Genomic DNA, 57,393 nt, shown 5'->3' with positions numbered 1-57,393 from the left:
CCTTCACCAACAACTTCAAGCTGGTGGGCGAACTGGGCACGGACCGCGTGACGCAAGCCGGCGGCCTGCCGGCCAAGCGCCTGACCAAGCTGACCATCGCGCCGACGATCTCGGCCGGTCCTGGCCTGTGGTCGCGTCCCGAGCTGCGCGCTTTCGTGACGTACGGCAAGTGGAACGATGCGGCCACCGCCTCGGTCAACGCGTCCAACAACGGCGGCCCGATCTACAACAACAATACCAGCGGCACGTCGTATGGTTTCCAAGTGGAAACTTGGTTCTAATTTAGCCGGCGTTGTAAGTCTAGATCAACCTGGCGCATCCTTCGCGGATGCGTTTTTGGCGCCGTCCCGTGATATAAATGCAATGTAGTCATGTCATGGATCACGGCGCCGTCTTTTCACTGTAGATGATGCCCGTTTGCAAGCGGGTCTGAGCACAAGAGCGCCGGCACAGGCGCACATTTCACCTTTTTCGGCCCCGTATGCCGAAGCCCCCTAAAAGCTTGATCAAAAAAGGAATGTGGAGATGAAACTGAAATTCAAGATTACCCAACTGGCCGCATTGACCACCCTCGCATTCGCCGGCAGCGCCTTCGCGACCGACGTGGAAGTGCTGCACTACTGGACGTCCGGCGGCGAAGCCAAGTCCGTGGGCCAGTTGCAGCAAATCGTGAAAGAAAGCGGCTATGGCTGGAAAGACTTTGCCGTGGCTGGCGGCGCAGGCGAAAACGCCGCGACCGCACTGAAAACCCGCGTCATTTCCGGCAATCCGCCAACGGCCGCGCAGATCAAGGGTCCGTCGATCCAGGAGTGGGGCGCGGAAGGCGTGCTGGCCAATATCGATGATGCTGCCATTCCAGGCAAATGGGATGCCGTGCTGCCGAAAGTCGTCGCCGACATCATGAAGTACAAGGGCCACTACGTTGCCGCGCCAGTCAACGTCCACCGCGTCAACTGGATGTGGGTCAACCCGGAAGTGCTGAAAAAAGCCGGCGTGACCGCCACGCCAACCACCTGGCCAGCCTTCTTCGAAGCGGCTGAAAAGATCAAGAAATCGGGCGGCATCGCGATTGCCCACGGCGGCCAGCCATGGCAGGACGCCACCGTGTTTGAATCGGTCGCGCTGGGCGTGGGCGGCACGGAGTTCTACAAGAAGGCCATCCTGAAGCTGGACCAGAAGGAATTGACCGGCCCGACCATGCTCAAGGTGTTCGACACCCTGGGCAAGGTCAAGACCTACATCGACAAGGATGCGGCAGGCCGCGACTGGAACCTGGCGACCGCCATGGTCATCAACAACAAGGCAGGCTTCCAGTTCATGGGCGACTGGGCCAAGGGCGAGTTCACGGCTGCCGGCAAGGTGCCGGGCAAGGACTACCTGTGCGTGGCCGCTCCTGGTACGGACAAGGCCTACACCTTCAACATCGATTCGTTTGCCATGTTCACGCAAAAGGATGCGAATGCGAAGAAAGGGCAGATCGCCCTGGCCAACGCCATCATGAATCCGAAGTTCCAGTCGATCTTCAACCTGAACAAGGGTTCCATCCCCGTGCGTTCGGGCGTTTCGCGCGACAAGTTCGACGCTTGCGCGATCAAGTCGATGGATGACATGGACGCGACCAACAAGACCGGCGGCCTGGTGCCGTCGTTCGCCCACGGCATGGCCCTGCCATCGGCCACGCAAGGCGCGATTTTCGACGTCGTCGCCAAGTTCATGAACACCAACATGAGCTCGAAAGATGCGGTTGCCGAGCTGGCCAAAGCGGCAAAAGTGAAGTAATCGGCACGGGGCGCCCGCTGGCGCATGTGTAACTCCCCCTACACGTGCGCCATCGCGGCGCCTTGCTGCAGCTTGGCGGTCGCCGGTCATGCCGGCGCCACTCACCGTTCTACTTCTACGGCTGTCCTATGTCCTTACGCAAGCATTTCGACCGATGGATACCACAGATGGTGCTGGGCCCTACGCTCATCGCCAGCCTGATCTTCGTCTATGGTTTTATCTTTTTGACCGGTTGGCTGTCGCTGACCGAATCGCGGCTGATGCCGAACTACGAGTTCGCCGGCCTGGTGCAATACATCGAGCTGTTCGATAACGAGCGCTGGTGGACCTCGCTCAAGAACCTGGGCATCTTCGGTGTCCTGTTCATCGGTTGCAGCATCGCCATCGGCCTGTTCCTGGCCATCCTGCTGGACCAGAAAATCCGCGCCGAAGGCGCGCTGCGCGCCATCTACCTGTATCCGATGGCGCTGTCCTTCATCGTCACCGGCACGGCCTGGAAATGGATGCTCAATCCCAGCCTGGGGCTGGAAAAAGTCATGCACGACTGGGGCTGGACCTCGTTTACCTTCGACTGGCTGGTGAACTCCGACATGGCCATCTACACGGTGGTGATCGCCGGCGTGTGGCAGTCGTCCGGCTTCGTCATGGCCCTGTTCCTGGCCGGCCTGCGCGGCATCGATGACGAGATCATCAAGGCGGCGCAAGTCGACGGCGCATCCCTGCCGACGATCTACTGGCGCATCGTGATTCCCGCCATGCGGCCCGTGTTCTTCAGCGTGCTGCTGATCCTGGCGCATATCGCCATCAAGAGCTTCGATCTGGTCATCGCATTGACGGCTGGCGGACCTGGCAACTCGTCGTCCGTGCCGGCCATCTTCATGTACCAGTTTTCCTTCACCCGCGGCCAGCTGGGCCTGGGCTCGGCATCGGCAATGATGATGCTGGCCACCATCGTGGCCGTGCTCGTGCCGCTGATGTACCTGGAAACGCGCAGCGCAAAGGCGATGAGATGACACCTACCCGTAATAATCGCCTCACCCTCGGACGGGTGGTGGTATACCTGCTGCTGATTCTGTTCGCGGTGTACTACATCGTGCCCCTGTACGTGACCCTGTCGACGTCGTTCAAGTCGCTCGACGAGATCCGCAGCGGCAACCTGCTGGCACTACCGCACGTGTGGCAGTTCGATTCCTGGGCCAAGGCCTGGTCCTCGGCCTGCACGGGCGTCACCTGCGACGGCATGCAGCCGTTCTTCTGGAACTCGATCAAGATGGTGATTCCCGCCGTGCTGATCTCGACCTTCCTGGGCGCCTTCAATGGCTATGTGTTCGCGCACTGGCGCTTCCGCGGTTCCGAAGCCCTGTTCGCCGCCTTGCTGGTGGGCTGCTTCATCCCGTTCCAGGTGGTGATCCTGCCGATGGCACGCCTGCTGGGCGAATTCGGCCTGGCCAATACCACCACGGGCCTCGTCTTCGTCCACGTGGTGTACGGCACCGCCTTCACGACCTTGTTCTTCCGCAACTATTACATCGGCGTGCCGGAAGAGCTGATCAAGGCGGCCCGCATCGACGGCGCCGGCTTTTTCTTGATCTTCCGCAAGATCGTGCTGCCGATTTCGGGTCCGATTTTCGTCGTCTGCATCATCTGGCAATTCACGCAGATCTGGAACGACTTCCTGTTCGGGATTGTCTTCGCCAGCGGCGATTCGCAGCCGATCACGGTGGGCTTGAACAACCTGGTCAACACGTCCACGGGCGTGAAGGAATACAACGTCAACATGGCGGCCGCGGTGATTGCCGCGCTGCCGACCCTGCTGGTCTATCTGGTCGCAGGCCGTTATTTTGTGCGCGGTCTGACCGCAGGCGCAGTCAAAGGTTAAGGAAAGAATATGTCCAGTTTATCGATACGCAGCATCCGCAAGGTGTACACGAATGGCGTCGAAGTCCTGAAAGGCATCGACATCGAGATCAAGGATGGCCAGTTTCTGATCCTCGTCGGCGGCTCCGGCTCCGGCAAATCGACCCTGCTCAACATGGTGGCCGGCCTGGAAAGCGTCACGTCCGGCGAAATCCTCATCGACGGCAAGGTCGTCAACGACCTGCCGCCGAAGGACCGCGACATCGCCATGGTGTTCCAGTCCTACGCCCTGTATCCGTCGATGACGGTGCGCGAAAACATCGCCTTCGGCCTGAACGTCAAGAAGGTGCCGAAGGCCGAGCAGGAAGAGATCGTCGCCCGCGTCGCCGAAACGCTGCAGATCACGCACTTGCTGGACCGCCGTCCGGCGCAGCTGTCGGGTGGCCAGCGCCAGCGCGTGGCCATGGGCCGCGCCATCTCGCGCAAGCCCTCGCTGTTCCTGTTCGACGAACCGCTGTCGAACCTGGACGCCAAGCTGCGCGTGGAAATGCGCGCCGAGATCAAGCTGCTGCACCAGCGCCTGAAGGCCACCATCGTCTACGTCACGCATGACCAGATCGAGGCGATGACCATGGGCGATCTGATCGCCGTCATGAAGGATGGGGTGGTGCAGCAACTGGGTACGCCGCAGGAAATCTACGACAATCCGGCCAACCTGTTCGTGGCCGGTTTCATCGGTTCGCCCTCAATGAACTTCATCACCGTCAAGCCGCTGATCGAGGGCAACGAGGTGTTCGTCGCCATCGAGAATGCGGGCAAGAGCCTGCGCCTGGCCCTGCCATTTGCCGCCGACAAGCTGCGCAGCTATGCGGGCCGCGACGTGATCCTGGGCGTGCGCCCGGAGCAGATCACGGACATGAGCAGCGCGCACGGCGACGTGGGCCAGGAACTGGGCTGCCTGATCGACCTGGTCGAGCCGACCGGCCCCGATACCCTGCTGACGACGCGCCTGAACGGCGCGGCAGTGACGTGCCGCACGCACCCGCGTGAAGCCGTGCTGCCGGGGCAGACCATGCAGCTGTCGTTCAACCTGTCGAAGGCGGCCATGTTTGATCCGGCCAACGGCGAACGCATCGCCTAAGCGCTACCTGCCATAGACAACGGCCCGCCTGTCAGCCTGACAGGCGGGCCGTTGTCGTTTACGCCGCAGTTACTTCGTCAGCGATTTCTTGTACGCGATGGAATAGCTCAGCTTGCCCGTCGGCGTGACCAGGTCGTCCAGCGCCGCCTGGCTGAAGACGCCCGTCCAGCCCAGCGCCTGCGCCGTGACGCCGCCGCTGACGATGTCGCCCGCCTTCAGGCCCGCCATCGCCAGCGAAGCCGTCTTGATGGTGGCCATGTAGCTGGTGATGTCGCTGGTATCCGTCTTGGTCAGGTCGACGGCGGCCTGCTTGCGCAGCCAGTCGGCCCAGTAGAACTCGAGGAATTCCGTGGAAGTCGCCGGCACCACGTAGCCCGCGTCGCGCGTGAAGTAGACGAGGGCGCGGTAAGGATCGTTGCCCAGCGATTTCAGGCCGATGGACGCCGGCAGCTGGCTGGTGGCGATCGCCTTGTTGCTGCCATCCTTGAGCCAGACCTTGTTGACCTTTTTCATCTGCGCCCAGAAATCATATTCATTGAGCTTGCTGAAATTGTCCGTCACCTTGACCCAGACTTTCAGCTGGTGGTTCTGGCCATTGTCGGCGTCCCAGAAGGCGCTGAACGTGTGGTGGCCATCCGTCAGGTACAGCGTGCCGTTCGGGCCGATGACGACGGTCTTCATGTCGCCCGGCTTGGTGCCCACGGCGGACTTGCACTGGAAGGTGGCAGGCGGGTTGCTCAGGGTGGCGCCGGCCACGTTGGCCGTCTTGGTGATGACGTCGTCCTGGCCATTGGCTTCGCACAGTTCGGCGAATTTCTTTGGCTTGTTGGTCTTGGCCATGATCTGGTCTTCCGCGCCATAGCGGCCCAGCTTGTAGTAGATCTGGTCGTAGCCGACGGCCGGCTGCGTGGGACGCAGCTCGTCGAGCGACACCTGCAGGAAGACGGGGGCCGCGTCGGTGCCGGCGGCCGTGGCGGCCAGCACTTGCTGGCGCGCGCTCAGGACGGGTGGCGTTTCCAGCACGCTCTTGCCGGTGGCCAGCGGTGCGCCGCCGTTGAGGATTTGCGCGACGATGCTGCCGCTGGCATTGACGATGTCGATATCGGTGCCGCTCTGTTTCACCTGCAGGTTGTCGAGCAGGACGTCGGCCGGGTCCTTGCTGCCGGGCGTCAGGGCGCCGTTGACGAAGTCATAATTGGCCGCCATGCCCAGGGTTTGCAGGGGGGCTGCCAGGGCCGTGCCCAGCTGCGTCTGCGCCGCTTGCAGCTTGGCCGCGTCGATGGCCGCCAGGCTGGCCGCCGGCGCGCTGGCCGGTGCGCTGCCCAGCAGCTGCATGGTGATGACGGAGGTGAGCGGTGTCAGGTTGACGGTTTTTTCCTTCAGCGAGACGGTGTACAGCACGTCGCCGCTGGCGGTGGTGGTGGTAATGAGGAAGGGCGCCTTGGCAGCCGCGCTGATGGCGATGTTGACCTTGCCGCTGGCGTCCGCCGCACTGGCGCCGACCTTGTCCTTGTTGGCATCGTACACGCTGATGACGCTGCCTGCGACGGCCTTGCCCGTGGCGGCCACGACGCTGACGATGCGGGCCGGGGCGATGGTGTCGTTGCTGCTTGCCGGCGTATCGCTGCCGCCGCAGGCGGCCAGGGTGCTGCCCAGTGCGATGGCGACGGCGATGGCGAGGGGGCTGCGGCGCTGCAAGGTGGTGCTGTTGTACATGTCTGTCCCGTGATGTCGGCTGAAAAGTGCCGACATGCTAGCGGGCGCAGATGTCAGGATGATGACATGAGGAAAGGTTACTGGCGTGGCAGCGACTTGCGGTAGCCGATGGCGTAGCGCAGCTTGCCTTTCTCCTGCGTCAATTCATCGAGTGCCTCGTGGTCGATTTCGTCCAGCGCGCCCAGGTCCGCCGCCCGCTTGCCGCCGCTGACGATGGCATCGGGCCGCAACGCCACCATCGCCTGTGCCGCCTGCAGGATGGCGCCGGCATATGCGGCCGGATCGAGCCGGTTCACGCGCGCCAGGTCCGGCGCAGGCTGGGCACGCAGCCAGTCGGCCCAGTAGAACTCGAGGAATTCCGTGGCATGCCCGGGTGGTGCGTAGCCCACTTCACGCGTGAAGTAGACGAGCGAACGGTAAGGGTCGTCGCCGAGCGACTGCAGGCCGATGGACGACGGCAGCTGTTGCGGCGTGATCGGCTGGTTGCGGCCGTTCTTCAGCCAGACCTTGCTTTCCTGCTGCATGCGGGCCCAGAACGCGGGTTCGCTCAGGGCGCTGAAGTTGTCGCTGACCTTGACCCAGACCTGCAGTTGCCCGTTGCGTCCGCCATCGGCCGCGCGGAAGGTGGAAAAGGTGTGGTGGCCGTCCGTCAGGTACAGGACGCCGCGGGGGCCGATGACGACGGTTTTCATGTCGTCGGGACGGCTGGCCACGGCCGCCTTGCAGCGGTAGCCGGGCGGCGGCGCGGCGAGGGTGGCGCCGGCCACGTTGGCCGTGCCGGGCAGGACGTCGCCCTGGCCATTGGCTTCGCACAGGTCGGCAAATTTCTTTGGCTTGGCGATGTGGGCGATGTGCTGTTCTTCGGCCGCATAGCGTCCCAGCTTGTAGTACACCTGGTCGTAGCCGATGGCCGCTTGCGTTGGGTGCAGTTCGTCCAGGCGCACCTGCAGGATGCGCGGATGGGCGGCATTGCCCACGACTGTCGCCATCAGCGCCTGCTGGCGCGGGCTGAGGGCGGGCAGGGTGGCGGCATCGCGGGCCTGCGCCGGCGCCAGGAACGCCGCGTGGCAGGACAGTGCCAGCAGCAGGGCAGGGAGGCGGGAAAGAATCCGGTTCATTGCCTGTGTCTCCAATCAATACAGTATGGATGGCGCCAGGCGCCGTGGCTTGATGCCGCGCAGGAGTGGCCCATAATCGCTGCGCTTTGTCAGCGGCCCAGCATGCGCAGGCAGGCGTCGGCCACGTCGGCGGCAAAGGCGCTGCTGTCTTGCAGTTGCGCGGCGATGGCGTCGTCCGTCACGCCATGCACGGCCGAGTAAATCATCAGGGCCGCCAGGCGCGGCTGGGGCAAGGGCCATGCACCCGCTGCCGCGCCGCCCGCCAGGATGGCGCCCAGCTGCACCAGGATGGCGTTTTTGTCGGGATTGTCTACGGGATCGATGCCGATGCTGCGGCGCTGGTGCGTGTAGACGATGTCGTGCAGGCGCCAGGTGTCCAGGTAGGTGGCCACGTTCGCCTGCACCCACGCGCGCAGGCGGCCTTCCCAGTCGTGCGGCATGCACAGGGCGACGGCCGCTTCCAGGCTGGCCAGGAAGCGTTCCGTATAGCGTGCGGCCAGCGCGGCCAGCATCTCGTGCTTGGACGGGAAGTAATGGTAGAACGTGCCTTTGGCCACGCCCGCCAGGGTGGTGATGTCGCTGACGGTGGTCGCTTCCACGCCCTTGTCCAGGAATAGCCGCTCGGCGGCGGCCATCAGTTCGTCGAGGCGCACTTCCGCCGGCTTGGTGCGGGGGCGGACGGGTGCTGGCGTGGCGGCGGCAGTATCGGGCATGGCAGGGCGGGAAATGGTCATGCAGCCAGTATAAGTGAAGCGCAGGCGCCGCCCAAGTTCCCGCGTGCACACGATTGATTTTCAATTGACTGACGGTCAGTCAATAATTATGATGGAAGCGAATTCATGAACTGGAGCGACTCCATGCAGCCTTATCGCCGCGCGGCCCTGGTGGCCGCTGCCTACCTGGGCACCTTTCTCGCCTCGCTCGATATCAGCATCGTCAACGTGGCCTTGCCCACCCTGCAGACGGCGCTGGCCACGGACATGGCGGGCTTGCAGTGGGTGGTCAATGCGTACGCGCTATGCCTGTCGGCCTGCATGCTGTCGGCCGGACCGCTGGGCGACCGGCATGGCCACAAGCGCATCTGGCTGCTGGGCGTGGCCCTGTTTACGGCCGGTTCACTGCTGTGTGCCCTGGCCGCCAGCCTGCCGCTGCTCCTGGCGGGGCGCGCCGTGCAGGGCGTGGCAGGGGCCCTGCTGATCCCGGGCGCCATGCCGATACTCAGCCATGCCTTCCCCGATCCGCGCGCCCGGGCGCACGTCATCGGCGGCTGGTCCGCCTTCAGCGCGCTGGCGCTGATCCTGGGGCCGCTGCTGGGCGGCATGCTGCTGGAGGCCACGGGGTGGCAAAGCATTTTCCTGATCAATTTGCCGCTGGGATTGCTGGCCATGCTGCTGGGCGCCTGGGGCATTCCGGAGCGCCGGTACCGCGGGCAGGCGGCGCTGGACCGGGCCGGCCAGGCGCTGAGCATCGTCTGGCTGGGCGCGCTCACCTATGGCTTGATTGCGCTGGGTGACGGGAAGACGCCGGCCGGGCCGCCGCTGGCGGTGGCGCTGCTGGTCTTTGTCGCCTTCCTGGCCGTCGAGGCGCGTGCGCCGCGCCCCCTGTTGCCGTTGCAGCTGTTTCGCGAGCGCACCTTTGCGCTGGTCAACCTGGCCTCGCTGGTGCTGGGCTTTGCCTGCTACAGCAGCCTGTTCTTTTTCTCGCTGTACTTGCAGCAGATCCAGGGCTGGGCGGCAGGGGCCAGCGGCTGGCGCATGTTGCCGCAGTTTGCGGCCATGGCGATCGTGTCCCTGTGTTTCGGCCGCCTCAACCGCCATGTGTCCTTGCCGCGCCTGATGCTGGGCGGCTATGTGCTGGCGGGCCTGGTGCTGCTGGCCACGGCGACCCTGGCGCCGCGCACGCCCTATGCCATCGTGGGTATCTTGTTCGGCCTGCTGGGCGTGGCCATGGGGCTGGCCGTGCCTGCTACCGGCCTGCTGGCGATGGCCAGCGTGGGCGCCGAGCGTGCGGCGATGGCATCGGCCATCATGAATGCCTTGCGCCAGGCAGGCATGACCATGGGCGTGGCCGTGCTGGGCAGCGTGATGAGCATGCGCGCCGCCGCCCTGCTGGAACGGGCGGGCCACGTCGCGGCGCTGGCCGCCGGCTTCCAGCTGGCCATGCTGCTGGCGGGGCTGGCGTGCCTGGCGGTGGCCTTGCCGCTGTACCGGCTGGCGCCCGACCAGGCCTAAGGGAGCAGGGCGCTGGGCACGCGTGGCGAGGACATCAGGTCACGGAAGGCGGCCCAGTGCTGCGCGCGCGTCGCGCCCTGGCGTTCGACATAGGCTTTTGCCATGTCCTGGCCCAGGTTGTAGTTGATGACGTAGGCGCCCATGGCGTCGTAGAACTGCAGGCGCTGGGCGGATTTTTCGGCCGGGTACAGGCGCACGTTGACCAGCCATTCCAGCGCTTCTTCACGCGTGAGGCTGCCTTCGAGGTATTGGCGGGCGATGTCGTTGTCGGCATAGCTCAGCCTGGCCAGCAGCCCGTTCAGCTGCGCATAGCGCGGTGCCAGCGCCGGGTCCAGGCCGGCCAGCGGGTACAGCACCTGCTGCTCGAAGGCCAGCCGCTCCGCATCTGTAAAACTCAGTTCGATGCCGTAATTGGCCGTGCCTTCGGCGATCAGCGATTGCGGCGAGTACAGGGGGTAAATGCAATATTCGACCCAGCCCCTGCCGCGCACCAGGTCGCGTTCGAGCAGCACGTTGTACACGTGGTGGCCCGGATAGGCTTCATGGCAGCCGAGGTCGACGGCGCGATCGATATACACGGGCAAGTCCGTATTGATCTGGATCACGCTCTGGTAGTTGCCCTTGTACCAGTTGTAGCCGCTCCATGGCTTGTCGGTGACAAATTCCAGGACGAAGTCTTCCCCCTCCGGCAAGGCGATGTGCTGCAGGGTACGTTCGCGGCCGGCGCGGATGGCCGCGTCCATGACGGCGCGCAGCTTGTCGGCGGGAATGATGAGTTGCGCGCGCAAGGCATTCACGCGTTCGCTGACCGAGCCGGCGCCGGGCAGCAGGGCGTCGATTTCCGCCACCAGCGCCGCGTAGTAGGCACGGTCATGGTGCGGCGAGACGGCGTCGTACAGGCGCGCGCTTTCCGTGTCGAAATCGAGGCGTGTGCCTTGCAGCATGTCCGCCTTGGCCAGCACGGCCTGCAGCTGGGTGCGCAGGTTGATGGCGCGCAAGGAGGCGTCACCAGCCAGCAGGGCCAGCGCGGTTTGTGCCGCAGCCTGGATATCGCGCAAGCTCCGTGGCTGTGCGTTCGCCTCCTCCTGCCAGGCCGGCGGTCCGTAATACGCATCGACATACGACGCGTCGTGCCGGCCCATGGCCAGGACCAGTTTGACGTAGCGTTCGGCCACGTCGGCAAGGAGGGGAGTATTGCTATCGTTATGCGTCATGGCGGCAAGGTTTTCACGGTTGGCAGGCGCTTATTGTATAGCGCATTGGCACAGGTGTGAGGCGTGTACGCGCCACATCATTTCGTTACAGTAACTGGGGAAACGCATCTTGATATAGCTCAGTGAACCCGGCATTCACGGCCTGCATGAGCGGGTTTGGTAGCAAGATGGCGGGGTCTTCTTTTTTTACTTATCTGCGTGATTTTCTCCTTGATCTTTCTTCGTTTATGGACGAATATGATGTACGAGATCCGGCACTACCTGACGTCATCGGGCAGGGATTTATACACGGAATGGCTGAAGCGCCAGCGCGACAATACGGCCCGGGTGGCCATCGTGCGCCGCGTGCTGCGTATGATTCCCGGCAATTTTGGCGACCACAAATTTTGTCGCGATGGCGTGTGGGAGTTGCGCATCGACGTGGGGGCCGGGTACCGTATCTACTATGCCATTGCCGGCGAACAGATTATTTTATTGCTGTGCGGCGGAGACAAGCGCACGCAGCCGAAGGATATCGAATACGCGTGTGCCTGCTGGCACGACTGGAAGGAGAGGGGACATGAGAGAGAACATGAGCGAGGACATCCGTAAACCACCAAGAGACCGTTCGCATGACGACGCGATGGCTGAACTGTACCGCGACGACCCCGCCTTCGCCCTGGAACTGATCAACCATATCCTCGCCGATGGCGAGCATGGCGAACTGCTGGCCGTGCTGCGCCAGCTGACGCGCGCCTTTGGCGGCGTGCCCGCCGTGGCGCAGGCGGCCAGGCTCAATGCCACCCAGCTATACCGTACCCTGTCTCCGGATGGCAATCCATCGCTCGCCACCTTGACGGCCATCCTCGATGCCATGGGCTTGCGCCTGGCCGTGGAACCCAAACAGCCGTTTCCTGCGCCGGCCGCCTGAGTCCCCTGGCGGTTTAAAACTCCACGGGCCGCGCTTCGCGCATCGCCTGCGTCATGGCCAGGCCGATGCGCGTCGCTTCCGTCGCGTCGTGCAAGGTCAGCGACAGGGTGCGCCGGCCCAGCGCCGCATCCGTGAACTCCTGCGCCTCGATCAGAAAGGCGTCGGCGAAGCGGGCGTAGAAGTCGGGCGTGCACTCGTTGCGCACGCCATGCGCATCCGAAATTTCCACCCGGTTCAGGCGCGGATTGCTGCCCACGGCGAGGCGCCCGCCCGTGCCGAACACTTCCGTCAAGGTTTCATGGCCGTGCGCCATGGTGCGCGACGCCATGAAGCTGGCCATGCTGCCATCGGAAAACTCCACCGTTGCCAGGCCATTGTCGACGTCACCGAATGCCTGCAAGCCCGTGTGGATGGCGTTGGTGCCGCTCGCATACACGCGCCTGGGCACGGGATTGCCCAGCAGCCAGCGCGCCAGGTCGATGTCGTGCACGCTGCAGTCGAGGAAGATGCCGCCGCTGGTGGGAGCGAAGCGCATGAAAGCGCCGCTGGGGTCGTTCTGGTCGCAGGTTTGCGAACGCACGAGGTAGGGCTTGCCGATCAGGTTTTGGGCGATCTTTTGCTGCGCGTCATGGTAGCTGGCGTCGAAACGCCGCACGAAGCCGATCATGATGGTCAGTTGCGGGTGGCGCGCCGCTTCCGCTTCCACTTTCAGGCAGTCGGCCAGGTCCAGCGACAGCGGTTTTTCGCAAAACACGTGCTTGCCGGCGCGTAAGGCGGCGATGATCTGCTCCGCATGCAGCGAGGTGGGCGTGACGAGGAAGACGGCGTCCAGGCCCGGGTGGGCCAGCAGGGCGTCATAGTCCGCATAGCCGGTGGTGATGCCGAGCGTGCTGGCGGCCCAGTCCAGTTCCGCCGGCACGGGACTGCAGGCGGCCACGACTTGCGCATTCGGCACGCGCTGCGCCAGGTTGATGGCATGGCGCTGGCCCAGCCGGCCCAGGCCGACGATGCCGACTTTTAATGTTGGGGATGACATGCTGTCTCCAGATATTTTTATTGTTGGGTTATAAGGTGACCACGCGCTGTTCGCGCCACGACAGGGTGGCCGCCTCGGCCAGTTCCAGTGCCTTCAAGCCATCGTGGACGGTGGTGCGCAGCGGCGTGCCGTGGCTGAGGGCGTCAAAGAAGTGGGCCATTTCCTGCGCGTAGGCATGGCGGTAGCGTTCCAGGAAAAAGTCTTCCGGCTTGTCCACGCTGACGTTGACGGTGCCATAGGCCGTCACTTCCGTCGGCTTGTGGTTGCCCGCCTGCAGCATGCCCTTGCTGCCCAGCACTTCGAAGCGCTGGTCGTAGCCGTAGGCGGCGCGGCGCGACGCGTTGATCTGGCACAAGCGTCCCTGCGCCGTGCGGATGGTGACGACGGCCGTGTCCAGGTCGCCCGCCTCGCCGATGGCGGGGTCGACGAGGCAGCTGCCAGTGGCGTGCACGCTGACGGCTTCATCGTCGAGTATCCAGCGGAAGATGTCGAAATCGTGGATCAGCATATCCTTGAAGATGCCGCCGGAAACCTTGATGTAGCTCACGGGCGGCGGACCCGGGTCGCGGCTGGTGACGACCAGCAACTCGGGCGTGCCGATCTCGCCCGCTTCCAGGCGTGTCTTGACGGCATTGAACGTGGGGTCGTAGCGGCGCTGGAAGCCCAGCATGCACAAGACCTTCGCTTCCTTGACGGCGGCGGCGCAGGCGCGCGCCCGGTCTATCGTCAAATCGACGGGTTTTTCGCAAAAGATGGCCTTGCCGGCGGCGGCCGAGCGCAGGATCAGGTCCGCGTGCGTGTCCGTGCTGGAAGCGATGACGACGGCCTTGATGGCCGGGTCGGCCAGCGCCGCTTCCACCGTGGCGCTGCTGCCGCCGTGCCGGGCTGCCAGTGCGGCGGCCGCTTCCTGGTTGACGTCGACGACGTACTTGAACTGCACGCCGGGTTGGGCAGCCAGGTTGGCCGCGTGGATTTTGCCGATGCGTCCGGCGCCGAACAACGCTACTTCAATCATCATGTTCTCCTGGGGTGTGGATTTCTTCGATGTCGAGCTCAAGTTTGTAGGCCAGCGCGATGAACAGCGCCTGGCACAGGCAGATGGTGCTGGTCAGCGAGCGGAAGGCGAAGGCGCTGCCCTCGGTGACGGTGAGCAGCGCGTCGGCGGCCCGCGCGAGCGGGGCCAGCTTGCTGTCGGTTATCACCAGGACCTTGGCGCCCTTGTCCTGCGCCGCCTTGATGCACTGCTGGGTTTCCTTGCCGTAAGGCGAGAAACTGATGGCGATCGCCACATCGCGCTCGCGCACGCTGCGCATCTGTTCGCGGTGCATGCCGCCCAGGCCGCTGATCAGGTGCACGCGCTTGTCCGTGTGTTCCAGCGCGTAGGCGATGTAGGAGGCGATCGGGAAGGACCGGCGCACGCCGATCACATAGATATTCTCCGCTTTCAGCAGCAGGTTGACGGCCGCTTCCAGCTGCGCGTCGTCGAGGCCGGCAGCCAGGTCGTCCAGGCCGGCGCGGCTGGCGCCGACGAACTCGCGCGTCAGGTCGCCCGCGCTCAGGGCCGCGTCGCGCGTGGAAATGAGCTTGCGGATGCGTTGCTGGTAGTCGGGCGTGGCGCCGGCCTGGTCCGTGTAAGCCTGGCGGAACACGTCCTGCATTTCGGAAAAGCCCGTGTAGCCAAAGCGCTGCGCGAAGCGCACGATGGCCGACGGCTGCACGTCGCAGGCGGCCGCGATGTCGCTGATGCGTTCAAGCATCAGGCTGGCCCGGTGCTTCTCGATGTATTGGGCGATGACCTTCAACTGGCGTGACAGGTTGTCGTACTCGGCGGCAATGTGCTGCATCAGTTGTTCGATGGGGGCGGTGGCTGCCATGGTGTTTTTCCTCGGTGTGCTTGCTGGGCCGCTGCATTCTTGCGGCTGCTTCTGGCGAGAATTATAGGAGGGAATCTGAAAAATAGAAACGAATTTCTATTTAAATTTAATTTGAAAATTTTATTGCATTTGTCTTTTTTGTGGCCTAAGCTGTGCGCAGTGCATCGGTTCGTGTGCCGCAAGGCCAGTCCGGTGACACCCTTCATAAAAGCGCGCAACTATAAAAATTAATCCGTCTAGGAGACATTCATGCACAGCAATAAAAGCAAGGGTTTGTTGAAGTGTCTGGCCATCGCCAGCCTGGGTCTGAGCCTGGGTCTGGGCGCCGGCGCCAGCCATGCCGCGGGCGAGAAATTCGTCCTCGTCAGCCATGCGCCCGATTCCGATTCCTGGTGGAACACCATCAAGAACGCCATCAAGCAGGCCGGCGAGGATTTCAACGTGTCCGTCGACTACCGCAATCCGCCGAACGGCGACCTGGCCGACATGGCGCGCCTGATCGAGCAATCGGCCGCCCGCAACTACGATGGCCTGATCGCCGACATCGCCGACTTCAGCGTGCTGCAAAAACCGCTGGGCACGGTGGTGGCCAAGAAAATCATGCTCGTCACCATCAATTCAGGCACCCTGGCGCAAAGCGAACAACTGAAAGCCATCATGCACGTGGGCCAGCCCGAATATGACGCGGGCCTGGGCGCCGGCAAGCGGGCCAAGGAAGCGGGCATCAAGTCCTTCGTGTGCGTGAATCACTATGCGATGAATGCCTCGTCGTTCGAACGCTGCCGCGGCTTTGCCGATGCCCTGGGCGTTGACTTCAAGTCATCCACGCTCGATACGAATGGCGTCGACCCTGGCGTGATCGAAAGCAAGGTCAGCGCCTATCTGCGCAGCAATCCGAAGACCCAGGCCGTGCTGGCCCTGGGACCGGACTCGGCGCCGCCGGCCATGCGCGCCGTCGAGAAAATGGGCTTGAAGGGCAAGATGTACTTTGCCACCTTCGACCTGTCGGAAGAAATCACCAAGGGCATCAAGGATGGCAGCATCCAGTTCGCCATCGACCAGCAGCCCTACCTGCAAGGCTACATCCCCGTCGCCGTGATGGCCATCATGAAGCAGCAGAAGACGACGGATCTTGCCAAGGTGAAAGCTATCCTGATCGCCAACCCGAAATACCAGGCACGCCTGGCGGAATACGGCCTGACGCCCATCTATGGCCCGCGCCACATCAGTTCCGGTCCTGGTTTTGTGACCAAGGACAATATCGCCAAGGTCGAAAAGTACGCCGGCCAATACCGCTGATACACCCCGTTGCCAGAGCTTGAACCGACGCCGCACCGCCTTCCGGCGGGCGGCGCAGGGACCCGCTACGCCTGGCATCAGCGATGCTGGCAGGAAAGTAATTGGAATTGGTACTCAGTATAGTGATAGGTAGTATTGAAAGGACTTCGTATGACCGCGCTCAAATCCAGCCTGGCTAGCCCCGGCATGAATCCTCCTCCGCCTTCGGGCGCCCCCGGCAAGACAGCCGCCACCGCCGACGAGCGCGTGGGTGCGACCAGCTGGGTCAAACGGTTTTTCGGCCGCCCCGAGTTCGCCTCCATTTCCGGCGCCGTGCTCGTGTTTGCCTTTTTCGTCATCACGGCCGGCGATTCCGGCATGTTCAACCTCGATGGCGTCGTCAACTGGATGCAGGTGGCGTCCTACCTGGGCATCATCGCCATCGGCGCCTGCCTGCTGATGATCGCCGGTGAATTCGACCTGTCGATCGGCTCCATGATCGGCTTTGCCGGCATGATGATCGCCATCCCCACCATCTATTTCCACTGGCCATTGTGGGCGGCCATCGTGTTCGCCTTCGCCGGTTCCATGGCGCTGGGCTGGCTCAACGGCTACATCGTCATCAAGACGCGCTTGCCTTCGTTCATCGTTACCCTGGCCTTCCTCTTCATCCTGCGGGGCCTGACCCTGGCCCTGTCGATCATGTTTGCCAACCGCACCATCGTCAGCGGCGTGGGCGACCTGGCGGCGCAGGACTGGCTGGCCAGCCTGCTGTTCCACGGCAACGTGGCCTCGGGCTTGTTCCACTGGATGGGTGCGCATGGCTGGATCGCCGTTCTCGACGATGGCTCGCCGCTCGTGAAGGGCATTCCCAAAGTCATCGTCTGGTGGCTGGTGCTGGCCGCCGGCGCCGCCTTTGTCCTGTCGCGTACCCGCTTCGGCAACTGGATGTTCGCCGTGGGCGGCGATGCCAACGCGGCCAAGAATGTGGGCGTGCCGGTGCGCAAGGTGAAGATTTCCCTGTTCGTCTTCACGGCCTTCTGTGCCTGCCTGTTTGCCACCCTGCAAGTATGCGATGTGGGGTCGGCCGCCGCCGACCGTGGCATGCAGAAGGAATTCGAAGCCATCATCGCGGCCGTCATCGGCGGCGCCTTGCTGACGGGCGGCTACGGCTCCGTCGTCGGCGCCTGTTTCGGCGCGCTGATCTTTGGCGTCGTGCAGATCGGCATCACTTATACGAATATCAATTCGGACTGGTTCCGCGTCTTCCTCGGCGTCATGCTGCTGATTGCGGTGCTGTTCAACAACTTTGTACGTTCACGCGTCACGGAAGCGAGGTAAATCATGAGCGAGCATATTCTTGCCCTGGAGAATGTCAGCAAGCGTTTCGGCTCCGTGCTGGCGCTGCAGAACATCACCATGCGGCTCAAGGAGGGGGAAGTGCACTGCCTGCTGGGCGATAACGGCGCCGGCAAGTCCACCCTGATCAAGACCCTGGCCGGCGTGCACAAGCCGACCGACGGTCAATACCTGGTCGATGGCCGGCCCGTCGTCTTCAATTCGCCCAGCGAAGCGCTGGACATGGGCGTGGCCACCGTCTACCAGGACCTGGCGCTGGTGCCGCTCTTGTCCGTGGCGCGCAATTTCTTCATGGGCCGGGAACCGATGAAAAAACTGCTGGGCCTCGTGCCCGTGATGGACATCGACTACGCGGCCGAAACGGCGCGCGCCAAGCTGGCCGAGATGGGCATCATGGTGCGCGACCCGCACCAGGCCATCGGCACCATGTCCGGCGGCGAAAAGCAGTGCCTGGCCATTGCCCGCGCCATCCACTTCGGCGCCCGCGTGCTGATCCTCGACGAGCCGACGGCGGCCCTGGGGGTGAAACAGTCGTTCAATGTGCTGAAACTGATCTACAAGGCGCGCGAACGGGGCATTTCCGTCATCTTCATTACGCATAATGTGCACCATGCGTATCCGGTGGGCGACTCGTTCACGTTATTGAACCGGGGCAAGTCGCTGGGCACTTTCACCAAGGATACGGTGAGCAAGGACGCCTTGCTGGACATGATGGCGGGCGGTGCGGAAATGCAAACGCTGATGGCTGAACTCGACGGTGTCACGATTTAAGGATAACCATGAATAACCCGACACAATTTGCCCAGGGCCGCGCGCTGGACGTGATCTGCCTGGGCCGCCTGGCCGTGGACCTGTACGCGCAGCAGATCGGCAGCCCGCTGGAAGACGCGACGAGTTTCGCCAAGTACCTGGGCGGCTCGTCGGCGAACATCGCCTTCGGCACGGCCCGCCTGGGCTTGAAGTCCGCCATGCTGTCGACAGTGGGCGACGACCACATGGGCCGTTTCCTCACAGACACCTTGTCGAAGGAAGGCTGCGACGTCAGCCATGTGGGCATCGACAAGGAACGCCTGACGGCCCTGGTAATGCTGGGCATCAAGGATAAAAACACCTTCCCGCTGATTTTTTACCGGGAAAACTGCGCCGACATGGCCATCGCCCCCGAGTCGGTGGAGGCGGCCTTCATCGCGTCGAGCAAGGCGCTGTTGATCACCGGCACGCATTTCTCGACCAGCGCCATGCATGCCGTCAGCACGCAAGCCCTGAAACTGGCGCGCGCCAATAATGTGCGCACCGTGCTCGACATCGATTACCGGCCCGTGCTGTGGGGCTTGTCGGGCAAGGCGGATGGCGAAACGCGCTTCGTCTCGAACGACGGCGTGACCAGCCATCTGCAAGGCATCCTGCCGCAATTCGACCTGGTCGTGGGCACGGAAGAGGAATTCATGATCGCCGGCGGCGGCGCCGACATCATGGCCAGCTTGCGCGCCGTGCGGGCCGCCACCCTGGCCACGCTCGTCGTCAAGCGCGGACCGCTGGGCAGCGCCGTCATCGACAGCGTGGTACCGCACAGCCTGGACGACGCGTATAACTACCGTGGCGTGCGCGTGGAGGTGCTGAACGTATTGGGCGCGGGCGACGCCTTTATTTCCGGATTCCTGAAAGGCTGGCTGCGCGGCGAAGGCTATGAGGCTTGCTGCCGCTACGCGAATGCCTGCGGCGCCCTCGTCGTGTCGCGCCACGGCTGCGCGCCGGCCATGCCGTCGCCCGTCGAACTCGACTATTTCCTGGCGAATGCGGCCAGGCTCACGCAGCCGGACCAGGATGCCACCCTGTCCCGCCTGCACCGCACGACGGTGGCGCGCAAGGAGTGGGACGAGCTGTGCGTGTTTGCCTTCGATCACCGCACGCAATTCTTTGAGCTGGCGCAACAGACGGGCGCGCCCGAAGCGCGCATCGCCGCCTTGAAGCAGCTGATGGTGCAAGCCGTGGCGCAGACGGAAACGGCCTTGCAGCTGGCCGGCAAGACGGGCGTGCTGATCGATGGCCGCTACGGCGTCGATGCCCTCAACGATGCGACGGGGCGGGGCTGGTGGATAGGCCGTCCCGTGGAACTGCCGGGATCGAACCCGCTGCAGTTCGACTGGGGCCGCTCCATCGGCTCGCACCTGCTCAGCTGGCCGAAGGAGCACGTGATCAAGTGCCTGGTGCAGCTGCATCCGGACGACGCCGTGGAAAACCGGCTGGAACAGGAAGCGCAGATCAAGGCCCTGTATGACGCGGCGCAAGTGAGCGGCCACGAACTGCTGCTGGAAGTGATTCCGTCCGACGCACTGCCACAGCATGACGACACCGTCTTGCGCGCCGTCAAGCGCCTGTACAACCTGGGCATCTACCCGGAATGGTGGAAGCTGGAAAGCATGTCGGCCAAGCAATGGCAAGCCATCGATGCGCTCGTGCACGAACGCGATCCGTATTGCCGTGGCGTCGTATTACTCGGCTTGAACGCCCCCATCGATGCGCTGGCTGCCAGCTTCGAGCAGGCCAGCGCCAGCACCACCTGCCGGGGCTTCATGGTGGGGCGCACCATCTTCCAGGAGCCGAGCCGCCGCTGGCTGGCGGGCGAACTCGACGACGCGGGCCTGATCGCCGCCGTGCGTGCCAACTTCGAGCAGCTCATCGTGCTGTGGCAGCGCACGCGCAACCGCCTGGAGCGTGCAGCATGAGCGCAACTAGCCATAACACCATCCGCCTGACCATGGCGCAGGCGCTGGTCCGCTACCTGGCCGCCCTGCGCACGGAAGAGGGCGTGCCTTTGTTCGGCGGCGCCTTTGCCATCTTTGGCCACGGCAACGTGGCGGGCCTGGGCGAGGCGCTGTACCAGTACCGCGAGCAATTTCCCACGTTCCGCGCGCACAACGAGCAGGCGATGGCGCATGCGGCCATTGCCTATGCGAAAGCGCACATGCGCCGGCGCATGCTGGCCGTCACCAGCTCCATCGGCCCCGGTGCCACGAATCTGCTGACGGCGGCGGCACTGGCCCACGTGAATCGCTTGCCCGTGCTCCTGCTGCCCGGCGACGTGTTCGTCTCGCGCGCGCCGGACCCCGTGCTGCAGCAGCTGGAAGATGCCGGCGATGGCAGCGTCTCGGTGAACGACGCCTTCAAACCCTTGTCGCGCTATTTCGACCGCATCGTCTATCCGGAACAGTTGCTCACCGCCTTGCCACGGGCCATCGCCGCCTTGACGGACCCGGCCGCCTGCGGTCCCGTCACCTTGTCCTTGCCGCAAGACGTGCAAACCATGGCGTATGACTACCCGGAAGAATTCTTTACCCCGCGCACCGTGCGTTTCCGCGCCGTGCCGCCCGTGGAGCAGGAACTGGAAGAAGCGGCCGCCTTGCTGAAGAACGCCAGGCAGCCGCTGATCGTGGCCGGAGGCGGCGTGCTGTATGGCAAGGCCAGTGCCGCCTTGCAGGCGTTTGCCGAACGCCACGGCATACCCGTGGCGGAAACGCAGGCGGGCAAGAGCAGCTTGCCGTGGGACCATCCGCTGCAGCTGGGCGCCATCGGCGTGACGGGTTCGCCCGCCGCCAATGCCCTGGCGGCGGACGCCGACGTGGTGCTGGCCGTGGGCACGCGCCTGCAGGATTTCACGACGGGCTCGAACTCGCTGTTTGCGCAGGCGCAACTGGTCAGCCTGAACGTCAACAGTTTTGACGCCCTGAAACGCCGTGGGCTGGGCCTGCAGGCGGACGCGACGCTGGGCTTGCAAGGCCTGTCGCGTCTGCTGGGCAGCTGGAACAGCGCGGGCCAGTGGCTGGACCGGGCACAGCAGGCAGGCCATGCCTGGCGCGCGACGGTGGCCGGCATCACGGGCAAGCGCGAGGTGGCGGGCTTGCCGTACGACGGCGAAGTCATCGGCGCCGTGCAGCGCTCTTCCGCCGACTCGACCAGCCGCGACATCGTCGTCTGCGCGGCGGGCACCTTGCCGGCGGAACTGCATAAACTGTGGCGCACGTCCACGCCCGGTGGCTACCACATGGAATACGGCTACTCCTGCATGGGCTATGAGATCGCCGGCGGCCTGGGCGTCAAGATGGCCAAGCCCGATGCGGATGTGATCGTCATGGTGGGCGACGGCAGCTACCTGATGATGAATTCGGAAATCGCCACCTCCGTCATGCTCGATCAAAAACTCATCATCGTCGTGCTGGACAACCGGGGCTACGGCTGCATCAACCGCCTGCAGCAGGCTTGCGGCAATGCCTCGTTCAACAACATGCTGCCCGACAGCGCACCCCGCATCGACTTCGCCCTGCATGCGCGGTCGCTGGGCGCGCTGTCCGAGCACGTTGCCAATATTAGCGAACTGGAACAGGCCATGCTGCGTGCCCGCGAAGCATCGCGCACGTATCTGATCTGCATCAATACGGATGCCAAGCGCACGACGGAGGAGGGCGGCTGCTGGTGGGAAGTGGCCGTGCCCGAAGTCTCGACCCAGCCCGGCGTGCAAGCTGCGCGCGCCCGTTATGAACTCGACCGCCAAGGACAACAGAAATGAACACATGGAATGTGAAGATCGGCATCAACCCGATTTCGTGGATGAACGACGACTTGCCGTCGCTGGGCGGCGAGACACCCCTGGAAACGGCCCTGAAGGAAGGCGCCGAGATCGGCTACGTGGGCTTTGAATTGGGCAACAAGTTTCCGAAAGATGCCCCGGCCCTGAACGCCGTGCTGGGAAAATATAATCTCGCCTGCGTTTCCGGCTGGTATTCGGGCCGCCTGGCCCATCGTTCGGTCGAAGAGGAGATCGCCTCCGTCGGCCCGCATCTGCGCCTGCTGGCCGACAGCGGCGCCACCGTCATGGTCTATGGCGAAGTGGCCGATGCCATCCAGGGCGAGCCGCGCCCTTTATATAAGCGCCCCCGCTTCCAGACGCAGCAGCAGTGGCAGGAATATGCCGACAAATTGACGGCCTTTGCCGCGCACTTGCTGGCGCACGGCGTGCGCCTGGCCTATCACCACCACATGGGCGCCTACGTGGAAACGCCGGCGGACGTGGATCAGCTGTTGGCCTTGACGGGGCCGGAAGTGGGCTTGCTGTTCGACACGGGTCACATCACCTTTGCCGGCGGCGATGCGCTGGCGGTGCTCAATCAACATATAGCCCGCATCTGCCACGTGCATTGCAAGGACGTGCGCCCCGGCGTGGTGAAGCTGGCGAGGAATGGCCACTGGAGCTTCCTGCAGGCCGTCATCAATGGCGCCTTCAGCGTGCCGGGCGACGGCAGCATCGATTTTCCGTCCATCCTGGCGGCCCTGTACCGCCACGGCTACACGGGCTGGCTGGTGGTGGAAGCGGAGCAGGACCCGGCCGTTGCACCCAGCTATCAATATGCCAAGATGGGCCATGATTACCTGGCGCGGCTCGTCGCTGACATCCCCCGCCTGGGCCGGGAGGCAGCATGAGCCCGCTTCTGGTGAAGGCAGGGCCCGGCGCCACCATCGTCGAAGTCACGCCCGCGTCGGCCGGCTGGACGCACGTGGGCTTTGCCGCGCACCGGCTGGCGGCTGGCGAACAGTTGAATCTGGACACGGGCAGCCGCGAACTGTGCATCGTCGTGCTGACGGGCACGGTGACGGTGCAGGCGGGCGACCAGGCGTGGCGCGAGATCGGTGTCCGTCAAAGCGTGTTTGAAGAGCGTTCTCCCCATGCCGTGTACGTGCCGCTGGAAACAGCTGTGCGCATCACTGCCGTGAGCAGTGCCGAGGTGGCCCTGTGCAGCGCGCCGGCCACCACCCGCCGTCCGGCGCGCCTGATCGACCCGCAGTCGATGACGCGCTCCGTGCGCGGCAAGGGCGCGAATACCCGCTATGTGTGCGACATCCTGCCGCAGACGGCCGAGGCGGACGGCTTGCTGGTGGTGGAAGTGGTGACGCCGTCCGGCCACTCGTCCAGTTATCCGCCGCACAAGCACGACAGCGACAATATTCCGCTGGAAAGTTCGCTGGAAGAAACGTATTACCACCGCCTCAATCCCGAGCAGGGCTTTGCCTACCAGAGAGTCTACACGGACGACCGTTCCATCGACGAAGCCATGGCCGTGGAAAACCACGACGTGGTGATGGTGCCCCGGGGCTACCACCCCGTCACCGTGCCGTATGGCTATGACGGCTATTACCTGAACGTGATGGCCGGCCCAAAACGCGTGTGGCATTTCAAAAACGACCCGGCCCATGACTGGCTGATGACGAAATAAACGAGGACAAGAAAATGACAACGCAACAGATCGGTCACTTTATCGGTGGCAACCCCATGGCCTCGCGCTCCGAGCGCACGAGCGACGTCTACAATCCCGCCACGGGCGCCGTGACGGCCAAGGTGGCGCTGGCCACGCCGAGCGAACTGAACGCGGCCGTGGCCGCCGCCCACGCAGCCTTTCCCGCCTGGTCGCAAACGTCGCCGCTGCGCCGTGCGCGCGTCATGTTCAAGTTCAAGGAGTTGCTGGAAGAACATTCGGACCAGCTGGCCGCGCTGATCACGGCGGAGCACGGCAAAGTCTTCACGGATGCGAAAGGGGAAGTGACGCGCGGCATCGAAGTGGTGGAGTTTGCCTGCGGCATCCCGCAAATGATGAAGGGGGAATATTCGGAACAGGTGGCCGGCGGCATCGACGCCTGGTCCATCCGCCAGGCGCTGGGCGTATGTGTGGGCATCACGCCCTTCAACTTTCCCGTCATGGTGCCGATGTGGATGTTCCCCATGGCCATAGCCTGCGGCAATACCTTTGTCTTGAAACCGTCGGAGCGCGATCCGTCCGCCAGCCTGCTGCTGGCGCAGCTGTTGACGGACGCGGGCCTGCCGGACGGCGTCTTCAACGTGGTGCAGGGCGACAAGGAAGCCGTGGACGGCTTGCTGCACCACCCGGACGTGCGCGCCGTCAGCTTCGTCGGTTCCACGCCGATCGCCGAATACATCTATGCCACGGGCTGCGCCCAGGGCAAGCGCGTGCAAGCCCTGGGCGGCGCGAAGAACCACATGGTCGTCATGCCGGACGCGGATATTGCGCAGACGGTGGACGCCCTGATGGGCGCGGCCTTCGGTTCGGCCGGCGAGCGCTGCATGGCCATTTCCGTCGTCGTGGCGGTGGGCCATGTGGGTGACCAGCTGGTGGAGGCGCTCGTGCCCCGTATCGCTGCCCTGAAGATCACGCAGGGCATGGACTTGAGCGCGGAAATGGGTCCCGTGGTGACGCAGGTGCACAAGGACAAGATCGCCGGCTATATCGCCACGGGCGTGCAGGAAGGCGCCAGGCTGGTGGCCGACGGGCGCGGTTTCGTCCTGCCTGGCCACGAAAAGGGCTTTTTCCTCGGCGGCAGCCTGTTCGACCATGTCACGCCGGAGATGACGATCTACAAGGAGGAAATCTTCGGCCCCGTGCTGTGCATCGTGCGCGTGCCCGACTTTGCCACGGCGCTGGAGCTGGTCAATGCGCACGAGTACGGCAACGGCACGGCCATCTACACGCGCGATGGCAACACGGCGCGCGAATACACGCACCGCGTGCAGGTGGGGATGGTGGGTGTGAATGTACCGATTCCCGTGCCGATGGCCTTCCACAGCTTCGGCGGCTGGAAGCGCAGCCTGTTCGGCGACCACCACGCGCATGGCCCGGAATCCGTGCGTTTCTACACGAAACAGAAGGCCGTGACCCAGCGCTGGCCCGCGTCGACGGCCGCCGGGGCCGAGTTTGCCATGCCGACCCTGAAGTAATTCCGCTGTAAAAACGGCTGGATCGCTTCTTGCTTACTGCAATGGTTAATTGTTTAGCCATTGCAGATCACTTCCATGACGTCCAGCCGTACCCCGCCAGCGCCAGACCGCCCCTTGCGCATCGTTGTCGTCAATACCATCGTCGAGCACGGCGTGCACGGGGACGTGGCGCTGGCGGCCCAGGTGCAGCGCGGCAACGCCTTGCGCATCGGCCTGCTGGAATCGGGCTTCGACATCGTCGCCTCGCTGCCGGCCGACCTCTATCTTCCTGAACGCATCGCGCAGTTGCAGCCCGACCTCATCATCATCGATGCGGAATCGGATGCGCGCGACGTGCTCGAACACATCGTCATCGCCACGCGCGACGAGCGCCGCCCCATCGTCCTGTTTACGGAAGACGGTGCCACGGCCAGCATCGACGCGGCCATGGCGGCGGGCGTCTCCGCCTACATCGTGGCCGGCCTGCAGGCCGAACGCATCCTGCCCGTGCTGAACGTGGCGCTGGCGCGCTTTCGCCAGGAAGAGAAATTGCGGGCCGAATTGAGCGAATCGCGCCACAAGTTGCTGGAACGCAAAGTCATCGAGCGGGCCAAGGGCCTGCTGATGACCCACCACGGCTTGACGGAAGAGCAGGCCTACCAGCGCCTGCGCAGCATGGCCATGAACAAGAAGCTGAAACTGGCCGATATCGCCCAGCGCATCCTCGACGTGGAGGATTTGCTGGGATGAACGGGTATTCTTATTTTCGTGACCTGGTTTGTGACGTATCGTGGTGCAACGCACCATCCTGGTGCATCCATGCCGGGGCCGTCAAGCAAAGGACTTGGGTATGACAGAGCAAACGGGCAGGCAAGCGGACGGCAGCGCCCAGGTGATGCGCTCCACGCAGCCGGAAAAACAGCTGATCCGCATCGGCTACCTGCCGCTGGCCGACTGTGCCTCGCTGGTGATGGCGTCGAAGCTGGGGCTGGATGAAAAATACGGCATCAAGATCGAGCTGAGCCGCGAGATGTCGTGGGCCGGCGTGCGCGACAAACTGAACAGCGGCGAACTCGACGCGGCCCACGTGTTGTACGGCCTCGTGTATGGCGTGCAGATGGGCATCGGCGGGCAGCAGCATGACATGGCCGTGCTGATGAACCTCAACCACAGCGGCCAGGCCGTGACCCTGTCGGCGGCGCTGGCGCGCGAGGGGGCACGCGACGGCGAGTCGCTGGCGCGCCACATGCGCGGCGCGGCGCGGCCGTTTGCGTTTGCGCATACTTTCCCCACCGGCAATCACGCGATGCTGCTGCAATACTGGCTGGCCGCGCACGGCATCGATCCGCTGCGCGATGCGCGCGTGATGACGGTGCCGCCGTCGCAGATGGTGGCCGCCTTGCGCGCGGGCCAGATGGATGGCTTTTGCGCGGGCGAGCCGTGGGGTTACAAGGCCATCGTCGAGGGCGTAGGCGTGACGGCCGTCACCAGCGGGCAGATCTGGCCCGAGCATCCGGGCAAGGTGCTGGGCACCAGCGCCGCCTTCGCGCGCGCGCATCCGCATGCCTGCCGTGCCCTGATCGCCGCCGTGCTGGAGGCGGGGCGCTGGATCGATGCCAGCGACGAACACCGCCTGGCCACGGCCGGCGCCCTGGCCGAGCCCGCCTATCTGAACACGCCGCAGGAAATGCTGGCGCCGCGCATCCTCGGCCACTACCAGGATGGCCTGGGCCGGACGTGGCACGAGGCGCAGGGCTTGCGCTTTCACGGCGACGGTGCCGTCAATTTCCCCTACCTGTCCGACGGCATGTGGTTCATGACCCAGCACCGGCGCTGGGGCTTGCTGCGCGACGAACCCGATTACCAGGCCGTGGCCGGACAGGTCAACCGCATCGACCTGTACCGCCAGGCGGCTGAGATGACGGGCACGCCCGTGCCGGCGTCCCTCATGCGCGCGTCGACCCTGTGCGACGGCGTGGTCTGGGATGGCAGCGCGCCGGAAACGTATGCGGCGTCGTTTGCCATTGGTAATTTTTTTTGAAGGGGGACTTTCTCATGGCACAACTCGGTAGCGTGACCCTGGTGGGCGCCGGCCCCGGCGACCCGGATTTGCTGACGATCAAGGCCGTGAAAGCCATCGCAGGGGCGGACGTGGTGCTCATTGACGACCTCGTCAACCCGGCCGTGCTGGCCCATGCGGCACCCGGCGTGCGCGTGGTCGAGGTGGGCAAGCGGGGCGGCTGCGCTTCCACGCCGCAAGCCTTCATCGAACGCCTGATGCTCGCGGAAGCGCGGGCGGGGCAGCACGTGGTGCGCCTGAAAGGGGGCGACCCGTATCTGTTCGGGCGCGGCGGCGAGGAGCGCGCCTACCTGCGCAGCCACGGCGTGGCCGTCGAGGTGATACCGGGCATCAGCAGCGGCCTGGCCGCGCCGGCGTGCATCGGCGTGCCGCTGACGCACCGCGGCTGGAGCCAGGGCGCCATCTTCGTCACGGGCCATGGCAAGGACAGCGCTTCTGAGCCGAACTGGACGGCACTGGCGCAGAGCCGGCTCACCCTCGTCATCTACATGGGCGTGGCCAGGGTGGCGGCCATCCAGGCGGGCTTGCTGGGCGGCGGCATGGTGCCCGGCACGCCCGTGGCCGTGGTGCAATCGGCCAGCCTGCCGGCGCAGCGCCACCTGCTGAGCACCTTGCAAGCCTTGCCCGCCGACCTGCTGGCCAGCGGCCTGGGCAGCCCCAGCATCATCGTCGTGGGCGAAGTGGTGCGCTGCGCCGATGCGTGGGATGCGCATGGCGCGCCGGGCGTGTTCGCTGCCACCGGACGCTAGCGGATCGGCAGCGCCACGGGACGGATGGGCGCCGCGTCGCCGCCGCGGAATTTCAAGGAGGCGCCGATGAAGGCAAACTGGTAGACCTTGTCGCGCGACAGGGCTTCCAGGTCGACCAGTTCCAGGATGGGCGTGCCCTGCTGCGCCAGCAGATACGTGTGCACGGGCAGGTAATTGCCTGCCACTTCGGACGGGAAGGCCTCGAAGCTGAGGTTATCCGCGCCCACCACCATGGCGCCGCCGTCTTCCACGAGGAATTTCGCCGCGTCCAGCGCCAGGCCGGGCGGATTGGCCATGTAGGCTTGCGCCTGCTCATAGTGCTGCATGCGGCCCGTGCGTATCAGCACCACGTCGCCTTTTTCCAGCGTCACCTTCTGTTGCGCCAGCGCGGCGCGCAAATCCTGCCGCGTGACCCGGTAATTGTCGGGCAGCTGGGACAGGCCCTTGGCCACGGCCACGTCGATCAGCACGCCGCGCGCGACGATGGGCGGCAGCTTTTCCGCGCCCGTCACGGTCCAGCCCCGGTCGCCCAGGTATTGCTCTTCCGTAAAGCCGTTCCAGATCTTGCCGTTCAGGCCGAAGTGATTCAGCGCGTCGATATGCGTGCCCATGTGCGCATACATGGACACGGCCGAGCCCGTATAACTGACGTGGCGGTTCATCTGTTCGCCCACGTGCATGGAATCGGCCACCACGTTGCCCTTCGGCGTATGCGTCATCCACATCTGGTAGGGCGGGTCGCCGGCCGCCTGCCAGCTGGGCATGCCGACATAGAAATCGACGGCCAGGTCATAGCTCCTGCCGCCGTCGATGCGGGCCAGGATGGCGGCGCGCGAGGCCGGCGTCATCAGGTTCAGGCGGCCGATCTCGTCCTTCGGGCCCCAGGGGCTGATGCCCACGTCGGGCAGGGTGGCGCCGGCCGGGGCGGCCGGGCCGGCCTGTACTGCGCCAGCGAGCAGGGCCAGCAGCAGGGTGCCCAGGGCGGTGCTTGGTGTGAACATGGAGTGCTCCTTGTGTCAGGTGAGGAAAGAAGCCTCCATCATATTGTTTTTCATTTCAATGATAATCAGCGATAAAATAATAAGATATTCAACTGTAAGGAAAGAATGATGGATGTCCTGGCGCACATGCGCGTGTTCCGCGCCGTCGTCGAGCGCGACAGTTTCAGCAAGGCGGCGCTGGAGCTGAACCAGTCGGCGGCGGCCATCAGCAAGCAGGTGCGCCAGCTGGAAGAGCGCCTGGGCACCTTGCTGCTGGTGCGCACGACGCGGCGCATGAGCCTGTCGGACGGCGGGCGTGCCTACTATCTTGAATGCTGCCGCCTGCTCGACGAGATCGCCGCGCTGGAAGTGGCCACGCGCGGCTGCGCCGGCAAGGTGGCGGGGCGGCTGCGCGTGAATGCGCCCCTGTCGTTCGGCCTGAAAGTGCTGTCGCCGCTGCTGCCCGCCTTCATGGCGCGCTATCCGGACGTCAGGCCCGAGCTGACCCTGGACGACCGCCTGCGCGACGTGGTGGGCGAGGGCTATGACGTGTCGCTGCGCATCCGCGCCGCCCTGGCCGATTCCACCCTGGTGGCGCGCCGCCTGGGTGATGTGGAGCAGATGATCTGCGCGGCGCCCGCCTACCTGGCGCGGCGCGGCACGCCCCGGCAGGCGACGGATCTGCACGGCCACGATTGCCTGGCCTACCGCCTGGCCGACAGCCCCGGCGTGTGGCAGCTCGACGGCCCGGAAGGGGCCAGCAGCATCGTCCTGCCCGTGCGTTTTTCCGCCGACAACAGCCTGATGCTGGCCGACATGCTGGTGGCCGGCATCGGCGTGGGCGCGTTGCCATCGTTCATCGCCGCGCCGCTGCTGGCCAGCGGCGCCCTCGCGCGCGTGCTGCCGTCGCACGCCATGGCCAGGCGCGGCGTGTATGCGCTGACGCCGGACGGCCGCCACGTGCCGCAACGGGTGCGCGCCTTCTGCGACTTCCTGGCCGAGGCATGGCAGCCGGGCTGAGGTGTTTTCCAGGGCAACTATCGGGCGCGCTTTTTTTCGCCCGCAAGCGCGTCGCGCAGGGGCTTTGATAGTATCCTCGTACCTGCTGTGCGCAAATGCGCCCTACATTCGAGGAACCGGAATAAGCGATCGACAATGCACACTTTGAGCAAGGGCGGGACGGTATCAGGCATCAGGATCTGGGCGGGAGGCTTGCTGCTGGCGCTGGCCGTGGGCGGCGCCCTGTACGCGGGCGCGGCGCGCACGGTCAACGACGACGCGGCGCAGCGTTTCGACAATCTGACGCACGCCGCCCAGCATAGCCTGGCCACGCGCGTCAAAAGCTATTCCGACCTGCTGCGCGGCCTCGAAGCGCTGTTCCGCACCAGCGACCATCTGACGCGCCGCCAGTTCCACGACTACGTGACGGGCCTCGATATCGCGCGCCAGTTTCCCGCCATCGAATCGGTCAACTATGCGGTGGCCGTGACGCCGGCGCAGCGCGCCGCCTATATCGAGGCCGTGCGCAAGGACACCAGCCTGTCGCCGGGCGGCTATCCCGGCTTTGCCATCCGCCCGCCCGGCGAGCGCCCGGAATATGCGGTGCTCACCTACCTGGAGCCCGACTCCCTGCTGGCCGAACGCATGGGCGTCGACATCGGCGCCAATCCGCTGGTGGCGCAGGCCCTGGCGCAGGCGCGCGACAGCGGCGAAGTCGGCGCCTCGGGGCAGGTGATCATGATCAAGGGGCCGCCCGCGCACGTGGGCCTGGGCATGCGCCTGCCCGTGTACCGCAACGGCATGCCGCAGGGCAGCGTGGCCGAGCGCCGCGCCGCTTACCAGGGTTCCGTGGGCATCGGCTTCGGCGTGGCGCAGCTGGTGCACAGCGCGCTCGAACGCAGCGCCCTCGAACCGCTGGGCCTGATCCTGTACAGCGCCACGGAGCCCTTGCCGGCCGATGGCGACGTGCGCATCACGCCGCAGGACCGCCTGCTGTTCAACGATGACGGCGACCTGGCGGTGGCGCCGCCGCAGCCGGGCAGCGATGCGGACTATTTCGACCAGGTGCTGCCCATCGTGTACCAGGGCGGGGTGTGGAAAGCGCATTTCCGCGTGCGCAAGGCGGAGCTGTACAGCGGCTTTGACCGCTATTTCCCGTGGCTGGCGCTGGCCGTCGGCCTGGCGGGCACCATGCTGATCTACGGCTACATCTATACCCTGTACCGCTCGCGGCGCAGCGCCATTACGCAGCGCACCCTGCTCGACACGGTGCTCGACAGCGTCGACGCCTATGTCTACATGAAGGATGAAGACCTGCGCTACCGCTACGTGAATGCCCGCACGGCGGCCATCCTGGGCCGCTCCGTGGACCAGGTGATCGGCCGCCGTGACGGCGAGCTGATGCTCGGTGACGCGGCCGCCGCGTCGCAGCGCACCGAACGCCAGGTCTTCGACAGCGGCACCAAGTTCGTCGGCGAGGAGCGCTTCGTCGATGCGCAGGGCCAGGTGCACCATCTGTGGAGCGTCAAGGTGCCGCTCGGCCTGCCCGGCCCCGTGACGGGCCTGATCGGGCTGTCCACCGACGTGACGGAGCTGCACCGCCTGAAGGAACAGGCCGACGCGGCCAGCCAGGCCAAGAGCGACTTCCTGTCGAACATGAGCCATGAAATCCGCACGCCGATGAACAGCATCATCGGCATGGCGCACCTGGCCCTGAAATCGGTGGCCGACGTGCGCCAGCGCGACTACCTGCAAAAAATCTACCACTCGGGCCAGCATCTGCTGGGCCTGATCAACGACATCCTCGATTTTTCCAAGATCGAGGCGGGCAAGCTGGAACTGGAAGTGCTGGACTTCCGCCTCGATACCCTGCTGGCGAACATCGCCAGCCAGCTGGGCGATGCGGCCGCCGTCAAGGGCCTGGTGCTGCAGTTCGATATCGCGCCGGAATTGCCGCAGCGCTGGCGCGGCGACCCGCTGCGCCTGGAGCAGGTCTTGCTGAACCTGGCCAGCAACGCCATCAAGTTTTCCGACAATGGCAGCATCTTCGTGCGCGTGCGCCAGTCCGAGGAGCGCGCCAGCCATACCGTGCTGCGCTTCGAGGTGCAGGACCGGGGCATCGGCATGAGCCAGGAAGAGGTGGCGCAGCTGTTCCGCTCCTTCCACCAGGCCGACCCGTCGACCACGCGCCGGTACGGCGGCAGCGGCCTGGGACTGGTGATCAGCAAGCAGCTCGCTGAACTCATGAAGGGCAAGGTGGGCGTGTACAGCCAGCCGGGCCAGGGCAGCACCTTCTGGTTCACGGCGCGCCTGGAAAAATGCGCGCAGGCCAGCGACGAAGGCATCGCCGAAGTGGAGCCGGAAGTGCTGGGCGTGATCCGCGGCGCGTCCATCCTGCTGGTGGAAGACAATGTCTTCAGCCAGCAGGTGGGCTGCGAACTGCTGGAAGACGCCGGCGCCACCGTCTGCGTGGCCGGCAATGGCCGCGAGGCGCTGGAACTGCTGTCCCGCCAGCGCTACGACTGCGTGCTGATGGACGTGCAGATGCCGGAAATGGACGGCTTCGAGGCGACGCGGCGCATCCGCGCCGATCCGCGCCTGGCCGGCCTGCTGGTGATCGCCATGACGGCCAACGCGGGCAGCGAGGACCGCGCGCGCTGCCTGGAGGCGGGCATGGACGAATTCGTGACCAAGCCGATCGCGCCCAACCTGCTGTTCCACCTGCTGGCGAAATGGTTCCGCCTGCGCGGCGGCATCGGCGGCATGGGCGGCATGGCCCACGTCCAGGCGGCGGGCCGGGGCCATGCGCCGGCGCCGGCGGCGCGGGCGCCGGAAGGGCGCGACACGGCCATCCTCGACCTGGCCACGCTGGCCCTCACGTTCAGCAATGACGCCATCAAGATGCGCAAGTATGCCCAGCTGTTCCTCGACACGGCGCGCGACGGCATCGCCGAAATGGAGCAGGCCATGGCGCTGGAAGACCTGGGACGCCTGGCGGACCTGGGCCACCGCAGCAAATCATCGGCGCTGGCCGTGGGCGCGCACGCGTTCGCCGCCCTGTGCCTGTCGATCGAAGGCTTGCGCCTGGGCGGCGACATGCAGCAGGCGCGCGCCTTGCTGACGGCGCTGGGCCCGGCCCTGGCGCAGGTGGCGGAACAAATTTCGCTGGAATTTGCCGCCAGCGACGCCCCCTGACGCAGGCAGCGGCGATAATACGTCTTTGACGTCTCCGGCCATGCGGCTGGAGACGCGCCAACTCATCGGATCAGCATGCAAACAACCGTCACGCCCGGCCTCCTCATCCTGCACGGCAACCAGCTGGAACAGCTGCGCGCCGCCGTTTTCCAGTGGCTGCGCAGCCACCCGCTGGCGCCGCTGGAAACGGACATCTTCCTGGTGCAGTCGAACGGCGTGGCCGAGTGGCTGAAGATCGCCCTGGCCGAGGAAATGGGCGTGTGCGCCGCCACGCGCATCGCCCTGCCGGCGCGCCTGCTGTGGGAAAGCTACCGGGGCATGCTGGGCCGCGAGCGCGTGCCGCGCGTCTCGCCGTTCGACAAGTCGCCGCTGACGTGGCGTTTGATGCGCCTGCTGCCATCGCTGCTGGCCGATCCCGCCTTCGCGCCGCTGCGCTACTTCCTCGCCGACGGCGACGCGGAACGCCGCCTGCAGCTGGCCGAGCGCCTGGCCGACCTGTTCGACCAGTACCAGGTCTACCGCGCCGACTGGCTGGCCGACTGGGCCGCGGGGCGCGACCAGCTGCGCACGGCCAGAAACGAAGCCATCGCGCTGAAGGAGGAGCAGCGCTGGCAGGCGCAGTTGTGGCGCGCCGTGGCGGCCGACGTGGCCGAAGCCGAACGCGATACGGGCCGCGCCGACATCCACGACGCCTTCCTGGCGGCGATTTCCGCCGGAGACCGGCCCGCCGGCAAGCTGCCGCGCCGGGTGGTGCTGTTCGGCGTGTCGGCCCTGCCATACCAGACCCTGCAGGCGCTGGCCGCGCTGGCGCGCCACACGCAGGTGGTGCTGGCCGTGCCCAACCCGTGCCAGTTCTACTGGGGCGACATCATCGAAGGGCGCGACCTGCTGCGCGCGGCGAACAAGCGGCAGCAGCAGCGCAACGGCCATGACCTGGCGCAGATCCCGCTGGAAGAACTGCATGCGCACAGCCATCCGCTGCTGGCGAGCTGGGGCCGGCAAGGGCGCGATTTCATCCGCATGCTCGACGAATTCGACGAGCATGCGCAAGCCGAAGGGCGCGACGACAGCCTGCGCATCGACCTGTTCGGCGAGGAGGAGGGCGCAACCCTGCTGCAGCAGGTGCAGGTGGCCATCCGCGAACTGCGTCCGCTGGCCGAACACGCGCAAACGCCGCCCGATGCGGCCGACCGCTCGATCGAATTCCACGTGGCGCACAGCGTGCAGCGCGAAGTGGAGGTGCTGCACGACCAGCTGCTGGCCATGTTCGCCCACAGCGCCGAGACGGGGCTGCGCCCGCGCGACGTGGTGGTGATGGTGCCCGACATCGACACCTTCACGGCCGCCATCCACGCCGTCTTCGGCCAGTACCGGCGCAACGACGAGCGTTTCATTCCGTTCGAGATCGGCGACGTGAAGGACCGCAGCGTCAATCCGCTGCTCGTCGCGCTCGAATGGCTGCTGCACCTGCCGCAGCAGCGCTGCCGCCAGAGCGAGGTGCGCGACCTGCTCGACGTGCCGGCGCTGGCGGCCCGCTTCGGCCTGCAGCCGGATGACCTGGCCACGCTGGGCGCGTGGATCGAAGGGGCGGGCGTGCGCTGGGGCCTGGACCGGGAGCACCGCGCCGGCCTGGGGCTGGGCGCGGCGGGCGAACAGAATGCGTGGATCTTCGGCGTGCGGCGCATGCTGCTCGGCTATGCCAGCGGCGGTGGCGCCAGCTTCGGCGGCATCGAGCCGTACGCGGAAGTGGGCGGCCTCGATGCGGCGCTGGCAGGCTCCCTGGCGCAGCTGGTCGAGGCCCTGCTGCACTGGCGCGGCGTGCTGGCCGGCAGCCGCACGCCCGCCGAATGGGGCGAGCAGGCGCGCGCCCTACTGGCCGCCTTCTTCGACGCCGACGACGAGGGCGACCGCCTGACCCTGGCGCAGCTGGAAGGCGCCTTGCTGCGCTGGCTGGAAACGTGCGAGCACGCGGGCTTCGTCGAGCAGGTGCCGCTGTCCGTGCTGCGCGTGGCGTGGCTGGGCGCGCTCGACGAGCCGACCCTGAACCACCAGTTTGTCTCCGGTGGCGTGACGTTCTGCACCCTGATGCCGATGCGCGCCGTGCCCTTCCGCGTCGTCTGCCTGCTGGGCATGAACGACGGCGACTTCCCGCGCCGCGCGCCGAAGGCCGATTTCGACTTGCTGGCGCTGCCCGGCATGGCACGCCCGGGCGACCGTTCGCGCCGCGACGACGACCGCTACCTGATGCTCGAAGCCCTGCTGGCCGCGCGCGACAAGCTCTACGTGAGCTGGGTGGGGCGCAATGTGCGCGACAATTCCGAACAGCCGCCATCCGTGCTGGTGTCGCAGCTGCGCGACTACCTGGCCGCCGGCTGGTCGCTGGACCGCCACCTGGCGAGCCTGACGACGGAGCACGCGCTGCAGCCGTTCAGCCGCCGCTATTTCGAGGCGGGCGGCCTGCTCACGTACGCGCGCGAATGGCGCGTGGCGCATGCCGATGCCGATGCCGATACGCAGGCCGGGGAGCTGCCGCTGGGGCCCTACGAACTCGATCCCGGCACGCGCCTGAAGCTGGGCGAGCTGGCCAGCTTTTTGCGCCAGCCCGTCAAGTACTTCTTCCGCCGCCGCCTCAGCGTGCATTTCGCCGATGCGGCCATGCTGGGCGAGGACGAGGAACCGTTCGGCCTGAATGCGCTCGAGCGCTATCTGCTGGAAGACACCATGCTCGATGATGGCGGCGCCGTGGAAGCGCTGGACGATGTGCGCGCCAGCCTGGAGGCGCGCGCGGAAAAGCTGGCGCGCGAAGGCGTGCTGCCCATCGGCCTGATCGGCCAGCAGGTGCAGGCGCAGCTGGTCGAGGCGCTGGTGCCCGTGCGCAGCGCGTGGCTGTCCCTGCGCGCCTCGTTCCCGCTGCCGGCCGACAAGCGCGCCATCAACCTGCCTTTCGGCGAGGTGCAGATCGACGACTGGCTCGACAGATTGTGCAGCAACGGCCAGGAAACGGCCTGGCTGATGCAGATTTCCTCGAAAGTGACGGACAAGGGCGGCCAGGCGCGCGGCGACAAGCTGATGCTGATGTGGCTGCGCCAGCTGGCCGCCGCCGCCCTCGATTTTCCCGTTACTGGCTACCTGGTGGCGCGCGACGCCATCGTCAGCATGGCGCCGCTCGATCCGGCCGCGTCGCGCGCCGCCCTGGCCACCCTGCTGGCCTTGTGGCGCGAAGGCATGAACCATCCGCTGCCCACGGCCTGCAAGACGGGCCTGGCGCTGGTGCAGGAGGGCGACCCGCGCGCCGTCTACGATGGCGGCTTTGAAGTCTCGGGCGAGCGCGAGGAACTGTGCCTGGCCCGCCTGTGGCCCGAGTTTTCCGCCCTGGCGGCGGACGAAGCATGGCAGGACTGCACGCGCGAGCTGTATGGACCGCTGGCCGACTGGCTGCAACAGCACATCACCATCGACCCGATCAGCGCGCCCCATGACGGCGCCGGAGAAGAACAATGACGAGTCATCTGCTCAACCCCCTGGCATTCCCCCTGCATGGCTCGCGCCTGATCGAAGCGTCCGCCGGCACGGGCAAGACCTGGACCATCGCCGCGCTGTACGTGCGCCTCGTGCTGGGACACGGCGACGACGACAGCCGCTTTGCGCGGCCCCTGCTGCCGGCCGACATCCTGGTGATGACGTTTACCCGCGCCGCCACGCGGGAACTGTCGAACCGCGTGCGCGAGCGCCTGATCGAGGCCGCCGCCTATTTCCGCCATGAATCCGGCGCCAGCGACCCGTTCCTCGACGCCCTGCTGGAAGCGTATCCGGACGAGAGCGAACGGCAAAAGGCGGCGCACCGGCTGATGCTGGCCGCCGAGACGATGGATGAAGCGGCCATCTTCACCATCGACGCCTGGTGCCAGCGCATGCTGCGCGAGCATGCCTTCGACAGCGGCAGCCTGTTCGACGAGGAACTGGTCAGCGACGAGCAGGCCCTGTTCGAGGATGCGGCCCACGATTACTGGCGCCAGCAGGTGTATCCCCTGTCGCCGCAGGCGCTGGAGGTGCTGCTCGATTGCTGGCCCGACGTGGATGCGCTCAAAAAAGGCGCGCGCGACCTGGCGCGCCGCGCGGACATCACGGGCATGGCGCAGGAAGAACCCTTGTCCGCGCTGATCGGGCGCGAACAGCGGGCGCTGGCCGCGCAGCTGGCCAGCCTGAAGGCGGGCTGGGTCGAGCGCGTGGACCGCATGGCCGCGTGGATCAACGAGCACCGCGCCATCAATCCCAAGTGTTTTAACGGCGTCAAGATGAAGCCGGAGAACCTGGCGAAATGGTTCGACGGCTTGCGCCGCTGGGCGCAGGACCCGCTGCTGCTGCAGCCGGCCATCACGGCCAAGGCCTGGGAGCGATTGACGCCCTTCGGCATCGAGGATGCGTTTGCCAAGAGTTTCACGGCGCAGGTGCCCGAGTGCTTCGAACACACGGAGGCGCTGGGGCTGGCTCTGGCCGCCATCACGCCGCTAGCGCACAAGCTGCACCTGCACGCGGCGGCGTCCATCGCCCGGCGCATGGATCAATTGAAGCGCCAGTCGCGCCAGTTCGGCTTTGCCGACATGCTGCAGCGCCTGCACGACGCGCTGGCGGGCGAAAACGGCGCGGCCCTGCGCCAGCGCATCGTCGAGCAGTATCCGTTGGCCATGGTCGATGAATTCCAGGATACGGCGCCGGCCCAGTACCAGATCTTCAACCTGCTGTACCGCATCGCCGACAACGATAAGGCGCTGGGCCTGTTCCTGATCGGCGACCCGAAACAGTCGATCTACGGCTTTCGCGGCGCCGACATCCAGAGCTACCTGGCGGCGCGCCGCGCCACGGCTGGGCGCCACTACCAGCTGGGCACCAACTACCGCTCGACGGCGCCGCTGGTGGCGGCCGTCAACCAGCTGTTCCTGCATGCGGAACGGGCCGAGGTGCCGGCCGGCGCCTTCCGCTACCGGATAGGGGACGAGAATCCGCTGCCGTTCGAGGCCGTCGACGCCAAGGGGCGCGCCGAATACCTGGTAACAAAGGACGGCGCCATGCCGGCGCTGCTGGCCGCCTGCGCCAGCGACGAAGGGCTGCGCGGCGACGGCTACCGCGAGTATTTCGCGCAGCACTGCGCCGAGCATATCGTCGCCATGCTGGGCGACCCGCAGGCGGGTTTCGATGGCCCCGACGGCTTCGTGCGCCTGCAGCCGGCCGACGTGGCCATCCTCGTGCGCGACCGCAAGGAGGCGGCCGCCATCCGCCGCGCGCTGGCGCGCCGCCGGGTCGCCAGCGTGTATTTGTCCGACAAGGATTCCGTCGTCGACAGCGAGGAGGCGGCCGACGTGCTGCGCTGGCTGGCGGCGCTGGCCAACCCGCTCGACGGGGGACTGGCGCGCGCCGCGCTGGCCACGCGCACCATCGGCCTGTCGCTGGGCGAGCTGGCGCGCCTGTCGAGCGATGAACTGGAATGGGAGCGCAGGGTCGAGCAGCTGAAAGCCCTGCATTTGATCTGGCAGCGCCAGGGCGTGCTGGCCATGCTGCGCCGCTTCATCCACGAACTGCAGCTGCCCGCCATGCTGCTGCAGCAGACGGGCGGCGAGCGGCGCCTGACGAATCTGCTGCACCTGGCCGAACTGCTGCAATCGGCCAGCCGCCAGCTCGATGGCGAACAGGCGCTGATACGCTGGCTGGCCGAGCAGATCGCGGGCGAGGGCGACAACGGCGACGAGCGCGTGCTGCGCCTGGAAAGCGACGCGGAGCTGGTGAAGGTCATCACCGTGCACAAATCCAAGGGCCTGGAATACCCGCTCGTGTACCTGCCGTTCGCCGTCACGGCGCGCAAGGTGGACAAGCGCAACCGCAGCTTCTTCGAATATGCGGATGAAAACGGCGAGCGGCGCATCGACCTGTCGCTGTCCGACGAGGCCATGGCAGCCGTGGAAGAGGCGCGCATCGAGGAAGACTTGCGCCTGCTGTACGTGGCGCTGACGCGCGCGCGCCACTTCCTGTGGCTGGGCGTGGCCGCGCTGGCGGCGCGCAAGGCGGGCGAAAATACCCTGCACGAATCGGCGCTGGGCTATTTGCTGACGGGCGGCGACAGGCTGCCGGCGGAACAATTGCTGCTGCGCTGGCAGCAGGTGGCGGGCAGTTGCGACGCCATCTACGTGGCCTCGCTGGCGCACTCCGACGCCTGCACGGTGCTCGACCGCATCGAGCGGCGCCCCGAGCTGCGCCCCGCGCCCGTGTTCGCGGGAGACTTCGAGCGCGACTGGTCGGTGGGCAGCTTTACCTCGCTGACGCGCCAGATCGGCGCCGTGGCCGCGGCCCACGTGCCGCAGCGGGCGCTGGAAGAGACCCTGCTGGAAGACGGCACGGGCGCCGGCGTGCCGGCCCTGCCGCAGCAGCAGGCGGCCGACGCGCCGTGGCACCGCTTCCCGCGCGGCTCCGTGCCCGGCAACTTCCTGCACGAGCAGCTCGAGTGGATGGGCGGCGAAGGCTTCGACTGCGTCCACGATGACAACTTCGCCACGCGCCTGGCCGCGCGCTGCGAGCGGGCCGGCTGGGGCCACCGCCAGGAAGACGCCATCGCCTGGCTGACGCAGGTGGCCGTCACGCCGCTGCCGCTGCTGGACGCGTCGCTGTCCGAACTCGACAGCACGCTGTCCGAGATGGAATTCTGGTTCCCCAGCGAGCACCTGTCCACCGGGGCGCTCGACCAGCTGTGCACGCGGCTGCTGCTCGACGGCGCGCCCCGTCCTGTGCTGCCGCGGCGCCAGCTGCATGGCATGCTGAAAGGCTTCGCCGACCTGGTCATCGAAAGGGAAGGCCGCTACTGGGTGCTCGACTACAAGTCGAATGCGCTGGGTGCCAACGACGCCGCCTATCACACGGCCGCGCTGGCGGCCGGCATGGCGCAGCACCGCTACGACATCCAGGGCGCCATCTACATGCTGGCGCTGCACCGCCTGCTGCAAAGCCGCCTCGGCGACGCCTACGACCCGGCCGAGCACCTGGGCGGCGCCATCTTCCTGTTCCTGCGCGGGATCGCGAATGGGGACACGCACGGCTGCTACTGGCTGGCGCCGCAGCGGGAACTGCTGGACGGCCTCGATCAACTGTTAGAAGAAACGGAACACCATGCAGCATGATGCGCAGATGGAGGCCTTGCAGATGGACGCCTTGTTTACCCACCTTGACGGCATCGCGGAAGCGGGCCACCTGCGCCGCCTGAGCGCCGCCTTTGCCCGCTTCATCGCCACGCTGGACGGCGAGTCGCGCGCCAGGCCCGACGCCCCCGCCGTGGCCGTGGCCAGCGTGGTGCTGTCCGAGCTGGAAGGGCGGGGGCACAGCTGCCTGATGCTGTTTGATCTGGCCAGTGAGCCGTCGCAGCTGCTGGGCTGGAGCGAAGAGCTGTGGCACGCCGTGCTGGCCGTGGCCGGCCCGCTGCCGGCATCGCTGGACGCCTGGTGCGCGCTGCTGGCGCGCGCGCCGCAGGTGTGGCAGGTGGATGCGCCCGACGCGCGCCAGCCCCTGGTGCTCGATGGCGCGCGGCTGTACCTGCGCCGCTACTGGCGCGACGAGCGCCTGGTGGGCGGCAAGATCGCCGCGCGCGCGCGGGCGCTGGAGCAGCCGCCGCTGGCGCAGGTGCGGCAATGGCTGGACGTGCTGTTCGACCAGCCGGCCAAGGACGGCGCCCCGGACTGGCAAAAGGTGGCCTGCGCCGTCGCCCTGCGCGGCAAGGTGGCCATCATCACGGGCGGCCCGGGGACGGGGAAAACCTACACGGTGGCCAGCTTGCTGACCCTGCTGTTTGCCGTCTCGCCGCAGCCGGAACAGCTGCGCATCGCCCTGGCCGCGCCCACGGGCAAGGCGGCCGCGCGGCTGAAGCAGTCGATCGACAAGGCCCTGGAGGGGCTGGCGGCCAAGGCGGGCGAGGCGCTGCCCCTGCTGGAACTGGCGCGCCGCATGGGCGCCGCGCGCACTTTGCACAGCCTGCTGGGCGCCCGGCCCGATACGCGCGCCTTTGCCCACCACGCGGGCAATCCGCTCGACGTCGACGTGCTGATCGTCGATGAAGCGTCGATGGTGCACCTGGAGATGATGGCGTCCGTGCTCGACGCCCTGCCGCCCGCGGCGATCCTGATCCTCCTGGGCGACAAGGATCAACTGGCGTCCGTGGAGGCGGGCGCCGTGCTGGGCGACTTGTGCCACGACGCGCAGGCGGGCGGCTACACGCCCGCCACCATCGCGTATGCGCAGGCGGCCAGCGGCGTGGCCATCCCCGCCGCCTTTGCGGGAACGGCGGGCGCGCTGGCGCAGCAGACGGTGATGCTGCGCCACAGCCACCGCTTCAGCGGCCCGATCGGCGAACTGGCGCTGGCCGTGAACGCGGGCAGGCCCGACCTGTCCAAGGCCTGTTTCGCCGGCGACAGCGGCGGCCAGCTGGCGTGGAACGTGACGGCGCAGCCGGACGAGGTGCTGCGCCTGGCCTTGCGCGGCCGCGCGGACGCGCCGGGCGGCTATCTGCCCTACCTGGAACTGGTGAATGCGGGCGGGGAGGGCTACGCGCAGCACGACGACTGGGTGCGCGACGTGCTGCACCGCTTTGAAGCGTTCCGCATCCTGTGCGCCGTGCGCGAGGGGGAGTGGGGCGTGGCGGGGCTGAACACGGCCATCGAACTGCGGCTGGAAAGGGAAGGCCTGATACGCCGCAGCGAATGGTATGTGGGCCGCCCCGTGATGGTGACGCGCAACGACTACGGCACGGGCGTGTTCAATGGCGACATCGGCCTGACCTTGCGCGATCCGGCGCGGCCCGGCTCCCTGCGCGTGTACTTTTTGGAAGGCGAGAACGTGCGCAGCGTGCTGGCCACGCGCTTGCGCCACGTGGAGACGGCGTTCGCCATGACGGTGCACAAATCGCAGGGCTCGGAATTCCGCCACACCGTGCTGGTGCTGCCGCAGGAGGGCGGCGCCATGCTGGCGCGCGAACTGGTCTACACGGGCATCACGCGGGCGCGCGACTTCTTCACCCTCGTCTCGCCCACGCAGGCCGTGCTGTTCGACGCCATTTTGCGCCGCACGCAGCGGGCCAGCGGGCTGCGGGAGGTGATCGGCTGAGCGCCTGGCCCGGCACGCGCGCCGCTGCCCGGGAGGGTGTTGCTAAAAGGTAATATATGTTGTGTATTCCGAATATTGAGTGATAATGTTCCGATTTTTATGTGAGAATGCGTAGGCTGGCAGGCACGGCATCGCTGCCGGTTCACACCATAAAAATCACAATCGAGGAGTACACCATGTTTTCATCGTTGCGCACGCGGCTGGTGCTCATTTGCGTCGCCATCGTCATGCTGTCCATGCTGGCCCTGTCGGTCGCCAATTACGTCACCACGCGCGGCAGCATGCTGGCGTCGGCCGACCAGCAGATGCAGCAGCTGCTGCACAGCCAGTCCGCCGTGCTGGCGCAATGGGTCGATGGCAAGAAAAAGGTCATGGCGTCCGTGCTGATGTCGGCCGAGACGCCCGAGCCCCTGCGCGCCTTCCAGATCGCGGAAAAGGCCGGTGACTTTTCGGAAGTCTTCGTCGGCTACGCGGACAAGCGCTCCGTCTTCACGCATCCCGGGCGGCCGGCCGATTTCGATCCCACGGCGCGCGCCTGGTACACGGATACCGTCAAGGCGGGCGTGCCGATGCTCACGCCGCCATACGTGGACGCGGCCAGCCACCAGCTGGTGGTGTCGTTCACGGCGCCCGTGGGACCGAAGGGCGCGCCCGTGGGTGTGGCGGGCGCGGACGTGCCGCTCGATGCCGTCATCGCCAACGTGGTGGCGATCAAGCCCACGCCGCACAGCTTTGCCTTCCTCGTCGGCGAGGACGGCACCATCATCGCCCATGCGGACAAGGAGCTGAGCCTGCAGCCCGTGTCGAAACTCGACGCGGCCCTGTCGGCCGCGCAGATCCAGGGGCTGGAAAGCGCGCGCCGGAGCGAAGCCGTGCGCCTGGGCGGGCGCGACGGCATGCTGTACGTCACGCGCGTGGCGGGCACCGGCTGGCTGCTGGCCGTGGTGCTGGACCAGCAGGAAGCCATGCAGGCCCTGCAGACGATGCTGACGACGGCCACCGTCACGGCCGTGGTGCTGACGGGGCTGGCCGCGCTGCTGCTGTCGCTCCTGGTGTTCGCCATGCTCAAGCGCCTGGAACTGGTGCGCGCCGCGCTCGACGACATCGCCTCGGGCGAGGGCGACCTGACGCGCCGCCTCGACGCTGCCGGCGCGGATGAACTGGCGCAGATCGCGGGCGCCTTCAACCGCTTCATCGACAAGATCGCCGCCGTGCTGGTGAAGATCCGCACGGCCAGCGAATCGGTGAAGGTGTCATCAATGGAGATCGCCGCCGGCAACCAGGACCTGTCCTCGCGCACGGAACAGCAGGCCAGTTCGCTGGAAGAGACGGCCGCCTCGATGGAGGAGCTGACGTCCACGGTGAAACAGAATGCGGACAATGCGCGCCAGGCCAACCAGATGGCCGTGTCGGCCTCCGGCGTGGCCAGCAAGGGCGGCATGGTGGTGGCGCAGGTGGTCGATACCATGACCTCGATCAATGCCTCGTCGCGCAAGATCGTCGACATCATCGGCGTCATCGACGGCATCGCCTTCCAGACGAACATCCTCGCGCTCAATGCGGCCGTGGAAGCGGCGCGTGCGGGCGAGCAGGGACGGGGCTTTGCCGTCGTGGCGACGGAAGTGCGCAGCCTGGCGCAGCGCTCGAGCGCGGCCGCCAAGGAAATCAAGGCCCTGATCGACGACTCCGTGAGCGCCGTCGATACGGGCAACCGCCTGGTGGGCGAAGCGGGTGCGACGATGCAGGAAATCGTCGACAGCGTGCAGCGCGTGACGGACATCATGGGCGAAATCACGTCCGCCAGCGTGGAACAGAGTTCCGGCATCGAACAGGTGAACCAGGCCATCGCGCAGATGGACCAGGTGACGCAGCAGAACGCGGCCCTGGTGGAAGAGGCGGCGGCGGCCGCCGAAAGCCTGCAGGAGCAGGCCAGCACCCTGGCGCAGGTGGTGGGCGTGTTCAAGCTCGATGAGGGACAGGCGCCCGCGCAGCAGCACCGGCCCGCGACACCGGCGGTACGCCCGCCCGCCGCGCCGCGCATCGCCAGCCGTCCTGCCGCCAGGGCAGCTGCCCGCAAGGCGGAACCGTCGGAGGAGTGGGAGACTTTTTAAGCAGCTTTGTCGACGCGCTGCCAGGCGCGCCGCGGCGCCAGGGTCGGCGCCATCTGCCTGGCCACCTCGAAAAAGGCGTTGGTGGCGGGCGTGTTCTGGCGCCGGTCGCGCACGGCCAGGCCCACCTTGCGGCTGACGGGCGGATTCAAGGGCAGGGCGACCAGTTCCGGATACTGCTCGCGCAGGCGCTGCGGCAGCGCCAGTTCGGCGACGATGGACAGGCCGTCGCCGCGGCTGACCATGTCGAGGATGGTGATGACCTGGCTGATACGGTAGGGCACCTGCGGCTGCAGGCCCGCGTTGGCGAAGAGGGGCTCGATCAGGCAGGCGCAGCCCGCTTCCGACATGATGAACGGCCCCTCGCACAGCTGCGCCAGGGTGATCGCTTCCAGCCGCGCCAGCGGATGGCTGCGCGGCACCAGCGCCATCATCTGGTCTTCCACCAGCGGCGCCGTGTCGAAGCGCTCGTCGGGCAGCACGACGAAGCCCACGTCGACCCTGCGCTCGCGTATCCACTGCACCACTTCATGGTCGGCCCCTTCGTCGATGCGCAGGTCGATGCCCGGATAGCGCAGGCGGAACTGCGCCGTGATGGCCGGCAGCAGGTTCAAGGAGGAGGTGGGGCCGAAGGAGCCGATGCGCAGGGTGCCCTGGCGCTGGCCCAGCACGTCGGCCGCTTCCTGGCGCATGGCTTCGGACAGGCCGAGGATTTCGCGCGCCCGCACCAGCAGCTGGCGGCCCACGTCCGTCAACTCGGCCGAGGCCTGGTGGCGCACGATCAGGTCCACGCCCATCTCCTTTTCCAGCGCTTTCAAGGCATGCGAGACGGCCGACTGGCTGATGCCCAGCTGCGCGGCGGCGGCGGAAAAACCGTGCAGTTCGGCCACCAGGGTAAAAATTTCCAGTTGTGTGAAGGTCATGGCGTGGCTTTTGTGAGCTATGAGTATTTGCTCATTATTTCATGAGTTGATATTAGTATTAATATATATGGACACTACCCGCCGCGCAAGCGGCATCACAGGACTTTCCATGCCTACTACCGCCGCACCTCCTTCGCCGCTGCTCGCCGTGCAGTCGCCGCTCGTCTACATCAAACTGATCTTCGTCGCCCTGTTCTGGGGCGGCACCTTTATCGCGGGGCGCGTGCTGGCGCAGCAGATGCCGCCCATGACGGCGGCCAGCGGGCGCTTCGGCGTGGCCGTGCTCTTGCTCGTCGTGCTGGCATGGAAGCTGGAAGGGGGCTTGCCGCGCCTGGACCGCAAGCAGCTGGCGACGACGGCGGCCCTGGGCCTGACGGGCATCTTCCTGTACAACCTGTGCTTCCTGGCGGCCCTGTCGCGCATGCCGGCGGGGCGCACGGCGCTGTTTGTCGCCCTCAATCCCATCGTCACGGCGCTGGCCTCGGCCATGCTGTTCCGCGAGCGGCTCGGCTCCTTCAAGTGGCTGGGCATCCTGCTGGCATTCTGCGGCACGGCCATCGTCATCACGCGCGGCGACCTCGCTGGCATGCTGCACGGCAACGGCGGCGGCATCGGCGCCGGCGAGGTCTTCATGTTCTGCGGCATTTCCAGCTGGGCCGCCTACACCCTGATCGGCAGGGTGGCGCTGAAGGGCCTGAGCCCGATCGCCGCCACCACGTATGCGGCCATGTGGGGTCTGGCCTTCCTGCTGGTGGGGGCGGCCGTGGAATTTCCGACCGTGCCGTGGCACAGCTTCGGCTGGCAAGTGTGGGCCGCCATCGGCTACCTGGGCGTGTTCGGCACGGTGATCGGCTTTGTCTGGTATTACGAAGGGGTGAAGGCGCTGGGGCCGTCGCGCACGGCCGTGTTCAACAACCTCGTGCCCGTGTTCGGCATCGTGCTGGCGGCGGCGCTGCTGGGCGAGCCGGTGCTCGTCTCCATGCTGGTGGGCGGCGCGGTGACGATCGCCGGCGTCATCATGACCAACCGGCAAGCGAAATAGTTCGGGGGTCAGACCCGTCGGGTCTGACCCCGGCAGTCAGTTGCGCTCAGCGGGCGCGGCGGCGTTTACTCGGTTTCGCCGGCGCTTTTTTATGCCGGCTGGCGGAAGCGCGCATGACCTTCGGCTCTTCGATGCCGTTTTCGGCCGCCAGCATGCGGCGGATGTTGACGGCGTCCATGGCGCGCACGGAATTGGCGCGCGCGTTGAGCAGAATCATGGTGGCGAACTTGCCGGCCGACTTGATGCGCATGATCAGGCAGCGGCCCGCTTCATTCGTGTAGCCCGTCTTCGACAGGCCGATGTCCCAGCCCTTGGCGCCCACCAGGCGGTTCGTGTTGTGGTATTCCACGTCGCGGCCCTTGATCTGGATCACGTCCTTCGAATCCGTCGTGATGCGGCTGATTTCCGGGTAGCGCGAAGCGGCCACGGCCATCTTGACGAGGTCGGCCGCCGTCGACTGGTTATTCGGCGACAAGCCCGTCGGCTCCTCGATCACGGTCTGGTGCATGCCCAGGGCCTTGATCTTGGCGTTCACGGCGACGGCGAACGCCGTCGGGCCGCCCGGGTAGGTGCGCGCCAGCGAGGCGGCGGCGCGGTTGTCGGACGACATCAGGGCCAGTTGCAGCACGTCGTGGCGGCTCAGGGTGGCGCCCACGGGCACGCGCGAGGTGCTGTGTTTCAGGGTGTCGACATCCTCGCGGTCGATGCTGATCTCTTCCTGCATGTTCGCCTTGGAGTCGAGCACGACCATGGCCGTCATGAGTTTGGTCAGCGAGGCGATGGGCACCACCACGTTGGAATTTTTTTCAAGCAAGACTTTACCTGTGCCGTCTTCGACCACCAGTATCGACTGGGAACCGAAGGGCACGGCGATGGCCGCTGTCGAAAGCGTCATCAGCACCGCGGCGAACATTTTTTTGAGCATGGGATCGTATGTGGGAAAGCAGTTTTGGGGCGCCATCGAGGGCGCTGCGCGCAAAGCCGGGACAGGACCGCGCGGGGACGCGGTATGTGTCTCGGAGGCAATATTTGCCAAGTGTAGACAATACCATTAAAAATATTGCGATGTCTACGGCACACTGGCCGCGCCGGCCGCTTTGCGGCGAGAAAGGTGAAAATAATCGCGATCCGGCATGTAACTATTGCCTGACTGAAAATTGTCGCCGTATTATTGATTTCATTTAGGAAATCTAATACTCTTTCTGCAATCTTGCTGGTTGGCATACAGGTTGGCATACACCATGGGCCGCCATCGTCGCTCGTACCCGCAAACTCGTGCCTGGTCATGTGCCCCTGTGCCCCGGGCCATCCTGCCCCCAGACTGCGTTCATGCATCTGAACTTATCAAGGAGAACGCACCATGTGGGGAAAAATCAAGCAGCTGCACCAGCAAATGGACGACGACGCCATCCTGGTGCTGGAATCGCCCGGCGCCGCCGCCACCTTGCCGGCCGGCTACCGGCGCTGTATCGGCACGCGCCTGGCCACCATGTCATTGATCGAGCGCCAGCAATTCCGTGCATTCCTGCTGAAATACCGCGGCGCCCGCTTCTACAAGGCGGCCGCCAAGCTGCTCATCCCCTTCAGCGCGCTGGGCGTGCTGCAGCACCTGCTGTGGCCGGGCAAGCTGAGCTGGGTCGAAGCCTTGGTGTTGAGTAACCTGATCGGCTTTTCGCTCGCTTGCGGCCTGATGGGCGTCTGGTTCAACTACCGCACGCTGGTGGCGAACCGCTCGGTAAAGCCCTTGCTGCGCATCTTGCTGGCCTGCATGGGCGGCATGGCCGTGGGCATGGGCGCGGCGGCCGTCTTCAGCGACCAGCCCATGGTGTTCTCGCCGGAGAAAATCGCCCGCAACCTGGGCATCGCCCTGCTGGTGGTGAGCCTGCTGTACATCGTGCCGCTGGGGATCGTCGCCATGTGGCGCAACCGCCAGTTCGAGGCGCTGACCCTGCAGCTGCAGCAGGATGCCGAGCGCGACCGCCTGGCGCGCGAGCTGAGCGAATCCCAGCTGCGCCTGCTGCGGGCGCAGATCGAACCGCATTTCCTCTTCAATACGCTGGGCGCCGTGCAGCAGCTGGCCGAGCAGGGGGCGGATGGCGCCGCGCGGGCCGCCGCCCTGACGGCCGACCTGATCGCCTTCCTGCGCGCCAGCCTGGCCGAGATGCGCAGCGAGCAGGTGCCCCTGCAGAGCGAGTTCGACATGGTGGCAGCCTACCTGCGCGTGATGCAGGCGCGCATGGGCCAGCGCCTGCGCTATCGCCTGGACTTGCCGGCCGGCCTGGCGCAGGCCATGGTGCCCAGCATGATCGTGCTGACCCTGGCCGAGAACGCCATCAAGCACGGCATCGAACCGGCCCTGCGCGGCGGCGACGTCATTATTTCGGCTGAGCACGTCGACGGCATGCTGCGCCTGCGCGTGCAGGATACGGGCATGGGCATGGCGGAGCACGGCGTGCCCGCCGCCGGTGGCGGGCTGGGCCTGGAAAACGTGCGCAGCCGTCTGCGGCTGGCGGGGCAGGACGGCGCCCCGGCAGGCCGCCTGGAGCTGCGCAATGGGGAGGAGGGCGGCGTCATCGCCGATATTTTGTTACCCGTCAATGCAAAGGACAGCAGCACATGAAAACGACGATCATGATTGCCGAGGATGAACCCCTGATGCGCGAGCGCCTGCAGGGCTTGCTGGAACAGGCATGGCCGCAGGCCCGGGTGGTGCTGGTGGCGGAAAACGGCAACGACGCCTGGGACGGCTTTCTCGAGCATGAGCCGGAAGTGGTGTTCCTCGACATCCGCATGCCGGGCCTGTCCGGCCTGGAAGTGGCCGAGCGCATCGGCAAGCGGGCCCACGTGGTGTTCGTCACAGCCTACGACCAGTATGCCGTCGATGCGTTCGACGCGGGCGCCGTCGACTACCTGTTGAAACCCGTGCAGGCCGAGCGCCTGCAGCGGGCCCTGGCCCGCCTGGGCGACAAGCTGGGCGGCCAGCCGGCGGACATGGCGCACCTGCTGCAGTCGCTGCGGGCCGCGCTGCCGGCGCCGCCGCGCGAAAAGATGAAATGGATCAAGGCCAGCGTGGGCAAGCAGATCCGCCTGATCGATATCGACGACGTGCTGTTCTTCCAGGCCGATACCAAGTACACGCGCGTGGTGCTGGCCGGCTCGGAAGCGCTGGTGCGCACGCCGCTGAAGGACTTGCTGGGCGGCCTGGACCCGGAGCAGTTCTGGCAGATCCACCGCGGCACCATGGTCAACGTGAAGGCCATCGAGGCGGCCGAACGCATCGACGCCGAGCGCATGCAGGTGCTGGTGCGGGGCAGCACGGAAAAGCTGCCCGTCAGCCGCACGTTTACGTATCTGTTCCGGGATTGATATGATGGCAATCTTTCATTAACGCCACTGACTGGATTTTCCATGACACTGCTACGCCGCTGTTTCGCCGCCTTCCTGCTTTCCCTGTTGTCGTACACGGCCGTCCAGGCGGCGCCGAAGGTGGAAAAGGTGGTGTACCACGTTAACGACACCGCCAATGCCGCGGCGGCGCTGCGCAACATCCGCAATCACCTGGACGCCAGCCCGCAGGCGACCATCGTGCTCGTCGCCCACGGCGCCGGCATCGATTTCCTGCTCGATGGCGCCATCGACAAGGATGGCTACCCGTATGACGTAGCGGTGCGCGAACTGGTCCGGCGCGGCGTGGGCTTTCGCGTCTGCAACAACACCTTGCAGGGGCGCGGCATCGAGCGCCAGCGCGTGCTGCCGGAAGCCGTCATCGTGCCTTCCGGCGTGGCCGAGCTGAGCCGCCTGCAGACGCAGGAAGGGTACGCCTATATCAAGCCGTAGAGGCCGGTCCATGCGACAACGCCGCGCCGCTGCCGGAGGGCAAGGGCGCGGCGTCGGCAGGTGGGGCGAGGCTTACTGGATCTTGGCGATCGACACTTCCGTCGATTTCACCAGGGCGATGACTTCGCTGCCCACCTTCAGGTCCAGGTCCTTGATCGAGCGCGAGGTGATCACCGACGTGACGATGCCGTGCGGCGTTTCCACGTCCACTTCCGAGACGACGGGGCCAAAGATGATTTCCTTGATCTTGCCGCGAAACTGGTTGCGTACATTCACTTCCGAGATAGCCATGATGTTTCCTTTGTGCCCGTAATACGCCGTGCGGCGCGACATGGCCAGAGTACGGCCCGCGCGCCCTTTTGACCACGAATCGATGCGCATATCGATATGCGCAAAGCGTGCGCCAGCCCTGGCGCAAGCAGATTATTCGCCTATACTCGTCCGTACATCCTCGGCAGGCTTGCCATGCGGCCATGGAAACCGCAGTGACGGCGCGCCAATAAAAAAACCGGGACGTATCCCGGTTTTCTTGATGTGGCGCAAACTTACTTCTGATAAATCTTGTCGAATTCGCCGCCATCGTCAAAATGTTTCTTTTGCGCTTGTTTCCAGCCGCCGAACACATCGTCGATGGTAAACAGGCTGATGGGCTTGAAGCTGGCCGCGTATTTCTTCGCCACCGTCGCCGAACGGGGACGCAGGTAGTGCTTGGCGACCAGTTCCTGGCCCGGTTCCGAGTACAGGTATTGCAGGTAGGCGGTGGCTTCCTTGCGGATGCCGCGGCGGTCGACGACCTTGTCGACGACGGCCACGGGCGACTCGGCCAGGATGGAGATGCTCGGGTAGACCACTTCGAAGTTGTCGCCGAATTCGGCGCGCACCAGTTGCACCTCGTTTTCAAACGTCACCAGCACGTCGCCGATTTCGCGCTGCGTGAAGGTGGTGGTGGCGCCGCGGCCGCCGCCGTCGAGCACGGGCACGTTCTTGAACAGCTTGGTGACCAGGTCGCGCGCCTGCGCTTCGCTGCCGCCTTTTTTCAGGGCATAGCCCCAGGCGGCCAGGTAGGTGTAGCGGCCGTTGCCTGACGTCTTGGGATTGGGCACGATGACCTTGATGCCGGGCTTGGCCAGGTCGTCCCAGTCCTTGATGTGTTTTGGATTGCCCTTGCGCACCAGGTACACCATGGTGGAATAGAACGGCGCCGCATTGTTCGGGAATTTCTTGGCCCAGTCGGCCACCACGAGACCGCGGTCGACGAGGATGTCGATGTCATTGGCCTGGTTCATGGTCACGACGGACGCTTCCAGGCCATCGGCGACGGAACGCGCCTGCTTGCTGGAACCGCCGTGCGATTGCTTGATAGTAATGGTTTCGCCTGTCTTGGCTTTCCAATCAGCAATAAATGCGGGATTCACGTCCTTGAACAGCTCGCGCATCACGTCGTAGGAGGCGTTCAGCAAGACCACCGGTTCGGCTGCGCTGGCGGCCATGGGCAGGCTCATGGCGGCGGCGGAGGCGGCCAGGGCGCTGGCCAGGAACCAGCGGCGCGAGCGTTGGGTGAGCGTCGGGACGGCGGTCTTTACGGCGTTGAATGGGGACATGGTGAACTCTTGTTGTGAGAATAGATAGACATAGTCTAAAATTCCGGCCGGAAAAGAAACGAATTTTTCGTAATATGCTTAGATCACATTCCCGTTTCTGCCAAAAAACAGATATGGATTTTTGAAATGATTCGTGGGCAAGGCGCGTATCCGGGCTTAGTCTGCAAGCAGGCTGCCACAGGCAAAACGGGCCCGTGGCGCGGCGCGAAAAACCCCGAATGCGCCGCTTGGTGTATAGTCGAATGGCGCGATACACGGTGAAACGGCCTGCATCGGCAACTGGAATATTTTGTGAGCGTACATGAGTCTTGAAATTCGTATTGCAACATCGACCGACGCTTTCGAGGCGTGCAATGTATTACGACGCTCGATCGTCGAATGCTGCAGCCTCGATCACCGGGACGATCCGGCCATCCTGGAAGCCTGGCTGGGCAATAAAACACCGCAGATGGTGGCGTGCTGGTTCGCGTCGCCCACCAATTTTTCGCTGGTCGCCGTCGAGCAGGGCGCCGTCGTCGGCGTGGGCCTGCTGACGCGCGCCGGCAAGCTGGCCCTGTGCTACCTGCTGCCCGAGGCGCAAGGCCGCGGCGCGGGCAAGGCGCTGGTGGAAGGGCTGGAAGCGCAGGCGCGCGAGTGGGGCATCAAGGCCTTGCAGCTGCACAGCACGGCCAGCAGCCAGGCCTTTTTCGTCAAGCAGGGCTATGTCGAGGCGGGCAATGTGCGTTCGCCCTATGGCGTGGAAACGATTTTTTGCTGGAAACAGATTGATCCCGCAGGCATCGCCAGCGGCGACCCCAAGCGCAAGCGCTTTTGCAACTGCAATTCGGCCTGACGGCCAGCCGGCGCTGCAGCCCGCCCATCCGGCGGCGGGCCTTTTCTTCCCCTTCAATATTTCTCCTCAGTAACTGATCTGGATGTACACGCCCCGTGGCGCGCGCTCGTCCGCCTGCAGCAGGGTGCCGCCGGCGAACAGTTTCAGTTCGCCGGGCGCAAACGCCAGCCACTGCTCGTTCTCCGTCAGCGGGTGCGTGGCGATGACGGCGATGCGGTCGTCGAGGTGGTTGTGCTGGCGAAAGTCGATGCTGCGTTCGCAGTCGATCAGTTGCGCCACGGAAAATGGGTATTCGCGGATCACATAGTGCAGATGCGTGGAGCAGTGGGCGAACAGCAGTTCGCCGTCCGACAGGATGAAGTTGAACGTGCCGTGCGCGGCGATCTCCTTGGCGACCTCGGCTATGGCGGCGCGCAGGTCGGCGCGCGTCGGTTCGCCGGCGGGAAAGCGCGCGCGCAGGCTGGCCAGCAGGTGGCAGAAGGCCTGTTCGCTGTCCGTGTCGCCGCAGGCATGGTAATGCGCGTTGGCGGGCGCGCGCCACGTCTTCAGGTCGCCATTGTGGGCGAAGGACCACGTCCTGCCCCACAGTTCGCGGGCGAACGGGTGGGTGTTTTCCGGCGCGATGCGGCCCTGCGTGGCCTTGCGGATGTGCGCGACGATGTTTTTCGCCTTGACGGGATGCTGCTGCACCGTGGCGGCCAGCGGCGAATCGATGGCGGCCAGGTGGTCGGTGAGCAGGGTGCAGCCGCTACCGGAATGATAGGCGATGCCCCAGCCGTCGCGGTGCTCGTCCGTGCGGCCGCCCCGCTCGGCGAAGCCGGCGAAGGAAAATCCCAGCGCGGCCGGCTTGCTGCTGTTCATTGCGAGTAACTGGCACATGGCGGCCCTTCCTGATGATATCGGTACCCGGCCACAGTACTGGCCGCGGGCGGGGGCGGGAAGGAATGTTTCTGACTATCGATATGCGCTGGCCGTCGCTACGCCCTTATGCGCCGGGTGCATATCAAATGGCGAAACCATTCGTTCTCCTTTGGTTCACCCTGCCTTAGTCTGCACACTTTGGCGTCGCCTGCCCCACGAGGGCCGGCGGCGCAGTCCTACGAAGGAGCTTCCATGCCATTTCCCGTCCTGAAAAATTACCTGGCCCGCCTGTCGCACCAAACCCAGGCCGGCACCAGCGTCTGGCTCGATGACGAGGGCAGGGCGCTGGGGCGTTTTTTCAATTGCACCATGACGAGCGCCTTCCAGCCCCTGCGCGAACTGCAGAGCGGAAAACTGCTCGCGTTCGAGGGCCTGGCGCGCAGCGTGTCGAAGGCGGACGAAGGCCTGTCGCTGTGGCGTTTGCTCGACCATGCAGCCAGCGACGACGAATCCGTGGAACTGGACCGGCTGTGCCGCATGCTGCACGCCATTAATTTCTTCCGCCAGCCGGAAGCGGAGCAGTCCGACCTGTACCTGAACGTGCACGACCGCCTGCTCAGCGCCGTCAGCAGCAACCATGGCCACGCCTTCCAGCGCATCCTCGATGCGCTGGGCCTGCCCATCGAGCGCATCGTGCTGCAATTGCCGGCCGTCACGCCGAACCAGGGCTGGCTGCTCAACTACGTGGCCGACAATTACCGCCGCAACGGTTTCCGCCTGGCCATCAACGTGGCCAGCGTGCATGAAGCGACGGGCATGCTGGAGCGGCTGCATCCGCACGCCTTCAAGCTGGACGCGGGCAACCTCAGCGACGAGGACGCGGCCGCCAGCTTCGTCACCCTGTGCCACGCGGCGAAGATCCGCGTCGTCTTCAAGCGCCTCGACACGCCGGCCGCGCTGGCGGCCCTGCAGCGCATCGCCGCCGCCACGGGCTTGCCCATCGTGGCGCAGGGTTATCTGCTTGATAAGCCATTGACGGCCCTGGCGACGGCGAAGGACGGCATCGCGCCCGTCGCCGCCGCTGCCTGACGAAAAATGCGCTGAAATCAGGGCGGCACGATAGGGATACAGGGTTTTTCTTCGCAGCACAATAGGCTATAGTATTCGTATCGTTATATTGGAATGACTATGGCATCGCGCAGAAATTTTCTACACCATGGTATGGGCCTGGCCGCGCTGGGCCTGGTAGCCACACCTCTCATCGGCTGCGCCTCGCGCACGGCCGCTCCCGCCTCGGCTTCGGCCAGCGCCAAGCCCCGCGCGCCGCGCACGGCCGTGCCGCCCCAGCCCACGCAACTGGCCAGCGTGGACCGCTCGCTCACTTCGCAGTCGCGCCAGGCCATCACGGAACTGGAACCGCCACCCGACATCTTCGACGCGCAGGCGCTGGACCTGGAATTCTGGCTCAAGCCCCGCACCCTGGAAGTGGTGCGCCCGGCCAGCAATGAAAAAGCGAAACTGCTGTACTGGAAAGATGGCGAAGTCATCGATTCAGCCTACCAGGAACTGTGCCATTTGCTGCGCGACGTGAACGGCAAGAAGACGGCGCCCATCGACCCTAAACTGCTGGAAACCCTGTGGGGCACGCAAGCCTTCGTGGCCCGCTACGGCATCGAGCAGCCGCTGGAGATCTTGTCGGGCTACCGCACGGCCGAGTCGAACAGCCGCCTGCGCGAAGCGGGCGTGCCGGCCGCGCGCCAGTCGCTGCACATCTCGGGCCGCGCCGCCGACATCCGCGTGGCCAACCTGAACGCGGAAGTGCTCGGTTCGCTCGTGCGCAGCTTCAAGCAGGGCGGCGTGGGCTTCTATTACCGCTCCGGCCCCCGCGGCGGCTGGATCCATGCCGATACGGGCCTGCAGCGCACCTGGAAGGGTTGAACCGATCACTGCTCGCGCGGCCGCCCTGCGGCCGTTCGCGCTGGTGCGTCAGGCGTTTGCCTGATCAGTCATAGTGATATGGCGGTTCCGGCACGCTGTCGGTGCCGGCCCGCTGCAGCTCCCCGAAATTCACGGGGCGCTCCCAGAAAATACGCCAGCCCTGGCGCTGGCTGGCCTGCACCTCGGGATGGGCCTGCAGATAGCCATCGATGAAGCGGGTAAATTCCGAAACATAGCCGCTACGGCGGTAAGTGAATCGATGGCGCATGTGTACTCCCGGGTGTTGCTGCCGTTCCCCCGTTTGACCGCGCGCGCGGCCGGAAGTGCCGCACTTTCCACCTTTCCCATGAAACTTTCCAGCCATAACATCGAACTGTTCCTGGCCGTCGTCGACGGCGGCTCGTTTTCCAGCGCCGCGCGCACCCTGGGACGGGCGCCGTCGGCCGTCAGCATGGCCATTGCCAACATCGAGGCGGAACTGGGCATCGTCCTGTTCGACCGCAGCGCCCGCGAAGCCATGCCCACGCCGGCCGCTTGCGCCCTGATTCCCCATGCGCGCCTCATCGCCGAGCAGCTCAAGCAATTGCACCTGCATGCGCAGGAATTGTCGCAGGGGCTGGAAAGCCGCATTTCGCTGGGCATCGCGGCCGAGCTCGACCATGCACCCTTCCTGGCCGCCGTGCGCGCGCTGTCGCTGCGCCACCCGCTGCTCGACATCGAAGTGCTGACGGCGCCGCAGGACGACGTGCTCGACATGCTGCACCGGGGCCGCATCAGCGCCTGCATGGCCTTCGCCGGCGGGCGCATCAATCACGAGGAGCAGTTCCAGCTGGTGGGCAGCGATGCCCTGCTGGCGATTATTTCCACGCAGCATCCACCGAGCGCGGCGGGACGCCCCCTGTACATCGAGGAATTGGTGAATTTGCGCCAGATCATCGTCGCCAGCCGCGAGCTGGACCTGGCCGATGCGCGGCCCGTCGTGGGCCTGTCCTATTGGCGCACGGACAGCCTGCCGATGGCCCTGTCCATGGTCGAAGCGGGCTTGGGATGGGGCAACTTTGCCGCCTCGGCCATCCAGCATTCTCTGGCGGCGGGGCGGGTGCGCTGCGTGGCGTTCAAGAACACGGGCAATGGCCTGGTCGTGCCCATCCACCTGGTGTGGATGAAGGACCGGCCGCTGGGCATGGCGGCGCGGTCCTTTCTTCAGTTGCTCAGCGAAGCGGCCTGAACATTGGTGGCGTCTTCCTTCGGCTGCTGCGCCGACAGGGGCACGCCGAACAGGCCGTCGAAGAAGTAATTGAAGATGAAGCTGTAGCACGGGATGATCAGCATCAGCGCGAAGTCCAGCACGAAGGCTTGCCACAGGCTGATGTCCAGCCACCAGGCGATCAGCGGGATCAGGTAGATGACGAGGGTGATCTGGAAGCCGATCGCGTGCAGGATGCGGCGCCAGACGGTGCGCGTGCGCGATACCTGGCGGATTTCCCAGTATTCGAAGGCCGTGTTGTAGAGCAGGTTCCAGATCACGGCGATGGTGGTGATCATGACCGCCAGCGGTCCCGTGCTGGTGGGCGATTCGCCCGAAAGCAGGGTCAGCCAGGCCGTGGAAATGGCCATGCCGATGATTTCAAAGGCGGTGACGTAGACGATTTTGCGTTTGATGCCTTGCATGTAAAGCCTGTAAAGGTGAAGTGGCGGCCATTTTAAGTCAGTCATGCTGACGTTAAAAGTTAATAGCTGTCAGTTTTTCTGATGTATTCATGACGGCAATACCCTGCGCGCTGCGAACGGGGGATAATGACGGCTGGCGGGCAAGTGGTCCCGCCGCATCACCGCAAGAG

At 65.6% G+C, this 57,393-nt stretch carries 48 protein-coding genes (1 of these 48 only partly in view); 33 read left to right on the top strand and 15 right to left on the bottom strand.

Annotation, left to right across the window (positions count from 1 at the left end; genetic code table 11):
• From EBS11_RS12490 to ugpC, 5 genes are all read left to right on the top strand, one after another.
• Positions 1 to 281 carry the end of a carbohydrate porin gene (locus EBS11_RS12490; RefSeq protein ID WP_290603286.1) on the top strand. Its footprint begins 1,018 nt before the window's first position, so 281 of the gene's 1,299 nt are visible here — the last part of the coding sequence; its start codon lies off the left edge, out of view; it ends in the stop codon at positions 279 to 281.
• A gap of 244 nt (positions 282 to 525) precedes the next feature.
• A complete protein-coding gene (locus tag EBS11_RS12485) occupies positions 526 to 1,779 on the top strand; it encodes an ABC transporter substrate-binding protein (protein ID WP_290603285.1) in 1,254 nt (417 codons plus the stop codon).
• A gap of 128 nt (positions 1,780 to 1,907) precedes the next feature.
• Positions 1,908 to 2,792, top strand: a complete 885-nt coding sequence (locus tag EBS11_RS12480; RefSeq protein ID WP_290603284.1) for a sugar ABC transporter permease — start codon at positions 1,908 to 1,910, stop codon at positions 2,790 to 2,792.
• Positions 2,789 to 3,658 carry a carbohydrate ABC transporter permease gene (locus tag EBS11_RS12475; RefSeq protein WP_290603283.1) on the top strand — a complete coding sequence of 290 codons (870 nt, stop codon included), beginning with the start codon at positions 2,789 to 2,791 and terminating at the stop codon, positions 3,656 to 3,658. Before EBS11_RS12480 ends, EBS11_RS12475 begins: the two co-directional genes overlap by 4 nt.
• 9 nt (positions 3,659 to 3,667) lie before the next feature.
• Positions 3,668 to 4,777, top strand: a complete 1,110-nt coding sequence (gene ugpC / locus EBS11_RS12470; RefSeq protein WP_290603282.1) for a sn-glycerol-3-phosphate ABC transporter ATP-binding protein UgpC — start codon at positions 3,668 to 3,670, stop codon at positions 4,775 to 4,777.
• A 69-nt stretch (positions 4,778 to 4,846) separates the two neighbouring features.
• Here the strand turns inward: ugpC and EBS11_RS12465 are convergent, their stop codons facing one another.
• From EBS11_RS12465 to EBS11_RS12455, 3 genes are all read right to left on the bottom strand, one after another.
• Positions 4,847 to 6,493 (bottom strand): ParB-like protein, encoded by a 1,647-nt coding sequence (locus tag EBS11_RS12465; RefSeq protein ID WP_290603281.1) that lies wholly within the window; start codon positions 6,491 to 6,493, stop codon positions 4,847 to 4,849.
• Positions 6,494 to 6,570: 77 nt separating this feature from the next.
• A complete protein-coding gene (locus tag EBS11_RS12460) occupies positions 6,571 to 7,611 on the bottom strand; it encodes a ParB/Srx family N-terminal domain-containing protein (RefSeq protein WP_290603280.1) in 1,041 nt (346 codons plus the stop codon).
• Between the two features lie 89 nt (positions 7,612 to 7,700).
• Entirely contained in the window at positions 7,701 to 8,345 is a 645-nt protein-coding gene (locus EBS11_RS12455; RefSeq protein ID WP_290603279.1) for a TetR/AcrR family transcriptional regulator, read from the bottom strand.
• Positions 8,346 to 8,468: 123 nt separating this feature from the next.
• On the opposite strand from EBS11_RS12455, the gene EBS11_RS12450 reads away from it, so the two are divergent.
• On the top strand, positions 8,469 to 9,842 hold the full coding sequence (locus EBS11_RS12450) for an MFS transporter (RefSeq protein WP_290603322.1): 1,374 nt from the start codon (positions 8,469 to 8,471) through the stop codon (positions 9,840 to 9,842).
• Here EBS11_RS12450 and EBS11_RS12445 read toward each other — a convergent pair.
• The gene (locus EBS11_RS12445) at positions 9,839 to 11,056 is read right to left on the bottom strand and encodes a hypothetical protein (protein ID WP_290603278.1); all 1,218 of its coding nucleotides are present in this window, start codon (positions 11,054 to 11,056) and stop codon (positions 9,839 to 9,841) included. The two genes, EBS11_RS12450 and EBS11_RS12445, sit on opposite strands and share 4 nt — an antisense overlap.
• Positions 11,057 to 11,296: 240 nt before the next feature.
• Here EBS11_RS12445 and EBS11_RS12440 point away from each other — a divergent pair, with 240 nt between their 5' ends.
• Together EBS11_RS12440 and EBS11_RS12435 are read left to right on the top strand one after the other, a co-directional pair.
• Positions 11,297 to 11,647, top strand: coding sequence for a type II toxin-antitoxin system RelE/ParE family toxin (locus EBS11_RS12440; protein WP_290603321.1), 351 nt, complete (start codon positions 11,297 to 11,299; stop codon positions 11,645 to 11,647).
• Positions 11,628 to 11,966, top strand: coding sequence for an addiction module antidote protein (locus tag EBS11_RS12435; protein WP_290603277.1), 339 nt, complete (start codon positions 11,628 to 11,630; stop codon positions 11,964 to 11,966). The genes EBS11_RS12440 and EBS11_RS12435 overlap by 20 nt, the downstream gene beginning before the upstream one ends.
• Positions 11,967 to 11,979: 13 nt before the next feature.
• Here the strand turns inward: EBS11_RS12435 and EBS11_RS12430 are convergent, their stop codons facing one another.
• The 3 genes from EBS11_RS12430 to EBS11_RS12420 are packed head-to-tail and all read right to left on the bottom strand — an operon-like array spanning position 11,980 to position 14,876.
• Entirely contained in the window at positions 11,980 to 13,002 is a 1,023-nt protein-coding gene (locus tag EBS11_RS12430; protein ID WP_290603276.1) for a Gfo/Idh/MocA family oxidoreductase, read from the bottom strand.
• Positions 13,003 to 13,030: 28 nt separating this feature from the next.
• Positions 13,031 to 14,017, bottom strand: a complete 987-nt coding sequence (gene iolG, locus EBS11_RS12425; RefSeq protein WP_290603320.1) for an inositol 2-dehydrogenase — start codon at positions 14,015 to 14,017, stop codon at positions 13,031 to 13,033.
• Positions 14,010 to 14,876, bottom strand: a complete 867-nt coding sequence (locus EBS11_RS12420) for a MurR/RpiR family transcriptional regulator (protein ID WP_034757651.1) — start codon at positions 14,874 to 14,876, stop codon at positions 14,010 to 14,012. The genes iolG and EBS11_RS12420 overlap by 8 nt, the downstream gene beginning before the upstream one ends.
• A gap of 249 nt (positions 14,877 to 15,125) precedes the next feature.
• Here EBS11_RS12420 and EBS11_RS12415 point away from each other — a divergent pair, with 249 nt between their 5' ends.
• The 11 genes from EBS11_RS12415 (at position 15,126) to cobA (ending at position 28,101) form a co-directional block, all read left to right on the top strand.
• Positions 15,126 to 16,175, top strand: coding sequence for a sugar ABC transporter substrate-binding protein (locus EBS11_RS12415; protein WP_290603275.1), 1,050 nt, complete (start codon positions 15,126 to 15,128; stop codon positions 16,173 to 16,175).
• A gap of 186 nt (positions 16,176 to 16,361) precedes the next feature.
• Complete coding sequence (locus tag EBS11_RS12410; protein WP_290603319.1) at positions 16,362 to 17,495, top strand: ABC transporter permease; 1,134 nt, start codon at positions 16,362 to 16,364, stop codon at positions 17,493 to 17,495.
• A 3-nt stretch (positions 17,496 to 17,498) separates the two neighbouring features.
• Positions 17,499 to 18,284, top strand: a complete 786-nt coding sequence (locus EBS11_RS12405) for an ATP-binding cassette domain-containing protein (RefSeq protein ID WP_290603274.1) — start codon at positions 17,499 to 17,501, stop codon at positions 18,282 to 18,284.
• A gap of 8 nt (positions 18,285 to 18,292) precedes the next feature.
• Entirely contained in the window at positions 18,293 to 20,239 is a 1,947-nt protein-coding gene (iolC, locus tag EBS11_RS12400) for a 5-dehydro-2-deoxygluconokinase (RefSeq protein ID WP_290603273.1), read from the top strand.
• Positions 20,236 to 22,077 (top strand): 3D-(3,5/4)-trihydroxycyclohexane-1,2-dione acylhydrolase (decyclizing), encoded by a 1,842-nt coding sequence (gene iolD, locus EBS11_RS12395; protein ID WP_290603272.1) that lies wholly within the window; start codon positions 20,236 to 20,238, stop codon positions 22,075 to 22,077. Before iolC ends, iolD begins: the two co-directional genes overlap by 4 nt.
• A complete protein-coding gene (iolE, locus tag EBS11_RS12390; protein ID WP_290603271.1) occupies positions 22,074 to 22,988 on the top strand; it encodes a myo-inosose-2 dehydratase in 915 nt (304 codons plus the stop codon). The genes iolD and iolE overlap by 4 nt, the downstream gene beginning before the upstream one ends.
• A complete protein-coding gene (iolB, locus tag EBS11_RS12385) occupies positions 22,985 to 23,779 on the top strand; it encodes a 5-deoxy-glucuronate isomerase (RefSeq protein WP_290603270.1) in 795 nt (264 codons plus the stop codon). Before iolE ends, iolB begins: the two co-directional genes overlap by 4 nt.
• Positions 23,780 to 23,793: 14 nt before the next feature.
• Complete coding sequence (locus EBS11_RS12380; protein WP_290603269.1) at positions 23,794 to 25,293, top strand: CoA-acylating methylmalonate-semialdehyde dehydrogenase; 1,500 nt, start codon at positions 23,794 to 23,796, stop codon at positions 25,291 to 25,293.
• A 75-nt stretch (positions 25,294 to 25,368) separates the two neighbouring features.
• Positions 25,369 to 26,022: an ANTAR domain-containing protein gene (locus tag EBS11_RS12375; RefSeq protein WP_290603268.1), complete on the top strand. Its 654-nt coding sequence runs from the start codon at positions 25,369 to 25,371 to the stop codon at positions 26,020 to 26,022.
• Positions 26,023 to 26,122: 100 nt separating this feature from the next.
• Positions 26,123 to 27,313, top strand: coding sequence for a CmpA/NrtA family ABC transporter substrate-binding protein (locus EBS11_RS12370; protein WP_290603267.1), 1,191 nt, complete (start codon positions 26,123 to 26,125; stop codon positions 27,311 to 27,313).
• 14 nt (positions 27,314 to 27,327) lie between these two features.
• Entirely contained in the window at positions 27,328 to 28,101 is a 774-nt protein-coding gene (gene cobA / locus EBS11_RS12365) for a uroporphyrinogen-III C-methyltransferase (RefSeq protein WP_290603266.1), read from the top strand.
• Here cobA and EBS11_RS12360 read toward each other — a convergent pair.
• Positions 28,098 to 29,102, bottom strand: a complete 1,005-nt coding sequence (locus EBS11_RS12360; RefSeq protein ID WP_290603265.1) for a cyclase family protein — start codon at positions 29,100 to 29,102, stop codon at positions 28,098 to 28,100. The two genes, cobA and EBS11_RS12360, sit on opposite strands and share 4 nt — an antisense overlap.
• Before the next feature lie 108 nt (positions 29,103 to 29,210).
• Here EBS11_RS12360 and EBS11_RS12355 point away from each other — a divergent pair, with 108 nt between their 5' ends.
• The 6 genes from EBS11_RS12355 (at position 29,211) to EBS11_RS12330 (ending at position 44,521) form a co-directional block, all read left to right on the top strand.
• Complete coding sequence (locus tag EBS11_RS12355) at positions 29,211 to 30,101, top strand: LysR family transcriptional regulator (RefSeq protein WP_290603318.1); 891 nt, start codon at positions 29,211 to 29,213, stop codon at positions 30,099 to 30,101.
• A gap of 135 nt (positions 30,102 to 30,236) precedes the next feature.
• Positions 30,237 to 33,275: a CHASE domain-containing protein gene (locus EBS11_RS12350; protein ID WP_290603264.1), complete on the top strand. Its 3,039-nt coding sequence runs from the start codon at positions 30,237 to 30,239 to the stop codon at positions 33,273 to 33,275.
• Between the two features lie 75 nt (positions 33,276 to 33,350).
• Entirely contained in the window at positions 33,351 to 36,776 is a 3,426-nt protein-coding gene (gene recC / locus EBS11_RS12345) for an exodeoxyribonuclease V subunit gamma (RefSeq protein ID WP_290603263.1), read from the top strand.
• Complete coding sequence (recB, locus tag EBS11_RS12340) at positions 36,773 to 40,438, top strand: exodeoxyribonuclease V subunit beta (RefSeq protein ID WP_290603262.1); 3,666 nt, start codon at positions 36,773 to 36,775, stop codon at positions 40,436 to 40,438. Before recC ends, recB begins: the two co-directional genes overlap by 4 nt.
• Complete coding sequence (gene recD / locus EBS11_RS12335; protein WP_290603261.1) at positions 40,428 to 42,410, top strand: exodeoxyribonuclease V subunit alpha; 1,983 nt, start codon at positions 40,428 to 40,430, stop codon at positions 42,408 to 42,410. Before recB ends, recD begins: the two co-directional genes overlap by 11 nt.
• 176 nt (positions 42,411 to 42,586) lie before the next feature.
• A complete protein-coding gene (locus EBS11_RS12330; protein ID WP_290603260.1) occupies positions 42,587 to 44,521 on the top strand; it encodes a methyl-accepting chemotaxis protein in 1,935 nt (644 codons plus the stop codon).
• On the opposite strand, the gene EBS11_RS12325 is transcribed toward EBS11_RS12330, so the two are convergent.
• Positions 44,518 to 45,441, bottom strand: a complete 924-nt coding sequence (locus EBS11_RS12325; RefSeq protein WP_290603259.1) for a LysR substrate-binding domain-containing protein — start codon at positions 45,439 to 45,441, stop codon at positions 44,518 to 44,520. The two genes, EBS11_RS12330 and EBS11_RS12325, sit on opposite strands and share 4 nt — an antisense overlap.
• Before the next feature lie 109 nt (positions 45,442 to 45,550).
• Between EBS11_RS12325 and EBS11_RS12320 the strand changes: the two genes are divergently transcribed.
• Entirely contained in the window at positions 45,551 to 46,483 is a 933-nt protein-coding gene (locus EBS11_RS12320) for a DMT family transporter (RefSeq protein ID WP_290603258.1), read from the top strand.
• Positions 46,484 to 46,529: 46 nt separating this feature from the next.
• Here EBS11_RS12320 and EBS11_RS12315 read toward each other — a convergent pair whose 3' ends face one another.
• Positions 46,530 to 47,408 (bottom strand): serine hydrolase, encoded by an 879-nt coding sequence (locus tag EBS11_RS12315; protein ID WP_290603257.1) that lies wholly within the window; start codon positions 47,406 to 47,408, stop codon positions 46,530 to 46,532.
• 435 nt (positions 47,409 to 47,843) lie between these two features.
• Between EBS11_RS12315 and EBS11_RS12310 the strand changes: the two genes are divergently transcribed.
• Genes EBS11_RS12310 through EBS11_RS12300 form a run of 3 tightly spaced genes read left to right on the top strand, consistent with a single transcriptional unit; the run spans position 47,844 to position 50,320 of the window.
• On the top strand, positions 47,844 to 49,103 hold the full coding sequence (locus EBS11_RS12310) for a histidine kinase (protein ID WP_290603256.1): 1,260 nt from the start codon (positions 47,844 to 47,846) through the stop codon (positions 49,101 to 49,103).
• Entirely contained in the window at positions 49,100 to 49,849 is a 750-nt protein-coding gene (locus EBS11_RS12305; protein ID WP_290603255.1) for a LytTR family DNA-binding domain-containing protein, read from the top strand. The genes EBS11_RS12310 and EBS11_RS12305 overlap by 4 nt, the downstream gene beginning before the upstream one ends.
• 42 nt (positions 49,850 to 49,891) lie before the next feature.
• Positions 49,892 to 50,320 carry a DsrE family protein gene (locus EBS11_RS12300; RefSeq protein ID WP_290603254.1) on the top strand — a complete coding sequence of 143 codons (429 nt, stop codon included), beginning with the start codon at positions 49,892 to 49,894 and terminating at the stop codon, positions 50,318 to 50,320.
• Between the two features lie 72 nt (positions 50,321 to 50,392).
• Here EBS11_RS12300 and EBS11_RS12295 read toward each other — a convergent pair whose 3' ends face one another.
• Complete coding sequence (locus tag EBS11_RS12295; RefSeq protein WP_034757699.1) at positions 50,393 to 50,611, bottom strand: TOBE domain-containing protein; 219 nt, start codon at positions 50,609 to 50,611, stop codon at positions 50,393 to 50,395.
• A 254-nt stretch (positions 50,612 to 50,865) separates the two neighbouring features.
• Positions 50,866 to 51,921, bottom strand: coding sequence for a sulfate ABC transporter substrate-binding protein (locus EBS11_RS12290; protein ID WP_290603253.1), 1,056 nt, complete (start codon positions 51,919 to 51,921; stop codon positions 50,866 to 50,868).
• 301 nt (positions 51,922 to 52,222) lie between these two features.
• Between EBS11_RS12290 and EBS11_RS12285 the strand changes: the two genes are divergently transcribed.
• Positions 52,223 to 52,753, top strand: a complete 531-nt coding sequence (locus EBS11_RS12285) for a GNAT family N-acetyltransferase (RefSeq protein ID WP_290603252.1) — start codon at positions 52,223 to 52,225, stop codon at positions 52,751 to 52,753.
• A 66-nt stretch (positions 52,754 to 52,819) separates the two neighbouring features.
• On the opposite strand, the gene EBS11_RS12280 is transcribed toward EBS11_RS12285, so the two are convergent.
• Positions 52,820 to 53,632, bottom strand: coding sequence for a class II glutamine amidotransferase (locus EBS11_RS12280; protein ID WP_290603251.1), 813 nt, complete (start codon positions 53,630 to 53,632; stop codon positions 52,820 to 52,822).
• 234 nt (positions 53,633 to 53,866) lie between these two features.
• On the opposite strand from EBS11_RS12280, the gene EBS11_RS12275 reads away from it, so the two are divergent.
• Positions 53,867 to 54,703, top strand: a complete 837-nt coding sequence (locus EBS11_RS12275; protein ID WP_290603250.1) for an EAL domain-containing protein — start codon at positions 53,867 to 53,869, stop codon at positions 54,701 to 54,703.
• A 132-nt stretch (positions 54,704 to 54,835) separates the two neighbouring features.
• Entirely contained in the window at positions 54,836 to 55,552 is a 717-nt protein-coding gene (locus tag EBS11_RS12270) for a DUF882 domain-containing protein (protein ID WP_290603317.1), read from the top strand.
• Between the two features lie 64 nt (positions 55,553 to 55,616).
• Here the strand turns inward: EBS11_RS12270 and EBS11_RS12265 are convergent, their stop codons facing one another.
• Positions 55,617 to 55,820, bottom strand: a complete 204-nt coding sequence (locus tag EBS11_RS12265; protein ID WP_290603249.1) for a DUF3460 family protein — start codon at positions 55,818 to 55,820, stop codon at positions 55,617 to 55,619.
• A 78-nt stretch (positions 55,821 to 55,898) separates the two neighbouring features.
• On the opposite strand from EBS11_RS12265, the gene EBS11_RS12260 reads away from it, so the two are divergent.
• On the top strand, positions 55,899 to 56,780 hold the full coding sequence (locus EBS11_RS12260) for a LysR family transcriptional regulator (protein ID WP_290603248.1): 882 nt from the start codon (positions 55,899 to 55,901) through the stop codon (positions 56,778 to 56,780).
• Here the strand turns inward: EBS11_RS12260 and EBS11_RS12255 are convergent.
• Positions 56,756 to 57,223 (bottom strand): PACE efflux transporter, encoded by a 468-nt coding sequence (locus tag EBS11_RS12255; protein ID WP_290603247.1) that lies wholly within the window; start codon positions 57,221 to 57,223, stop codon positions 56,756 to 56,758. The genes EBS11_RS12260 and EBS11_RS12255 overlap by 25 nt on opposite strands.
• Positions 57,224 to 57,393 lie beyond the last annotated feature (170 nt).

Origin of the sequence: Janthinobacterium sp., from assembly GCF_009923995.1 — a bacterium.
In the GTDB taxonomy this organism is placed as follows: domain Bacteria; phylum Pseudomonadota; class Gammaproteobacteria; order Burkholderiales; family Burkholderiaceae_D; genus Janthinobacterium.
The sequence above is the reverse complement of the archived record's forward strand: the minus strand, read 5'-3'. Positions and strand labels throughout refer to the sequence as shown.

Coding starts and splice junctions, on each gene's coding strand:
- EBS11_RS12485 (WP_290603285.1), top strand. CDS start 526: ATGAAACTGAAATTCAAGATTACCCAACTGGCCGCATTGACCACCCTC.
- EBS11_RS12480 (WP_290603284.1), top strand. CDS start 1,908: ATGTCCTTACGCAAGCATTTCGACCGATGGATACCACAGATGGTGCTG.
- EBS11_RS12475 (WP_290603283.1), top strand. CDS start 2,789: ATGACACCTACCCGTAATAATCGCCTCACCCTCGGACGGGTGGTGGTA.
- ugpC (WP_290603282.1), top strand. CDS start 3,668: ATGTCCAGTTTATCGATACGCAGCATCCGCAAGGTGTACACGAATGGC.
- EBS11_RS12465 (WP_290603281.1), bottom strand. CDS start 6,493: ATGTACAACAGCACCACCTTGCAGCGCCGCAGCCCCCTCGCCATCGCC.
- EBS11_RS12460 (WP_290603280.1), bottom strand. CDS start 7,611: ATGAACCGGATTCTTTCCCGCCTCCCTGCCCTGCTGCTGGCACTGTCC.
- EBS11_RS12455 (WP_290603279.1), bottom strand. CDS start 8,345: ATGACCATTTCCCGCCCTGCCATGCCCGATACTGCCGCCGCCACGCCA.
- EBS11_RS12450 (WP_290603322.1), top strand. CDS start 8,469: ATGCAGCCTTATCGCCGCGCGGCCCTGGTGGCCGCTGCCTACCTGGGC.
- EBS11_RS12445 (WP_290603278.1), bottom strand. CDS start 11,056: ATGACGCATAACGATAGCAATACTCCCCTCCTTGCCGACGTGGCCGAA.
- EBS11_RS12440 (WP_290603321.1), top strand. CDS start 11,297: ATGTACGAGATCCGGCACTACCTGACGTCATCGGGCAGGGATTTATAC.
- EBS11_RS12435 (WP_290603277.1), top strand. CDS start 11,628: ATGAGCGAGGACATCCGTAAACCACCAAGAGACCGTTCGCATGACGAC.
- EBS11_RS12430 (WP_290603276.1), bottom strand. CDS start 13,002: ATGTCATCCCCAACATTAAAAGTCGGCATCGTCGGCCTGGGCCGGCTG.
- iolG (WP_290603320.1), bottom strand. CDS start 14,017: ATGATTGAAGTAGCGTTGTTCGGCGCCGGACGCATCGGCAAAATCCAC.
- EBS11_RS12420 (WP_034757651.1), bottom strand. CDS start 14,876: ATGGCAGCCACCGCCCCCATCGAACAACTGATGCAGCACATTGCCGCC.
- EBS11_RS12415 (WP_290603275.1), top strand. CDS start 15,126: ATGCACAGCAATAAAAGCAAGGGTTTGTTGAAGTGTCTGGCCATCGCC.
- EBS11_RS12410 (WP_290603319.1), top strand. CDS start 16,362: ATGAATCCTCCTCCGCCTTCGGGCGCCCCCGGCAAGACAGCCGCCACC.
- EBS11_RS12405 (WP_290603274.1), top strand. CDS start 17,499: ATGAGCGAGCATATTCTTGCCCTGGAGAATGTCAGCAAGCGTTTCGGC.
- iolC (WP_290603273.1), top strand. CDS start 18,293: ATGAATAACCCGACACAATTTGCCCAGGGCCGCGCGCTGGACGTGATC.
- iolD (WP_290603272.1), top strand. CDS start 20,236: ATGAGCGCAACTAGCCATAACACCATCCGCCTGACCATGGCGCAGGCG.
- iolE (WP_290603271.1), top strand. CDS start 22,074: ATGAACACATGGAATGTGAAGATCGGCATCAACCCGATTTCGTGGATG.
- iolB (WP_290603270.1), top strand. CDS start 22,985: ATGAGCCCGCTTCTGGTGAAGGCAGGGCCCGGCGCCACCATCGTCGAA.
- EBS11_RS12380 (WP_290603269.1), top strand. CDS start 23,794: ATGACAACGCAACAGATCGGTCACTTTATCGGTGGCAACCCCATGGCC.
- EBS11_RS12375 (WP_290603268.1), top strand. CDS start 25,369: ATGACGTCCAGCCGTACCCCGCCAGCGCCAGACCGCCCCTTGCGCATC.
- EBS11_RS12370 (WP_290603267.1), top strand. CDS start 26,123: ATGACAGAGCAAACGGGCAGGCAAGCGGACGGCAGCGCCCAGGTGATG.
- cobA (WP_290603266.1), top strand. CDS start 27,328: ATGGCACAACTCGGTAGCGTGACCCTGGTGGGCGCCGGCCCCGGCGAC.
- EBS11_RS12360 (WP_290603265.1), bottom strand. CDS start 29,102: ATGTTCACACCAAGCACCGCCCTGGGCACCCTGCTGCTGGCCCTGCTC.
- EBS11_RS12355 (WP_290603318.1), top strand. CDS start 29,211: ATGGATGTCCTGGCGCACATGCGCGTGTTCCGCGCCGTCGTCGAGCGC.
- EBS11_RS12350 (WP_290603264.1), top strand. CDS start 30,237: ATGCACACTTTGAGCAAGGGCGGGACGGTATCAGGCATCAGGATCTGG.
- recC (WP_290603263.1), top strand. CDS start 33,351: ATGCAAACAACCGTCACGCCCGGCCTCCTCATCCTGCACGGCAACCAG.
- recB (WP_290603262.1), top strand. CDS start 36,773: ATGACGAGTCATCTGCTCAACCCCCTGGCATTCCCCCTGCATGGCTCG.
- recD (WP_290603261.1), top strand. CDS start 40,428: ATGCAGCATGATGCGCAGATGGAGGCCTTGCAGATGGACGCCTTGTTT.
- EBS11_RS12330 (WP_290603260.1), top strand. CDS start 42,587: ATGTTTTCATCGTTGCGCACGCGGCTGGTGCTCATTTGCGTCGCCATC.
- EBS11_RS12325 (WP_290603259.1), bottom strand. CDS start 45,441: ATGACCTTCACACAACTGGAAATTTTTACCCTGGTGGCCGAACTGCAC.
- EBS11_RS12320 (WP_290603258.1), top strand. CDS start 45,551: ATGCCTACTACCGCCGCACCTCCTTCGCCGCTGCTCGCCGTGCAGTCG.
- EBS11_RS12315 (WP_290603257.1), bottom strand. CDS start 47,408: ATGCTCAAAAAAATGTTCGCCGCGGTGCTGATGACGCTTTCGACAGCG.
- EBS11_RS12310 (WP_290603256.1), top strand. CDS start 47,844: ATGTGGGGAAAAATCAAGCAGCTGCACCAGCAAATGGACGACGACGCC.
- EBS11_RS12305 (WP_290603255.1), top strand. CDS start 49,100: ATGAAAACGACGATCATGATTGCCGAGGATGAACCCCTGATGCGCGAG.
- EBS11_RS12300 (WP_290603254.1), top strand. CDS start 49,892: ATGACACTGCTACGCCGCTGTTTCGCCGCCTTCCTGCTTTCCCTGTTG.
- EBS11_RS12295 (WP_034757699.1), bottom strand. CDS start 50,611: ATGGCTATCTCGGAAGTGAATGTACGCAACCAGTTTCGCGGCAAGATC.
- EBS11_RS12290 (WP_290603253.1), bottom strand. CDS start 51,921: ATGTCCCCATTCAACGCCGTAAAGACCGCCGTCCCGACGCTCACCCAA.
- EBS11_RS12285 (WP_290603252.1), top strand. CDS start 52,223: ATGAGTCTTGAAATTCGTATTGCAACATCGACCGACGCTTTCGAGGCG.
- EBS11_RS12280 (WP_290603251.1), bottom strand. CDS start 53,632: ATGTGCCAGTTACTCGCAATGAACAGCAGCAAGCCGGCCGCGCTGGGA.
- EBS11_RS12275 (WP_290603250.1), top strand. CDS start 53,867: ATGCCATTTCCCGTCCTGAAAAATTACCTGGCCCGCCTGTCGCACCAA.
- EBS11_RS12270 (WP_290603317.1), top strand. CDS start 54,836: ATGGGCCTGGCCGCGCTGGGCCTGGTAGCCACACCTCTCATCGGCTGC.
- EBS11_RS12265 (WP_290603249.1), bottom strand. CDS start 55,820: ATGCGCCATCGATTCACTTACCGCCGTAGCGGCTATGTTTCGGAATTT.
- EBS11_RS12260 (WP_290603248.1), top strand. CDS start 55,899: ATGAAACTTTCCAGCCATAACATCGAACTGTTCCTGGCCGTCGTCGAC.
- EBS11_RS12255 (WP_290603247.1), bottom strand. CDS start 57,223: ATGCAAGGCATCAAACGCAAAATCGTCTACGTCACCGCCTTTGAAATC.